Annotated in this window: 53 protein-coding genes (1 of these 53 only partly in view); 30 read left to right on the forward strand and 23 right to left on the reverse strand. The window is 71.1% G+C overall.

What is annotated here, in order from left to right:
* Positions 1-39 precede the first annotated feature (39 nt).
* From ACIRR9_RS27260 to ACIRR9_RS27270, 3 genes are all read left to right on the forward strand, one after another.
* Positions 40-243, forward strand: coding sequence for a hypothetical protein (locus ACIRR9_RS27260; protein WP_403756753.1), 204 nt, complete (start codon positions 40-42; stop codon positions 241-243).
* 277 nt (positions 244-520) lie between these two features.
* On the forward strand, positions 521-880 hold the full coding sequence (locus ACIRR9_RS27265) for a nuclear transport factor 2 family protein (RefSeq protein ID WP_403756756.1): 360 nt from the start codon (positions 521-523) through the stop codon (positions 878-880).
* Between the two features lie 51 nt (positions 881-931).
* Positions 932-1510, forward strand: a complete 579-nt coding sequence (locus tag ACIRR9_RS27270) for a hypothetical protein (protein WP_403756759.1) — start codon at positions 932-934, stop codon at positions 1508-1510.
* Positions 1511-1703: 193 nt separating this feature from the next.
* Here the strand turns inward: ACIRR9_RS27270 and ACIRR9_RS27275 are convergent, their stop codons facing one another.
* The 3 genes from ACIRR9_RS27275 to ACIRR9_RS27285 form a co-directional block, all read right to left on the reverse strand.
* Complete coding sequence (locus ACIRR9_RS27275) at positions 1704-4805, reverse strand: AAA family ATPase (protein ID WP_403756762.1); 3102 nt, start codon at positions 4803-4805, stop codon at positions 1704-1706.
* Between the two features lie 194 nt (positions 4806-4999).
* Positions 5000-5353: a VOC family protein gene (locus ACIRR9_RS27280; RefSeq protein WP_365338404.1), complete on the reverse strand. Its 354-nt coding sequence runs from the start codon at positions 5351-5353 to the stop codon at positions 5000-5002.
* A gap of 79 nt (positions 5354-5432) precedes the next feature.
* Positions 5433-5657, reverse strand: a complete 225-nt coding sequence (locus ACIRR9_RS27285; RefSeq protein WP_403756766.1) for a hypothetical protein — start codon at positions 5655-5657, stop codon at positions 5433-5435.
* A 650-nt stretch (positions 5658-6307) separates the two neighbouring features.
* Between ACIRR9_RS27285 and ACIRR9_RS27290 the strand changes: the two genes are divergently transcribed.
* The 3 genes from ACIRR9_RS27290 to ACIRR9_RS27300 all read left to right on the forward strand — a co-directional run bounded on the left by ACIRR9_RS27290 (position 6308) and on the right by ACIRR9_RS27300 (position 8303).
* Entirely contained in the window at positions 6308-7030 is a 723-nt protein-coding gene (locus ACIRR9_RS27290; RefSeq protein WP_403756768.1) for a hypothetical protein, read from the forward strand.
* Positions 7031-7212: 182 nt separating this feature from the next.
* Positions 7213-7731, forward strand: a complete 519-nt coding sequence (locus tag ACIRR9_RS27295; protein ID WP_403756771.1) for an alcohol dehydrogenase catalytic domain-containing protein — start codon at positions 7213-7215, stop codon at positions 7729-7731.
* A complete protein-coding gene (locus tag ACIRR9_RS27300) occupies positions 7728-8303 on the forward strand; it encodes a hypothetical protein (RefSeq protein ID WP_403756773.1) in 576 nt (191 codons plus the stop codon). Before ACIRR9_RS27295 ends, ACIRR9_RS27300 begins: the two co-directional genes overlap by 4 nt.
* 38 nt (positions 8304-8341) lie before the next feature.
* On the opposite strand, the gene ACIRR9_RS27305 is transcribed toward ACIRR9_RS27300, so the two are convergent.
* From ACIRR9_RS27305 to ACIRR9_RS27330, 6 genes are all read right to left on the reverse strand, one after another.
* A complete protein-coding gene (locus ACIRR9_RS27305) occupies positions 8342-9586 on the reverse strand; it encodes a ThuA domain-containing protein (RefSeq protein WP_403756776.1) in 1245 nt (414 codons plus the stop codon).
* Positions 9587-9691: 105 nt separating this feature from the next.
* Positions 9692-10561, reverse strand: coding sequence for a carbohydrate ABC transporter permease (locus ACIRR9_RS27310; RefSeq protein WP_403756778.1), 870 nt, complete (start codon positions 10559-10561; stop codon positions 9692-9694).
* Positions 10558-11517 carry a carbohydrate ABC transporter permease gene (locus ACIRR9_RS27315; RefSeq protein WP_403756782.1) on the reverse strand — a complete coding sequence of 320 codons (960 nt, stop codon included), beginning with the start codon at positions 11515-11517 and terminating at the stop codon, positions 10558-10560. Before ACIRR9_RS27315 ends, ACIRR9_RS27310 begins: the two co-directional genes overlap by 4 nt.
* On the reverse strand, positions 11511-12812 hold the full coding sequence (locus tag ACIRR9_RS27320) for an ABC transporter substrate-binding protein (RefSeq protein ID WP_403756785.1): 1302 nt from the start codon (positions 12810-12812) through the stop codon (positions 11511-11513). Before ACIRR9_RS27320 ends, ACIRR9_RS27315 begins: the two co-directional genes overlap by 7 nt.
* Complete coding sequence (locus tag ACIRR9_RS27325; RefSeq protein WP_403756788.1) at positions 12809-13789, reverse strand: GNAT family N-acetyltransferase; 981 nt, start codon at positions 13787-13789, stop codon at positions 12809-12811. The genes ACIRR9_RS27320 and ACIRR9_RS27325 overlap by 4 nt, the downstream gene beginning before the upstream one ends.
* Positions 13790-13871: 82 nt before the next feature.
* A complete protein-coding gene (locus ACIRR9_RS27330; RefSeq protein WP_403756791.1) occupies positions 13872-15068 on the reverse strand; it encodes an exo-beta-N-acetylmuramidase NamZ domain-containing protein in 1197 nt (398 codons plus the stop codon).
* 269 nt (positions 15069-15337) lie between these two features.
* On the opposite strand from ACIRR9_RS27330, the gene ACIRR9_RS27335 reads away from it, so the two are divergent.
* On the forward strand, positions 15338-15562 hold the full coding sequence (locus ACIRR9_RS27335) for a hypothetical protein (RefSeq protein ID WP_403756794.1): 225 nt from the start codon (positions 15338-15340) through the stop codon (positions 15560-15562).
* Between the two features lie 171 nt (positions 15563-15733).
* Positions 15734-16048 (forward strand): hypothetical protein, encoded by a 315-nt coding sequence (locus ACIRR9_RS27340; protein ID WP_403756797.1) that lies wholly within the window; start codon positions 15734-15736, stop codon positions 16046-16048.
* A gap of 74 nt (positions 16049-16122) precedes the next feature.
* Here ACIRR9_RS27340 and ACIRR9_RS27345 read toward each other — a convergent pair whose 3' ends face one another.
* Positions 16123-16755, reverse strand: coding sequence for a LysE family translocator (locus ACIRR9_RS27345; RefSeq protein WP_403756800.1), 633 nt, complete (start codon positions 16753-16755; stop codon positions 16123-16125).
* Between the two features lie 129 nt (positions 16756-16884).
* Here ACIRR9_RS27345 and ACIRR9_RS27350 point away from each other — a divergent pair, with 129 nt between their 5' ends.
* On the forward strand, positions 16885-17820 hold the full coding sequence (locus tag ACIRR9_RS27350) for a LysR family transcriptional regulator (RefSeq protein WP_403756803.1): 936 nt from the start codon (positions 16885-16887) through the stop codon (positions 17818-17820).
* Here the strand turns inward: ACIRR9_RS27350 and ACIRR9_RS27355 are convergent.
* Entirely contained in the window at positions 17809-19002 is a 1194-nt protein-coding gene (locus ACIRR9_RS27355; RefSeq protein ID WP_403756805.1) for a hypothetical protein, read from the reverse strand. The two genes, ACIRR9_RS27350 and ACIRR9_RS27355, sit on opposite strands and share 12 nt — an antisense overlap.
* 174 nt (positions 19003-19176) lie before the next feature.
* On the opposite strand from ACIRR9_RS27355, the gene ACIRR9_RS27360 reads away from it, so the two are divergent.
* The 4 genes from ACIRR9_RS27360 to ACIRR9_RS27375 all read left to right on the forward strand — a co-directional run bounded on the left by ACIRR9_RS27360 (position 19177) and on the right by ACIRR9_RS27375 (position 24671).
* Positions 19177-20622: a glyceraldehyde-3-phosphate dehydrogenase gene (locus tag ACIRR9_RS27360; protein WP_365338448.1), complete on the forward strand. Its 1446-nt coding sequence runs from the start codon at positions 19177-19179 to the stop codon at positions 20620-20622.
* 197 nt (positions 20623-20819) lie between these two features.
* A complete protein-coding gene (locus ACIRR9_RS27365; protein ID WP_403756808.1) occupies positions 20820-22343 on the forward strand; it encodes an alpha-N-arabinofuranosidase in 1524 nt (507 codons plus the stop codon).
* A 16-nt stretch (positions 22344-22359) separates the two neighbouring features.
* A complete protein-coding gene (locus tag ACIRR9_RS27370; RefSeq protein ID WP_403756811.1) occupies positions 22360-23661 on the forward strand; it encodes a glycoside hydrolase family 27 protein in 1302 nt (433 codons plus the stop codon).
* A 2-nt stretch (positions 23662-23663) separates the two neighbouring features.
* Positions 23664-24671, forward strand: coding sequence for a LacI family DNA-binding transcriptional regulator (locus tag ACIRR9_RS27375; protein WP_403756814.1), 1008 nt, complete (start codon positions 23664-23666; stop codon positions 24669-24671).
* Positions 24672-24708: 37 nt separating this feature from the next.
* Here the strand turns inward: ACIRR9_RS27375 and ACIRR9_RS27380 are convergent, their stop codons facing one another.
* The 6 genes from ACIRR9_RS27380 to ACIRR9_RS27405 all read right to left on the reverse strand — a co-directional run bounded on the left by ACIRR9_RS27380 (position 24709) and on the right by ACIRR9_RS27405 (position 34216).
* On the reverse strand, positions 24709-26064 hold the full coding sequence (locus ACIRR9_RS27380; RefSeq protein ID WP_403756816.1) for a cytochrome P450: 1356 nt from the start codon (positions 26062-26064) through the stop codon (positions 24709-24711).
* Between the two features lie 102 nt (positions 26065-26166).
* The gene (locus ACIRR9_RS27385; RefSeq protein WP_403756819.1) at positions 26167-26871 is read right to left on the reverse strand and encodes a class F sortase; all 705 of its coding nucleotides are present in this window, start codon (positions 26869-26871) and stop codon (positions 26167-26169) included.
* Between the two features lie 109 nt (positions 26872-26980).
* Positions 26981-27421 (reverse strand): hypothetical protein, encoded by a 441-nt coding sequence (locus ACIRR9_RS27390; protein ID WP_403756822.1) that lies wholly within the window; start codon positions 27419-27421, stop codon positions 26981-26983.
* Between the two features lie 235 nt (positions 27422-27656).
* Positions 27657-29045, reverse strand: coding sequence for a glycoside hydrolase family 43 protein (locus ACIRR9_RS27395; RefSeq protein WP_403756825.1), 1389 nt, complete (start codon positions 29043-29045; stop codon positions 27657-27659).
* A gap of 108 nt (positions 29046-29153) precedes the next feature.
* Positions 29154-31718, reverse strand: a complete 2565-nt coding sequence (locus tag ACIRR9_RS27400) for a glycoside hydrolase family 2 TIM barrel-domain containing protein (RefSeq protein ID WP_403756828.1) — start codon at positions 31716-31718, stop codon at positions 29154-29156.
* 2 nt (positions 31719-31720) lie between these two features.
* A complete protein-coding gene (locus ACIRR9_RS27405) occupies positions 31721-34216 on the reverse strand; it encodes a beta-L-arabinofuranosidase domain-containing protein (protein WP_403756831.1) in 2496 nt (831 codons plus the stop codon).
* Between the two features lie 521 nt (positions 34217-34737).
* On the opposite strand from ACIRR9_RS27405, the gene ACIRR9_RS27410 reads away from it, so the two are divergent.
* The 5 genes from ACIRR9_RS27410 to ACIRR9_RS27430 all read left to right on the forward strand — a co-directional run bounded on the left by ACIRR9_RS27410 (position 34738) and on the right by ACIRR9_RS27430 (position 38401).
* Complete coding sequence (locus ACIRR9_RS27410) at positions 34738-35205, forward strand: hypothetical protein (RefSeq protein WP_403756834.1); 468 nt, start codon at positions 34738-34740, stop codon at positions 35203-35205.
* Positions 35206-35232: 27 nt separating this feature from the next.
* Positions 35233-36099 (forward strand): fructosamine kinase family protein, encoded by an 867-nt coding sequence (locus tag ACIRR9_RS27415; RefSeq protein ID WP_403756836.1) that lies wholly within the window; start codon positions 35233-35235, stop codon positions 36097-36099.
* A gap of 176 nt (positions 36100-36275) precedes the next feature.
* Positions 36276-36467: a putative ATP-grasp-modified RiPP gene (tgmA, locus tag ACIRR9_RS27420; protein WP_089102565.1), complete on the forward strand. Its 192-nt coding sequence runs from the start codon at positions 36276-36278 to the stop codon at positions 36465-36467.
* Positions 36468-36482: 15 nt separating this feature from the next.
* A complete protein-coding gene (gene tgmB, locus ACIRR9_RS27425; RefSeq protein WP_403756838.1) occupies positions 36483-37466 on the forward strand; it encodes an ATP-grasp ribosomal peptide maturase in 984 nt (327 codons plus the stop codon).
* A gap of 47 nt (positions 37467-37513) precedes the next feature.
* Positions 37514-38401 carry a Gfo/Idh/MocA family protein gene (locus tag ACIRR9_RS27430; RefSeq protein WP_403756840.1) on the forward strand — a complete coding sequence of 296 codons (888 nt, stop codon included), beginning with the start codon at positions 37514-37516 and terminating at the stop codon, positions 38399-38401.
* A gap of 13 nt (positions 38402-38414) precedes the next feature.
* Here ACIRR9_RS27430 and ACIRR9_RS27435 read toward each other — a convergent pair whose 3' ends face one another.
* Together ACIRR9_RS27435 and ACIRR9_RS27440 are read right to left on the reverse strand one after the other, a co-directional pair.
* Positions 38415-38735, reverse strand: coding sequence for a hypothetical protein (locus tag ACIRR9_RS27435; RefSeq protein ID WP_403756843.1), 321 nt, complete (start codon positions 38733-38735; stop codon positions 38415-38417).
* A gap of 44 nt (positions 38736-38779) precedes the next feature.
* Entirely contained in the window at positions 38780-39688 is a 909-nt protein-coding gene (locus tag ACIRR9_RS27440) for a GNAT family N-acetyltransferase (RefSeq protein WP_403756846.1), read from the reverse strand.
* A gap of 267 nt (positions 39689-39955) precedes the next feature.
* Between ACIRR9_RS27440 and ACIRR9_RS27445 the strand changes: the two genes are divergently transcribed.
* A complete protein-coding gene (locus tag ACIRR9_RS27445) occupies positions 39956-41053 on the forward strand; it encodes a PP2C family protein-serine/threonine phosphatase (RefSeq protein ID WP_403756849.1) in 1098 nt (365 codons plus the stop codon).
* 4 nt (positions 41054-41057) lie between these two features.
* Here the strand turns inward: ACIRR9_RS27445 and ACIRR9_RS27450 are convergent, their stop codons facing one another.
* Positions 41058-41498 carry an Lrp/AsnC family transcriptional regulator gene (locus ACIRR9_RS27450; RefSeq protein WP_365338479.1) on the reverse strand — a complete coding sequence of 147 codons (441 nt, stop codon included), beginning with the start codon at positions 41496-41498 and terminating at the stop codon, positions 41058-41060.
* Between the two features lie 18 nt (positions 41499-41516).
* Complete coding sequence (locus ACIRR9_RS27455; protein ID WP_403756852.1) at positions 41517-42866, reverse strand: transaminase; 1350 nt, start codon at positions 42864-42866, stop codon at positions 41517-41519.
* 345 nt (positions 42867-43211) lie between these two features.
* On the opposite strand from ACIRR9_RS27455, the gene ACIRR9_RS27460 reads away from it, so the two are divergent.
* A complete protein-coding gene (locus tag ACIRR9_RS27460; protein WP_403756855.1) occupies positions 43212-43679 on the forward strand; it encodes a hypothetical protein in 468 nt (155 codons plus the stop codon).
* A 6-nt stretch (positions 43680-43685) separates the two neighbouring features.
* Here the strand turns inward: ACIRR9_RS27460 and ACIRR9_RS27465 are convergent, their stop codons facing one another.
* Positions 43686-43856 carry a hypothetical protein gene (locus ACIRR9_RS27465; protein WP_185148859.1) on the reverse strand — a complete coding sequence of 57 codons (171 nt, stop codon included), beginning with the start codon at positions 43854-43856 and terminating at the stop codon, positions 43686-43688.
* A 243-nt stretch (positions 43857-44099) separates the two neighbouring features.
* Between ACIRR9_RS27465 and ACIRR9_RS27470 the strand changes: the two genes are divergently transcribed.
* The 7 genes from ACIRR9_RS27470 (at position 44100) to ACIRR9_RS27500 (ending at position 50886) form a co-directional block, all read left to right on the forward strand.
* Positions 44100-45356, forward strand: coding sequence for a serine hydrolase domain-containing protein (locus ACIRR9_RS27470; RefSeq protein WP_403756858.1), 1257 nt, complete (start codon positions 44100-44102; stop codon positions 45354-45356).
* Between the two features lie 217 nt (positions 45357-45573).
* Positions 45574-47061: an ATP-binding protein gene (locus ACIRR9_RS27475; protein WP_403756860.1), complete on the forward strand. Its 1488-nt coding sequence runs from the start codon at positions 45574-45576 to the stop codon at positions 47059-47061.
* Entirely contained in the window at positions 47058-47480 is a 423-nt protein-coding gene (locus ACIRR9_RS27480; RefSeq protein WP_365338493.1) for a roadblock/LC7 domain-containing protein, read from the forward strand. The genes ACIRR9_RS27475 and ACIRR9_RS27480 overlap by 4 nt, the downstream gene beginning before the upstream one ends.
* Positions 47477-47839 carry a DUF742 domain-containing protein gene (locus ACIRR9_RS27485; RefSeq protein WP_403756862.1) on the forward strand — a complete coding sequence of 121 codons (363 nt, stop codon included), beginning with the start codon at positions 47477-47479 and terminating at the stop codon, positions 47837-47839. The genes ACIRR9_RS27480 and ACIRR9_RS27485 overlap by 4 nt, the downstream gene beginning before the upstream one ends.
* Positions 47811-48434 (forward strand): GTP-binding protein, encoded by a 624-nt coding sequence (locus ACIRR9_RS27490; RefSeq protein ID WP_403756865.1) that lies wholly within the window; start codon positions 47811-47813, stop codon positions 48432-48434. The genes ACIRR9_RS27485 and ACIRR9_RS27490 overlap by 29 nt, the downstream gene beginning before the upstream one ends.
* Positions 48431-49657, forward strand: coding sequence for a cytochrome P450 (locus ACIRR9_RS27495; protein WP_403756868.1), 1227 nt, complete (start codon positions 48431-48433; stop codon positions 49655-49657). The genes ACIRR9_RS27490 and ACIRR9_RS27495 overlap by 4 nt, the downstream gene beginning before the upstream one ends.
* Complete coding sequence (locus tag ACIRR9_RS27500; protein WP_403756871.1) at positions 49654-50886, forward strand: cytochrome P450; 1233 nt, start codon at positions 49654-49656, stop codon at positions 50884-50886. The genes ACIRR9_RS27495 and ACIRR9_RS27500 overlap by 4 nt, the downstream gene beginning before the upstream one ends.
* Positions 50887-51010: 124 nt before the next feature.
* Here ACIRR9_RS27500 and ACIRR9_RS27505 read toward each other — a convergent pair whose 3' ends face one another.
* Positions 51011-52540, reverse strand: a complete 1530-nt coding sequence (locus ACIRR9_RS27505; protein ID WP_403756874.1) for a helix-turn-helix domain-containing protein — start codon at positions 52538-52540, stop codon at positions 51011-51013.
* A gap of 691 nt (positions 52541-53231) precedes the next feature.
* Here ACIRR9_RS27505 and ACIRR9_RS27510 point away from each other — a divergent pair.
* The 3 genes from ACIRR9_RS27510 to ACIRR9_RS27520 form a co-directional block, all read left to right on the forward strand.
* A complete protein-coding gene (locus ACIRR9_RS27510) occupies positions 53232-53852 on the forward strand; it encodes an L-threonylcarbamoyladenylate synthase (RefSeq protein WP_185148861.1) in 621 nt (206 codons plus the stop codon).
* 115 nt (positions 53853-53967) lie between these two features.
* Positions 53968-54723, forward strand: a complete 756-nt coding sequence (locus ACIRR9_RS27515; RefSeq protein ID WP_403756878.1) for a dienelactone hydrolase family protein — start codon at positions 53968-53970, stop codon at positions 54721-54723.
* Positions 54724-54959: 236 nt separating this feature from the next.
* Positions 54960-55859 carry the 5' portion of a glycoside hydrolase family 64 protein gene (locus ACIRR9_RS27520; protein WP_403756979.1) on the forward strand. Its footprint extends 273 nt past the window's final position, so only the first 900 of its 1173 coding nucleotides appear in the window; it begins with the start codon at positions 54960-54962; its stop codon lies beyond the right edge, outside the window.

The raw sequence follows: 55859 nt of genomic DNA on the forward strand, positions 1-55859 counted from the left end.
CACGCATCGTCAGCGCCCGCCAGCAGGCCCGTGACGACGGTGGTGCCATCGAACGCCGCCGCCCTCGGCGTCCACTGCACGCGCACGGTCGAGCAGGCACTGTGCGCCGCGGGCGCCGTCTACCGCCGGAACGACTCGGTGTTCGTCCCTCACGTCGTGCACGACGGAAGGCTGCACACGGGCCGGAACCCGGCCTCGTCCGAGGCTCCGGCAATCGAGTTCGCCCAGGACATGCGGTCATGACAGCCGCAGCGGTCTCCCCGGCCGGCCTCTCGACGGCGCCCGGGACAACCTCTGCACGCCCCGGCGCTCCGCCCGGCGCACCTTGGCTGACCTCGGCCAGGGTGCGCGTATCGAGGCGTGAACGAGGGGCGGTTCTCGTGGGGCGCTCCTGGTTTGTTCCGGTAGAACTTCCGGTAGTCCGTCCGGTTCTTCTTCCTGGTGTCCCCGCCTGTCTCGATGTTCTGCTGTACGCGGTCAAGCAGCCCCCCTCCTCATCGAGTACAGGAAGGTGCCGCCCGTGAACGACCTCGGTTCCCGGACTCCTCAGGAGATCTTCCAGAGCCACGGCAAGGCGCTCCTTGCCGAGGACCTGGACGGGATCGTCGCGAACTACGCCGCCGACGCGGCCTTCATCACCCCGGACGGCGTCCGGCACGGCCGGGACGGCGTGCGCGAGGGCTTCGCCCGGCTGTTCGCCGACCTTCCCCACGCCAAGTGGGACCTGACGATCCAGACCTTCGAAGGCGATGTCCTCTTCCTGGAGTGGTCCGCCGAGTCCGACACCAGCCGGGCGCGGCACGGCGTGGACACCTTCGTCTTCCGCGACGGACTCATCCAGACCCAGACCGTCCGCTACGCACTGACCCCGAAGAGCTGACGAGACCGGACTCAGCAGGGACAACCCGAAACGACCGTGAAGGAGTGTTGCGTGTCACCGTTACGTGCCGTCTTCCGCTCCACTCAGGTGCTTCGTCTGGCGGTGGCCGCCCTGAGCGCGGCCTTCCTCGCCACTGCGCCCGCCGCGCACGCCGCGCACGCCGATACGAGCGCGCAGCCGGCCGACCTGTCCGGCCGCTTCGTGATCGCGAACGCCAACCAGCACATGGTGCTGTGCGCCGACCCGAACAGCACCATGGCGACCGTCGAGCCGCTCACTCTCACCATTGACCCCTACTGCGTGTGGAAGCAGGGCGGGGACGACAGCGACTTGATCATGTACAACGCTGCCAAGGACATGGTCCTGGGCATCAACAAAATCGGACCGTTCTACAACGGCGAGACCGTCGACCTGATGCCGTTGGAGACGTCGAACGGCTACGAGCACTGGAAGTGGGGGGTGATGGACTCGTCCGGCCTCATCGGCCTTCCGTTGCTTGCCCTCAAAGACCAAAGCTTCAACCTGAACGCTCACGACGGCGCCGGCAATTACGTCACCATCACCGACGCATACCAGCCGACCAGGCCGGACCAGAGCTGGACCACGGTCTCGGTCTCGGTCTCGGGCTGAAGGTCCCGCCAGGATGGCGACTCGTGAGCTTTTGAGCGTTTCTGTCGGTGCCCGATGGTGAGGGCACCGGCGGAATCCGCCGGTCCGCAGCCGGTGGTCCGCCGGTGCGGCAGGGGAGCCGCACCGGTCGTCCGCCCTCGGGCCACGGCAGGGCTCGGGCCTCTCGCACCGGGGGGTCCGGGCCCTGCGGCACTCACCGGCCGTGGCCGGCCCCGGCCAGGCGCACCAGTTCCGCCCTGCCGGTCACCCCCAGCCTGCGGCCCGCTCGTTCCAGCATTCCGGTCACGTCCTGCGGTGTCAGCAGCAGGGCCTGAGCGATCTGCCGGTCACTGTGACCGGCGCCGACCAGCTCCACCACCCGGTGTTCGGTCGGCGAGAGGCTCGGAGCCACCGGCGGCGCGGCTTTCGGGCGCACCCCCAGCTCGGCCAGCGCCCGGCGCACCCGGCCGGCCAGGAGGAGACTGCCGCAGGTCTCGGCGAGGTCCAACGCCTGGGTGAGAATCCGGCGGCCCTGGTCGGCCTCTCCCCTGCGCGACAGCGCGACGCCCAGCTCGTACCGGGCCCGGGCCAGTTCCAGGCGGGCCGGAGACCGCTCCAGCACGGCGACGGCCTCGCGCAGGAGGGCCTCGCCCTCGGGGCCGCCCATGACGACACCCAGGCAACGTGACGCCAGGCCGATCACTCGCCCGGTGCCCCAGCGGTGGGCCGACTCCAGTTCCTCGGTCGCCAGCTGGAGCGCATCGGTGCGCTGTCCGAGCGCCAGGTGCAGCAGCGCCGCCTGTGACCGCCAGGGCGCCCCGGTCAGGTTCGCGACCCGCGTCCGCTTCTCCTGTGCTCCGTACTCCAGCAGGACCGTGAGGGCGGCGGCCGGATTGCCCCGCGCTGCGTACACCCGGCTTCGTGCGAGGTGCATCGGCCCCTGCCACAGCCAGCCGGCCCGATCGGTGTCGGCGTCCGCCACCAGCACCCGTCCCGCCGAGGTGGGGTCGCCCCGCTCGAGCAGCGATTCGCCCACCTGGACCATCAGCGCCAGCCGCGGCCGATGTTCCAGGCCCTCGCCGGTCGTTGCGGCGGGATGTCCGAAGTCCGGGGTGAGCGCCAGTTGTTGGCCCCGACGCTCACGGACCTTGAGCTGCCAGATCATCGCCGACGACACCATGAGGAACACGCCCCATCGCGCGCCGATGTCGCCGATCTGGTCGAACCGCGCCGCCGCGTCGTCGAGCCGGTCGGTGGTCATGTAGGCCATCCCGGCCAGGCTCACCAGCAGCTGCGACTGGTCCACGGCCGCCAACCCGCCGCGCATCGCCCGGTCCAGGAGGCTGTTGGTGACCGCGGCGCCGCCGTCCCCGACGATGGTCGAGGCGGCGAGCGCGGCCAGGACCGCGCACTCACCCGGAGTGTCACCGGCCAGCTTGTGGCCCTGCAGCCGGTTTGCGAGTTGCCGGGCCGCGGGGAGGGTGGACAGCTGGTCGTAACCGATCAGGAGCATCTGGGCCTGCAGAAACCATGACACCTCACGGGCCAACCCGGTGCCGTCGTCGGCCTGCCGCAGGTCCTCCACCGCGCGGGCGAGCACCTCGACGGCGTCCGCGTGCTCATGCCCGAGGAACAGCGCGTTGGCGAGCAGATAGGCCGCCTGGGCGCGGGAGTACGGGTCCGTCAACACGGCGGAGGCCTGCGTCAGATGATGCCGCGCGGCGCCGACGTCGAGCTGTAACTCGTCCTCGCCCAGCTCCAGAAGCAGTGGACCGCGTTCTTTGCCGGACATCGGTTCCCGCAGGGCCCGGCGCAGATAGGCCGCGGTGATCTCCGGGGCACCGCGGCCGCGCGTGGCCCGCGCCGCCTGCCGCAGGACCTCGACCCGCCAGGCCTCACCGCTCGGTTCGGCGAGCAGCAGATGGGCGGCAACCAGATCGCCGGCCGCCCCCTCGCGCCGCAGCAGTTCGGCCGCCCGCGCGTGTCCGGCGGCCAGCTCCACCGGTCCGTCGACGGTCTCGGCGATCGCGGCGCGGACCAGGGGATGGTCGAACCGCGGCACCGCACCAGGTGCCAGCACTCCGATCCGCTGCAACCGGCGGCCGTGCTCCCGGCCCTGCGCCTCGCCCAACTCCGCCAGTTCGGCCGCGAGATGCCAGTCGGCCCCGTCCCCCAGCACCGCCAGGGCCTCGGCCAGACGCCGGGTCGGCTCCGGCTGGCCCGCCAGCCGCCTGACCACGGTGTCCGCCAGGATCCGGCCGCGGAACTCCTCGACCAGGTGTGCCTGGTCGCCGACGGGTCTGACACCGTTGTCGGCGAGGGTCCGCAGCAACTCGCGCAGCAGCAGGGGGTTGCCCTGGGCGGCCTCGGCGCAGGCGGCGGCGAATCGCGGTTCGGCTTCCTGGCCCAGACTCGCGCGCACCAGCCGGGCCACGCTGTCGGCGCCCAGCGCCGGCAGTCCGACCGGCAGGCAGTCCGGCTGGGCGGCGATCCGCTCCAGCAGCGGCTCGGCCTGGGTTCCGCTGTCGGGCCGTGCCGTCAGCACCAGCAGCAACGGCAGACCGCGCAGACGCCGCGCCAGGTAATCCAGCCATCGTAAGGACGGGCCGTCCGCCCAGTGCACGTCGTCGACCACCAGAGCGACCGGCCCGTCATCCGTGACATGCACCATCAGCCAGTACAGGCTGTGCAGCAGGCCCAGTGACGCCTCGGAGGACAGCCCTCCGCCCTCGTCGGCTCCGGCCACCCGCAGGGCGTGCGACGCCGGCTCCGCCGGGCCCGACAACAGCCGCTCCCGCTCGGCACCACCGGCCCGGGCCAGCAGCGGCTCGGTCAGCTGTCGCAGCACCGAGAAGGCGAAGCACTGCTCCAGCTCTCCCCCGCTGCCCCGCACCACCCTTATGCCCCGCGACTGCTCGGCCGCTGCCCAGGCGTTCACCAGGGAGGTCTTCCCCATGCCCGCGCTCGCCCGCACCAGCACCACCGCACCCCGGCCGGCCCGGGCCTCACCCGCCGCACGCTCGAGTACCGCGAGCTGGCTGCGGCGGTCGAGCAGACCTGGTCCCGTCACACCGTCATCGGCCTCGGGCCCGCCCTGCCGACCGGAACGGCCGACGGCGAGCAGTGCGGCAGCGTCGGCCTCGGCCAGCGCCAGCGCCGACACCAGCAGCTCCACCGTGCGCCGCTGCGGTCGCTCCCGGCGGCCCCGTTCCAGATCCCTGATCGACCTGGCCGACAGCCCTGCGGCCTCGGCGAGCCCCTCCTGCGTCAGCCCCGCGGTCCGGCGTAACTCCCGCAACATTTCACCGAACGTCATCACACGCCCCCCAGGGTCGGCCAAGGACGCCGACCACCGGGAAAATGTGACGGTATGTCGTCGTGCCACCACTGATCATCAGTGCCGGATCAGGACCCTACCGGGGGACCGCAAGGCCTGCCAGTACGACTTCCAGCCCTCGGGCTCCAGGGAGTGTCTCGATCAACTCCCCTCCCTAGTCGGACAGTTGAGCATCAGGCGGGCTGCCACAGCTCGATGCGGTTGCCCTCGGGGTCGGTGACCCAGCCGAATCGGCCGACGCCTTCCATGTCCTGTGTCTCTCCGGCCACGTCCGCTCCCTTGGCCCGCAGTTGTGCGAGCATCGCGTCCAGGTCGCGGACCCGGAAGTTGAGCATGGTCTGCTGGGCGCGGGACCCGAAGTAGTCGGTCCCGGACTCGAACGCCGCGAACACCGTCGGTCCGGCTTCCTGGCTCCACAGTCCGTTCTCATCGGCGTCCAGGCCCAGGCAGTCGCGGTACCACGCGGTCAGGGCCGCCGGGTCGGCGGCACGCAGGAAGTAACCACCGATTCCAAGCACACGTTCCATGCCGACATCCTGCCAGCACGGCGACCGGGTACGCCGGTACCACCACGCGACCGGGGAACGCGGACGGACATCCGGTTGTTCAGCTGCCCGTGAGCTGGTTTCCCGGCTGCGCGCTCGCGCCCGGCAGCGGATCGAGCAGGCGATGAGGCTCGCGCAGCCCCGTGGCGACCGGGTCCGTGCGCGCTCCCTCGCCCGGGTCTCCCAGGGGGATCGCCATGACGTCCTGCGGCTGCGGGACCACGCCGCCTGCGGCACAGCGTGCCGTGGGGTCGATCGGCTCGCCGCACCCGGCGTGCGTGAACACCCGACGGGGCTCGCGCTCACCGGTAATGGGACAGGGCCTCCGCGGCTGGCCAGGGTGGGACGCCGTGCGGTGACCGGACTCACGCGCGCCAGGGGAGCTGTGCAAGCCGGCCCCCGAGCACCTTGGGGTTGACCAGTGGATGAGCTGTTCGGGCGGGACGGGGAACGGGTTCGGCTGGCCGCGGCCATGGACACCGCCCGGCGCGGGATGAGTGCGGTCCTTGTGCCGCGGGGCGGACACGCCCCGCGGCACACGTGATGGGCCCCGCCGCCGACTACGGGCCGCACGGGATGCCGCCGTACCCCCGGTGCCGGAGCGTGGTCGTGACGGCGCCGTGCCCCGCGGCGGCGCCCGCCCACACCCCGGCCCGGGGGCCCGCGCCGAAGGCCGAGGCCGCCGGGGAAGCGAGAGGAAACGACCACGACGTAACCCGTATCGCCGGCCACCGTGGTTCTCGTGCACGGCGCGTTCGCGAGATCGGGTGACACCCTGCAGACACCACGGGACGGCAGTCACGTGGACGTTTCCACGGGATCCGGAGGACCGGACGATCCGGAGGACCGGACGATCCGGAGGACCGGACGATCCGGAGGACCGGACGATCCGGAGGACCGGACGATCCGGAGGATCTGGAGGATCTGGAGGAGAACATGACCGATCTGCTCTCAGAGGCTCTCGAGGCCCACGGCGGCCTGCAGCGGTGGAACCGGTTCACGGCCGTCACCGCCACCATCGTCAGCGACGGAGAGCTGTTCGCGGGCAAGGGCCTGCCCCAGGATCTCCAGCCGCGCCGGATGACCGTCGCGCTGCACGAGGAACACGCCTCGGTGAGCCCGTTCGGGGCTCCCGGGCAGCACACGGACTTCACCGCGGGCCGTATCGCGGTCGAGCGCGCGGACGGCACCGTCGTGGCCGAACGGCTCGACCCGAGGAAGGCGTTCACGGGACACACCCGGGAGACTCCCTGGGACCCGCTGGACCGCGCCTATTTCAACGGCTACGCCCTGTGGACCTACCTCACCACCCCCTTCTTCGCGGTGATGAAGGGCATGGGTGTGGAGGAGGCCGAACCCTGGGACGAGTCGCCGACCGAGCGGTGGCGGCATCTGCGGGTCACCTTCCCGGACGGCATCGCGAGCCACAGCACCGTCCAGGACTTCTACTTCGGGGACGACGGCCTGCTCAGACGCCATGACTACCACGTCGACATCGCCGGCGGCTTCGCGGCCGCACAGTACGTCCACGACATCGAGGAGGCGGACGGAATCAAGTTCCCCACCAGGCGTCGGGCCTATCTGCGCCGGCCCGACGGGCGTCCCGACCACGACCATGTCATGGTCAGTATCGACTTGAGCGACGTCCACTACGCCTGACAGCGGCGGCGCGCCCCGGCCCGCCCGGTCTTCGGCGGTCGCGTGATCGGGGACACGACGCCACCACGCGCGGCACGTGATGTGGGATCGGGCAGCGGGCGGCACACTGTGTACACGGGCGGCGTTTCCGTGGCGGGGAAGCCGGGAGGGCCGGCGGGACCGTTCGTCGTCCGACGAATCACATGCTCGCGATCCAGCTCACGCAGTTCGGGGAGCCCGAGCAGAGCCTGAAGGTCGTCGACATCCCCGAGCCGGGGCCTCCCGCCGCGGGCCAGGCGCTGATCCAGGTGGAGTACGCCCCGCTGGACCACCACGACCTGCTGCTCGCACAGGGCGTCTATCCGGTCCGGCCCGAGCTGCCCCCCGACCCGGCGGCTCCGGTCAGCGGCCGGGTTCTGGTGCGGGTCACCGCGTTCCCGCTGCACCCTGGCGATCTCCAGGCCGTCGAGGCCTATCGGGGGACGGCCGCGCGGCCGGTTCCGGCAGGTGTGGAGGCGACGGGTGTGGTGGAGGCGATCGGCCCGCACACACGGGTGGCGGCGGGGGTCGAGGTAGGTGGGCGGGTCACGGTCTTCCCTCACCCGGGGGCGTGGTCCCGGTGGATCCTGGCCGACGCGGGGGCGGTCGTCGCCGTACCGGACAAGCTGTCGGACGAGGTCGCCGCGCAGGCCAGGAAGGAATCCTCAGCACGGCCGACATGACCGCCGACGTGCAGCAGCAGCGTCTGGTCTTCGAGGGCTTCACCGGCCCGGGGTTGCTCGGGGTGTTCACACCCGACCGGGTCGCGATCGAGACGCCGGACGGCGAGGTCGTCGCGGAACGCACCTCTCCTCGCGCGGCCTTCGCGGGGCACGGCCCGGACACCCCCTGGGACCGGCTCCACGGACTGTACTTCGCGGGCTACGCGATGTGGAACTACCTCACCGCTCCCTACCTGCTGACCCGTCCGGGTGTGGTGGTGGAGGAGCCGGAGCCGTGGGAAGACGGAGGCGTGAGCCGGCGCCGGCTGCGGGCGACGTTCCCCGAAGCCATCGCGACTCACGCCAGGGAGCAGACCTTCCACTACGACGACGCCGGGCTGCTGCGACGCCATGACTACGCCGCCGAAGTGCTGGGCAGCCCTCCGGCCGCGCACTTCTGCGAGAAGCACGTGACCGAATCGGGGCTGGTCTTCCCGACGCACCGTTATGTCGTGCCGATCGACGCGAACGGTGAGGTCCTGCCGGAGCCCGTCCTCATCACCATCGATCTCGCGGAGGTCTCCGTCGCCTGATCACTCCGCCGACCGGGCACCGGATGTCGGCGGGTGTCTCAGGACGGCAGTGTCCAGCTCTGGTTGGTGGCTCCCGAGCAGGACCAGATCTGCAGCCGGGTGCCGTTGGCCGAACTGGGGCCGGTGGCGTCGAGGCACTTGCCCGACTGCGGGTTGACCAGGGAGCCGTTCGAGCCCGCCTGCCAGACCTGCGATCCGGTGCCGTTGCAGTCGTAGAGCTGCACCTTGGTGCCGTCGGCGGTGCCGGCCCCGGTGACGTCCATGCACTTGCCGAGTGCGGTGAGCGTGCCGGAGCTGCCGACGGTCCAGTTCTGCGCGGTGGTGCCGTTGCAGTCGTAGAGCTGTACGGCGGTGCCGTTGGTGCTGCTCGCACCGGCGACGTCCACGCACTTGCCGCCGTAGCCGTGGATCGGGCCGGTGGCGCTCGTGGGCGGGGTGACGGGGCCGGACTGGCCGGACGCCCACTTGATCTCCTGGAGCAGGAGTTGGTTCTGCTGGGCGCTCGCGAACGTCGAGGACAGCGTGGTGTTGGTCGCGTAGTCCATCGCGTTGTGACCGAAGTTGTTGTAGACCATCTTGTAGTTGCGGTTGGACCAGACGATCGGGTAATTGCCGCTGTACCAGGTCTGGTTGGGGTCGGTGCCGATCGGGAAGGTGGACGGGGCCATCGAGGCGAGGATGTCGATGGCCGGGTTCTGCCGCAGGTCGTTCTGCCAGCTGTACCACTCGCTCACCGAGGACGTGATGGTGGACGGCAGGTTCGCGGTCGCCGGGTGCGAGGGGTCGTCGATCTGCAGGGTCTCCTGCGTCGGCCCCCAGGTGTTGCTCTTGAAGGTGCCGGTGCCGAGGAACGTGTTGTGGTACCAGGGCCAGTCGCTGGTGTCGTCGTTGTACGCGGAGACATGGAAGCCGATGAAGCCGCCGCCGCCCGCCATGTAGGTCTGGAACGCGGCCTGTTGGGACGCGGTGTGGGGGTAGTCGTCGAGGAACATGACGACCTGGTAGCCCGCGAGGGTCGCGGAGTTGAGCCGGCTCCAGTCGGTGGTCGCGGTGTAGGTGAAGCCGTTGGCCGCGCCGGCCTGCGGGAACCAGCTGTTGGCCTCGTGGTCGAAGCTGATGTGCGCCGCGTCGTACGTGCCGTCGTAGAAGGCGATCACGTTGACGGTGGTGGCGGCGCGGGCGCTGTGCGCGGGACCGGACAGCAGGCCGAGCACCACGGCGGCCAGGGCGAAGAGTCTCAACAGGGTGCGGGGCAAGGCTATGTGCCAGTGGGGGGTGATCATACGAGGACCTTCCTCGGACGCGACCGCAGGGTGACATGTACACGCGTTCTGCATTGAAGGCCCGGGTTCACGTACATGTCAATGGTTCAGACCAAGAGTCGGCGACTACTTGAGGCCGCTGAGCATGACGCCCCGGATGTAGTGCTTCTGCAGCAGCAGGAAGAGGACAAGGACCGGCAGGATGCTCAGCACAAGCCCGGCCATCACGATGGGCAGCGTGCGGGTCGGGTCGACGTAGTCCTGGAGGAACTGGATGCCGACGGGCAGGGTCATCACATCCGGGTTCGCGGTCGAGATCAGCAGCGCCCAGATGTACTCGTTCCACGCGTCGACGAAGGTCAGCAGGGCGAGCGTGACCAGCACCGGCCTGGTCTGCGGGACGACGATCCGCCACCACACCGCGAACTCCCCGGCGCCGTCGATGCGCGCGGCCTCCAGGACCTCGTCGGGGATGGAGATCATGAACTGGCGCGTCAGGAAGATCCCGAAACTGCTCACCAGGAACGGCATGGCGAGCGCCACGATGCTCACGGTCAGGCCCGCGCCGCCGCGCCCGAGCACGTCGTTGCCGCCCGCGAGCGGCCAGTGCACCAGGATCAGGAAGTGCGGGATGAAGAAGAGGAACGGCGGGAACATCATCGTGGAAAGGACGAGACGGAAGACGAAGTCCCGGCCGGGGAAGCGGAGTTTGGCGAGCGCGTAGCCCGCGAGGGACGACGTGAGCAGCACCGAGCCGGTGATCATGCCCGTGGCGACGACGCTGTTGCGGAAGAGCACCGGCAGGTCCAACTGGTGAATCGCCGCCCGGTAGTTGGACAGGTCGAACGCCTTCGGCAGGAAGCGGTACGGCAGTGTGCCGGCCTCGTCGGGTCCTTTGAAGGACGTCATCACCATGTCGAGGAACGGCACCACCGTGAGCACGGCGCCGGTGATGACCAGCAGGTACGACAGCCACGGGAAACGGCGGCGGATCACGCGTCCTCCCCCTTGCGCCGGAAGAGCCACAACTGGACCAGGGTGACCGCGAGGACCACCGTGAACAGCACGAAGGCGGCGGCGCTCGCGGTGCCCCAGTCGCCGTAGGAGAAGGCCTGCCGGTACATCTCAAGGGCGGCCACGTTCGTCGCGTCCCCAGGACCGCCCTTGGTCATCACGATGATCAGCGCGAACGACTGCAGTCCGGTGAGGAACTGGGTGATGCACACGAACAGCATGGACGGCCGCAGCAGCGGCAGGGTGATCCTCCAGAAGACGGTGCCGGAGCCTGCGCCGTCGAGCGCGGCGGCCTCGTAGTACGACTCCGGGATGGACTTCAGCCCGGCGGTCAGCACCAGGACCGCCGAGCCGACCGACGCCCAGGCCTGGACGACCACGACCGCGGGCAGCGCGGTGTCCGGGTCCTGGAGGAACGCCACCGAGCCGAGGCCGAGGGCGTTGAGGACGCCGTTGACGAGGCCGCCCGGCTCGTACATGTACTTCCATACGTTGCCGACGGCCACGACGGTCGTGACGATCGGCAGGAAGTACAGGGTGCGCCACAGGCCCTGGAAGCGGAGCTTGTCGATGCAGGTGGCGACGAGCACGGAGCCGGCGAGCGCGAGCACCACGGTGCCGAGGGCGAACAGCAGGGTGTTGGTGAGGATCGGCGCCAGGAACGTCGAGCCGTCCGCGAACAGACCGGCGAAGTTGTCCAGGCCGACCGGATCGATGCCGTCGAGGTCGAACCCGGCCCAGCGGGACATCGACAGCAGGAGCGCGAAGCCGAGCGGCAGGAGGAGGAAGACGGCGTAGAACAGCAGCGTCGGCGCCAGGAAGAGGTAGGCGACGACGGCCTGGCGGCGCCGGTGCCGGGCACGGCCGCGGACGCCGGCGGCGGACTTGTCGCGCGCCGCCCGCTCGGTCGCCTCCGGTGCCAGGGTGGCGTTCACCATGACAGGGACACCTCCTGGTCGACCTGGCGGCGGGTCGTGCGCAGGGCCTCGTCGACCGACTGCTGGCCGGTCCACAACGCCTCGATGTTCTTGCGGAGCAGTGACTTGGCCTGCTGTGCGCCGGGCACGTTCGGCTCCGGCACCGCGTAGGCCAGCGCGTCCAGGAACGGGTGGAGATTGGGATCGCCGCCTTCGCCGAGGAGGGTCCGCATGTCGTCGGCACGGCCGGTCAGGGAGCCGACCGACACCTGCAGGGCGCTCATCCGGGTCGCGCCGCGCACCTTCTCGGTGTTGAGCCAGCGCAGGAACTCCCAGGACTCGCGCGGGCGTTCGCTGGCCGTGTTGACCCCGAGCATGAAGCCGGTGGAGAGGGTGGCGCGCCTGCCGTCCGCCTCCGGGAGGGGCACCGGCGCCACACCGACGTCGCGATAGCCCTTGCCCATCAGGGCCTTCAGGTTCGCGGTCCACCAGCCGGCGCTGATCACCATGGCGACCTGCCCGGAAGCGAACGCGTTGTAGACGTTGACGCCGGGGTCGCTCGCGCCCTTGGCGACCAGGCGGCGCTCCAGATCGAACACGGCCCGGCCGGCCGGCGAGTCGATGGCGGTGCGTCTGCCGTCCGCCGAGACGAACCGCCCGCCGGCGGCGTTGAGCAGCGCGAGGGTCTGGCCGACGGTGGTGGAGTCGTCGAAGGTCGACAGCCCGAACCCCTGGACCAGCGCGTTGCCGTAGCCGTCCCGCCTGGCGGTGCGGTACGCCGTGTCCTCCAGTTCCTGCCAGGTGCGCGGCGGGCGGTCGACACCGGCCTCGCGCAGCAGCCGCCTGTTGTAGTAGAGGGCGTAGGTCTGCATTTCGGTCGGGTAGCCGTACACGCTGCCGCCGACGGTCGCGGAGCCGACAGCGGCCGCACCGTAACCCCGTCTGATCTCCTCGGCGTGCTCGGGAGGCGCGGGCCGCAGGACGCCTGCCTGGACGAGCTGGCCGTTCCAGAGGCAGTAGGGATGGAGGATGTCGGCGCCCTGGCCCGCGGCCTGCCGGACCATGAACGTGGTCAGCAGATCCGTGAACTCGACGGCTTTCGTCTGCACTTTGACCCGGTCGTGCAGGGCGTTCCACTCGTCGACCGGGCCCTGCAGAGCAGTCTTGAGCTCCCCGCTCGCGTAGTGGGAGAGCAGGGTGAGGACGACCGGGTCCCCGGGCCGCCCGGTGCCCCGGTGCGGCGCGGCGCAGCCCGAGACGAGCAGCGCCGAGGGCAGCGCGAGGGCGAAGTGACGGCGGCTCAGGGACGGCGTCACCGGTCGGTCTCCCGGCGCAGCACGCGGAACACCCGGGTCGTGGTGAAGCCGGTCTTGCGGTACAGGTGGCCGGCCGGGGACTGTGCGCCGGTCCACAGGAACCACGCGGAGTGGGCGCGCAGGGCCCGCATCCGCTGCAGGACCAGGTGCAGGAGGACTTCGCCGAGTCCGGTGCCGCGCAGTTCCTCCAGCACCCCGATCGGGCCGAACCGCTCGTCCACCGAGTCGAACGCGCCGTGCATCGCCCAGCCGACCATGCGGCCCGCGGGGTCCCGGGCGGTGACGATCCGGTCGAGCGGTGTACCCACCGTCAGGCACGCCCGGATCGTGCACGCCCAGTCCGGGCCGAAACGGCTCCCGGCGAGGGCGAGGAGATCGACCAGGTCGTCGTCGGACGGGGTGGCGAACCGGTAGCCCCGCGCGGTCAGTTCGTCCAGGCGGCGGGCGACGGCGTCCGGGAAGCGGTAGCCGGTCAGCACACGGTCCATCGCCGCCGCCTCGTACAGCGTGCGAAAGCCCAGCGAGTCGAGGAGTCCGGCCGCCTCGGGGTACGCCTCGGCGTCGAGACCGGGAAAGACGTAGTTCGGGGTGTACGAGGAGAAGTCCACCCGGGAACGGCCGTGGCCGCGCAGCCAGTCCAGGGCCTCGGTCAGCAGCAGGCGGCCGAGACCGCGTCCGCGGGCCGCCGGGTCGACGAAGAAGAACGGGATCCAGCCCTGCTCCGGCTCCAGATCGGTGCCGGCCAGCGGCGTCAGCCGGCGCACCGCGTAGGCGGCACCGACGACACGGTCACCGTCGACGGCGATCCGCAGGCCCTCCGGGTCGAAGTTGGGGTCGAGCAGCACCAGGGAACGGAAGCGGTCCGGGGTGATGGGATCGGCCGGCGCGCTCCGGCGCCACGCCTCCACCACCCCCGGACCGTCGCCCGCGCGGAAGCCACGGATCCCCGGCCGGGTCGTCGTCGTACGGTCGGTCATCGGCGGGGTCGTCCTTCCGGGCGTACGGCAGATCTTGCGACAGGGCTTGCGACAGATCTCGCGGCAGGTGGTGCGGCACGTCTCAGGCGTAGAGCAGGACGTCGTCGCCGGCCCACCGGCCGGGCGGGACCGGTGGTTCGCGGAGCGGCAGCGGGTCGTCGCCCGCGTCAACGGCGCGCCGCAACCGGTCGGAGCCCCACAGCAGGTCGACGAAGTGCCGGTGGCCGGTGTCCTCGGCGCCCTCGTCGGCGGTGTGCCAGGCGAAGTCGTCCGGGTGGAGCCGCCGTAGCGTGGCGAGCATGGCGACGGCGGTGCGTACGGGCATGAACGCCTCGCGGTCGGTGATGTGGAGCTGTACCCCGCGCAGCGGCCGCCCGGCGTGCTTGTGGAAGGCCGGCCGGTACCGCAGATCACGGAAGTGCACTCCGGGCAGGGCGAGTTCGGCCAGGGCGGGGGCGAACCGGGCGTCGATGTACGGGGCGCCGACGATCTCGAAGGGCTGTGTGGTGCCCCGGCCCTCCGAGAGGTTCGTCCCCTCGAAGAGGCAGGTGCCCGGGTAGACGGCGGCCGTGGTGGGCGTCGGAATGTTGGGCGAGGGCGCGATCCACGGCAGGCCGGTGGCCGCCGCGTCCATGGCGCGCCGCCAGCCGGTCATCTCGATCACCGTCAGGTCGGCGGCCCTGCCCGCCGCTCGGGGCACGGCCGAGACGTTGAGATGCCGGGCGAGTTCACCGCAGGTGAGTCCGTGCCGGACGGGGATCGGAGCGCGCCCGACGAAACTCGCCCACACCGGGTCGAGCAGCGGGCCCTCGCAGACGAGTCCGCCGAGCGGGTTGGGCCGGTCGGCGACCAGGAACCGGATGCCGGTACGGGCCGCCGAGACCATGAGGTCGAACATGGTCCACACGTAGGTGTAGAACCTGGCCCCGATGTCCTGCAGGTCGTACACCAGGGCGTCGACGCCGCTGTCGATCAGCATCTTGTCGAGCCGCTCACCGCTGCACCGGTAGGTGTCGTAGACCGGGAGGCCGGTGTCGGGGTCCGTCCCGGCGGCCTCGCCCGCTCCGGCCTGGGCGGTGCCGTGCAGTCCGTGCTCGGGGCCGAAGAGGGCGGCCAGCCGGGCTCCGGCGTCGAGCAGCGCGGGCGCGGCCGGGCGCAGGTCGGGAAGGACGCCGGTGTGGTTGGTCACCAGTCCGAACCGGCCGGGCCCGGCGAGTCCGGGCGCCGCGTGCAGCCGCGCGATCCCGGTCGTCACCGCGCCGCGGTCGTCCGTGTTCATGCCTTGCCCCGTCTGCCGGTGACACCTTCTCAGCAATGGTCGGGAACTTACTCTTTGGTCCCGGAATTCCCGTAATGAATCGCCGACGGATCGTGTGCCGCATGTGTCACCCGCACAGCCGGGGACGTTCCGTTCCCCGCAGGGGTGTTCGGGCTTCCCCGGGGCCGCTGCCCAGCCCGCGGAGTGATCCTTCGAGGGCCGGGTGCCCCGATGGTGTGACGGCACCGGTCACTCCGACTCCCGTCCGGGGCGGGGACGTTGAAACAGGCATGGGCCTCAGCGACACCCCTTCCTTCGTCCAGTTGTCCGACGCCTACTGGCTGGACAGCCCCCATCTGGCTGAGCGCGCCCCCGACCCGGCGCCCCCGGCCCCGACCCCGACCCCGACCCTGGTCCCGGTCTCGGTCCCGTCTCCCGGCTTCCCGTGGCGGACCGCGATGGTCGGTCTGTCGGCGCTCACCGTCGCGCTCGCGTTGGTCATGGCACTCGTATGAGTGCCGGGCCGGGCCGGAGCGTCACGACACGCCGACGGTTGTCGCCCGGACGTGGGACGTTTCCGTGTCGGCGGGGCGTCCGGACGCGGTGACGGTGTGTGATGGCGTCGGGCCTCGGCCTTTCCGCCGTCCCCGTCGTCACCGTTTTCATCGCTCACGAAGGACATCACGATGCGTCTCAGCCGTCCGCTCGCCGTCACTCTCGGCGGGCTCGCCCTAGCCGTCATCACCATGGGTCCGGCGTCCGCCGCCCAGGGTTCGTTCGTCTGGGTGGGGCCGAAGGGCACGGCGTACGCCATCCAGAACCCGCCGGACCGCAAGTGCCTCGACATGGCGCAGGAGGCGCGCGGGCCGCAGAACTCGACGAAGAAGGCGCTCGTCGTCTACAGCAAGCAGAAGTGCAAGGGCACCGCTCGCCGGCTCGGCCCCGGGCACTCGGCGCCCGGCAGCGTCCGCTTCGCCAGCGTGGTCTTCAACCCCCGCTAGGCCGAAGGCCGTACAGCCTCGGTGGCGCCGAACACGTTGTGGTGTTCGGCGCCACCGGTCTTCGTCCGCGCCGGTCAGACTCCCCCGGCCACCGCGACGCCCAGTGCGCACAGCACCACGCCGGTGACGATGTTCAGCCCGCGCCGCACCGCCGGGCGGGACACCAGGGCCCGGCCCCGGCCGACGGCCCAGGTGAAGAGCAGGTACCAGCAGACGTTGACGAGGGCCCAGAGGGCGCCCAGCGCGATGGTGCTCAGAAGCACGGGACCGTCCGTCGTGACGAACTGGGGCAGCACCGAGACGGCGAAGACACCGGCTTTCGGGTTGCCCAGCGCCGTACCGAGTCCGGCGCCGTACGCACCCCGGAGTCCGGCGGGACCCGCCGTCGTGGCACCCGGGCCGGAGGCCGAGGCGGCGCCCTGCCTCGCCGCCGACCTGAGGGTGTTGACTCCCAGCACCAGCAGCACAGCTCCGCCCGCGAGCCGCACCAGCAGATAGGCGTGCGGGTTGGCGAGGAGCACGGCGGAGAGGCCCACCGCGGCGGCGGTCGACCAGACGAGCAGTCCGGTGGCGTTGCCGGCGATCGTGGCCCGGGCGGGCCGGGGGCCGAACTCCAGGGTCTGCCGGATCATGAGGGCCTGCCCGGCGCCCGGGAGCATGGCCAGCAGCCAGGTGGTGATCACGAAGAGGGGCAGATGGATGGGCACGGCGCGGCCGACCTTCTTCCTGGTGCGGGGGACGATCTGGTGCGGGTGGACGATCTGTCACCAGGCTGGCGCGGGCCGCGCATGAAGAGAAGTTAGAGCCATGAGGGTCAGCATTAAGATGTCTTAGTGATGACCTCGGATCCCGGGCAGCTGCGCCTGCTCGCCATGATCGACCGTCATGGCTCGCTGACCGGCGCCGCCCACGCCCTCGGTGTGACCCCGGCTGCGGTGACCCAGCAGGTGGCCCGTGCGGAGCGGGACTGGAACGCGCCGCTGGTGGTGCGCGGGCCGCGCGGGGCGTCGCTCACACCGGCCGGGGCGCTGCTCGCGGAGCACGGCCGGGTCATCGACGAGCAGACGGAACTGGCCGGTGAGCGGCTCGCCGCGCTCCTCGGCCGTCTGTCGCTGCGCCTTCGGGTCGGCGCCTTCCTGGCCGCCGGGCTGCATCTGCTCCCGCCCGCCCTGACCGCGCTGCGGCACCGCTGTCCGCAGGCGGACGTGTCGGTGGAGGACCTGCTGTCCGACCGCGGCGTCGAACGGGTCACGGCGGGCGAGCTCGACGTCGCGGTGATCGCCTCCTGGGCCCTGCCCCCGGAACCCTCCCCGCACATCACCGTGCACACACTGCTGCGGGACCCGATGGTCATCGTCCTGCCCGACGACCACCCGCTGGTCACCGGGTCCCCCGCCGGCACACCCCTGCGCCTGGAGCAGCTCCGCGACGAGTCCTGGGTGACCATCCTGGCCGGACACGCCGCCCGCGAGCAGCTCGACCGGGCGGCGAACAGCGCCGGTTTCACTCCCCGGATCCGCTTCCAGACGGCGTCGTACGACCTCGCCCAGGCGCTCGTCGGAACCGGCATCGGCGTCGCCCTCGTCTCCCGGCTGGCCCTCACCCGGGCCCCCGGCACCACGCACCGCCCGCTCGCCGACCCGCCGCTCCACCGCGACCTGCACGCCGTGACCAGGTCCGACACCGCCCTCACCCCGCTGGCGGACGTCTTCCGGGACCTGCTCCTCGACGTGGCCGCCGATCTGAGGGACACCTGGCCGTCACAGGGGTGACCGGGCGACCGCCACGACATACGCCCCGAACAGCAAGGAGACCGCGGTGAGCGCGCCGACGACGACCACGGCCTGGGCCGGTCGGCTGCGCCAGCTCCTGACCAGGGCGCAGGCCAGGGGCATGAGCAGGGGGAAGGCGGGGAGCAGGAAGCGGGGCTTGGAGGAGAAGGAGCCCGAGCCGCCCAGGACCACCAGGAGCAGGACGCCCGCGAAGACCACCAGGGGCAGCGGGGCCCGGTCCAGGCAGAGCAGGCAGAACAGCAGGATCCCCACGGCGACGATCACCAGGGACGCCGCGTAGACGAAGGCGCCGCCGTGCAGCAGCAGGCTCTTGAGGAGGAGCAGGGATCCCCGGCCGAAGTCGAAGCGGGAGTCCCAGGCGCTCTGCACCTCGAAGTAGCCGTGCAGCAGGCTGCCCGTCCGTTGCCCCACCCACAGGACGTAGCCGAGCCAGCCGAGCGGGGCGAGCAGGCATCCCGCCCACAGCCCGGCCGGGACGCGCCCACGCCGTCGTACCGCTTCGTACGCGCCCGCGACCAGCACGGCCGCCGCGACCGCGAAGCCGCTGGGACGCGAGAGCCCCGCCAGCGTGGCCAGTACGCCGGCCCCCAGCCAACGGCCCTTGAGCAGGCAGTACAGGGACCAGGCCGCGAGGGCGGAGAAGAGGGACTCGGTGTAGGCGACGGTGAGTTCGACCGACTGGGGCAGTACGGCCCACAGGGCGACGAGCGCGGTGGCCACGGATCGGCCGTACAGGTGATCGCCGATCCGGTAGACGCCCCACGCGGCGACGACGGCGGCGGTCCAGGCGACGGCCAGTGCGGCCTTGCCAGGAGTGAGCGGCAGGATCGTCGTCAGGGCGCGGACGAGCCCGGGGTAGAGCGGGAAGAACGCCCAGTCGGTCTGTACGGCTCCCCTGCGGGTGATGGTGATGAGGTCCCCGTAGCCGTGTGCGGCGATGTGCAGGTACCAGCGGGCGTCCCAGAGGTGGGCCAGGTTCTTGACCAGCGGGTGTCCCATGGCGTGGTTGGCCACGACGACGACGGCCACTCCGGCGAGCCGCACCGCCGTGAACAGCGCGAGGGCGGGCAGCAGGCCGGAAGGAGGGCGGCGGACGACCGCCGGGCGGGCGGGAGCGAACTTCGCGGGCGACTCGGGCCGCGGAACGGAGGACGTGCTCACGTTCCGACCATCGGCAGTGACAAGCGGTCGCGCAACGCGACACCGGCGCTTCTCGCGGTCTTCCGCACCGGTTCGGACCCACGCGACCCGCATCACATAGGGACCCCCTTGATCGATCATTCACCCCTCGGTTTAGCATATGAGCGCCACCTAGCTCGATCGAGAGATGGATCTGTGACTGTCAACGACGACTCGTTCACCAACTGGAAGCATCGCGAGGAGATCGCGGAGTCGATGATCCCGATCATCGGGAAGCTGCACCGGGAGCGGGACGTGACGGTCCTCCTCCACAGCCGCTCCCTGGTGAACAAGTCGGTGGTCAGCATCCTCAAGACCCACCGCTTCGCCCGCCAGATCGACGGCGCCGAGCTCTCGGTCACCGAGACGATGCCCTTCCTCCAGGCGCTCACCACGCTGGACCTCGGCCCCTCCCAGATCGACATCGGCATGCTCGCCGCCACCCACAAGGCGGACGACCGGGGTCTGAGCGTCGAGGCGTTCACCGCGGAGGCGGTCGCCGGGGCCACCGGCGCCAACAAGATCGAGCAGCGGGAGCCGCGGGACGTCGTCCTGTACGGCTTCGGCCGCATCGGCCGCCTGGTCGCCCGGCTGCTCATCGAGAAGTCCGGCTCCGGCAACGGCCTCAGGCTGCGGGCCATCGTGGTGCGCGGTGGCGGCGGCGAGGACATCGTCAAGCGCGCCTCGCTGCTGCGCCGCGACTCGATCCACGGCCAGTTCCAGGGCACGATCACCGTCGACGAGGAGAACAGCACGATCCTCGCCAACGGCAACGAGATCAAGGTGATCTACGCCGACGACCCGTCCGCCGTGGACTACACGGAGTACGGCATCCGGGACGCCATCCTCATCGACAACACGGGCAAGTGGCGCGACCGCGAGGGTCTGTCGAACCACCTGCGCCCGGGTATCGAGAAGGTCGTCCTGACCGCGCCCGGCAAGGGCGACGTCCCGAACATCGTGCACGGCGTCAACCACGACACGATCAAGCCGGACGAGCAGATCCTGTCGTGCGCGTCCTGCACCACCAACGCGATCGTGCCGCCGCTGAAGGCGATGGCCGACGAGTACGGGGTGCTGCGCGGGCACGTGGAGACGGTCCACTCGTTCACCAACGACCAGAACCTGCTGGACAACTACCACAAGTCCGAGCGTCGCGGCCGGTCCGCGCCGCTCAACATGGTGATCACCGAGACGGGTGCCGCCTCCGCCGTCGCCAAGGCGCTGCCCGACCTCAAGGCGCGGATCACCGGCAGCTCGATCCGGGTGCCGGTGCCGGACGTGTCGATCGCGATCCTCAACCTCCAGCTGGCCCGCGAGGCCTCCCGTGAGGAGGTCCTCGACTACCTCCGCGAGGTGTCGCTGACCTCGCCGCTGAAGCGCCAGATCGACTTCATCACCGCTCCCGACGCGGTCTCCAGCGACTTCATCGGCTCGCGGCACGCGTCGATCGTCGACGCCGGCGCGCTGAAGGTGGAAGGCGACAACGCGATCCTCTACCTCTGGTACGACAACGAGTTCGGCTACTCCTGCCAGGTGGTCCGGGTCGTCCAGCACGTCTCGGGCGTGGAGTACCCGACGTTCCCGTCCCCGGCGGTCTGATCTCCTCGCTCACCCGGCTCACCTCCCTTGTGTCAGAGGGGAGGTGAGCCGTCCGCTTTTCGCGCCCGCGCCTTCCCTCCCGCACCGCACCCTTGACGCTCACCCGGAACCGATGGCAACGTTTTTATCGATACAAAGGATCTCTTGATTACCACTGCCCCGCTGCCCCGCTGTACCGGATCCCGACAGGAGCACCCGTGTCCACCGCCACCGCGATCATCAACCTCGACATCGAGGGCCCGACGATCAGCCGCCATCTCTACGGCCACTTCGCCGAGCACCTCGGACACTGCATCTACGGCGGCTTCTGGGTCGGCGAGGACTCCCCCGTCCCCCATGAGGGCGGTATCCGCCTCGACGTAGTCGAAGCCCTGCGCGCCCTGGACATCCCCAACCTCCGCTGGCCCGGCGGCTGCTTCGCCGACGAGTACCACTGGCGGGACGGCATCGGCCCGCGCGAGCAGCGCCCCCGGATGGTCAACACCCACTGGGGCAATGTCGAGGAGAACAACCACTTCGGCACCCACGAGTTCATGGCCCTGTGCGAACTCCTCGGCGCCGAGCCCTACATCAGCGGCAACGTCGGCTCGGGCACCGTCCGCGAGATGAGCGAGTGGGTCGAGTACCTCACCCGGGACGGCGACAGCCCGATGGTGCGGCTGCGCAAGGAGAACGGCCGCGAGGAGCCCTGGCGGGTGAAGTACTGGGGCATCGGCAACGAGACCTGGGGCTGCGGCGGCAACATGCGCGCCGAGTACTCCGCCGACCTGGCCCGCCAGTACGCCACCTACTGCCGCGACCACGGCGACAACAAGCTCTACCGCATCGCGTCGGGCGCCTCCGACGCCGACTACAAGTGGACCGAGACCCTGATGCAGCAGATCAGCTGCTTCGGCTGCGAGGCCACCCCGAAGAACTTCTTCCAGGGCCTGTCCGTCCACTACTACACCCTCGCGGGCCCCTGGGAGGCCAAGGGCAGCGCCACGGAGTTCGACGCCGAGGACTACTACCGCACGATGCTGTCGGCCCGCCGCATCGACCGCATCCTCGCCGGCCACTCCACGGTCATGGACGTCTACGACCCGGGCCGCACGGTCGGCCTGGTGCTGGACGAGTGGGGCACCTGGTGGGACGTGGAGCCCGGCACCAACCCCGGCTTCCTCTTCCAGCAGAACACCCTGCGGGACGCGCTGGTGGCGAGCACCCACTTCGACATCTTCCACAAGCACGCGGCGCGCCTGCACATGGCCAACATCGCCCAGACCGTCAACGTGCTCCAGGCCATGCTCCTCACCGACGGCGACGCCCTGGTGCTGACCCCGACCTACCACGTCTTCGAGATGAACAAGGGCCACCAGGACGCGACTTCGCTCCCGGTGCACCTGCGCGCCGAGGGCGCCCGCCGCCGCGTCGGGGACGCCGAACTCGACACCCTCTCCGCCTCCGCCAGCGTCAAGGACGGCCAGGTCCTGATATCGGTGAGCAACCTGGACGCCGGGGAACCCGCCGAGATCACCCTCGACCTGCGCGGCGGCACCCTCGGCGAGCCGACCGCCCGCATCCTGACGGCCGACAAGCTCCAGGACCACAACACGCCCGAGGCGTCCACGTCGGTGGCGCCGCGGGCCTTCGAGGGTGTGACCGTCACCGCCGACGGCCTCAAGCTCACCCTCCCGCCCCACTCGTTCGTCACCGTCCAGGCCCCCCTCGACCAGCGCTGACCCCAGGAGTGCGCACATGACCCGATCCGCACGTCCGCTGCCCGCACGGCACCTGCGTCCGCCGATGGGCTGGAACAGCTGGGACTGCTACGGCACCACCGTCACCGAGGAGGAGGTCCTCGCCAACGCGGAGTTCATGCGCGAGCACCTGCTGCCGCGCGGCTGGGACACGGTGGTCGTGGACATCCAGTGGTACGAGCCCACGGCCCGCGCCCACGGCTACAACCCCGACGCACCGCTCGTCCTCGACGACCACGGCCGCCAGCTCCCCGCCCCGAACAGGTTCCCCTCCGCCGTGGCCGGGGCCGGGTTCGGGCCGCTGGCCGAGCGGGTGCACGGCATGGGCCTGCGGTTCGGGCTGCACATCATGCGGGGCATCCCCCGACGCGCCGTGGAGGCCAAACTCCCGGTGTTCGGGACGGAGTACACGGCCGCCGACGTGGCCGACACCGACTCCGTGTGTCCTTGGAACTCCGACAACTACGGCCTGAACCACGACCACCCCGGCGCCCAGGCCTACTACGACGCGCAGGTCGCACAGTTCGCCGACTGGGGCGTCGACTTCGTCAAGGCCGACGACATGCTCTTCCCGTACCACGAAAGGGAGATCGCCGCCTACGCACGGGCGATCGAGCGCAGCGGACGGCCCATCGAGCTCAGCCTCTCCCCCGGCACGGACATGTCGGTGGCCCGCCTGGACCATCTGCGGGAGCACGCCACCATGTGGCGGGTCTGCGACGACCTGTGGGACCGGTGGGAGGACGTCGAGGCGCAGTTCGCGCGCATGGCCCGCTGGGCGCCGTGGCAGGGGCAACCGGGCTGGGCGGACGCCGACATGCTGCCGCTGGGCCATATCGGTATCCGCGCGGAGCGCGGCGAGGACCGTCACTCCCGTCTCACCCGCCCCGAGCAGGTCAGCCTGCTCACCCTCTGGCTGATCTCCCGCTCGCCGCTGATGATGGGCGGCGACCTGCCCACCAGTCCGCCCGAGACCATCGAACTGCTCACCAACGACGAGGCCCTCGACGTCCTGTGGCACAGCACCGGCAACCGGGAGGTGCTGCGGGAGCGGGACCTGGTGCTGTGGACCGCCGGGGACTCCGACGGGCGCACCCGGTACGCGGCCGTGTTCTCGCTGACGGGCGAGGAGCGCCGGTTCGAGGTGCCGCTGGGGTCGATCGGGGCCGGACCCGGCGACCGGATACGGGAGGTCTGGACCCGCACCGACACCGCCTACGACGGCCACCGGCTGGTGGCCGAGCTGCCCGCCCATGGTGCCGCCCTCTATCGTCTTGGCGAGGACGGCAGCCGGGAGTGAGTGTGACGACGATCCAGGACGTGGCGAGGGCGGCCGGAGTCTCGGCGATGACCGTCTCCAATGTGATCAACGGCCATCCCAACGTCCGCCCGGCCACCCGGGACCGCGTCCTGGAGGCGATGACCCGGCTCGACTACCGGGTCAACGTCGCCGCCCGCAATCTGCGCAAGGGCCGCACCGGGACGATCGGCCTGGCCGTCCCGGAGATCAACCGCCCGTACTACGGCCGGCTGGCCGCCTCGATCATCGCGGCCGCCGACCGGCACGGCCTGCGGGTCAGCATCGAGCAGACCGGGGCCCGCCGGGAGAGCGAGCTGGCGGCCCTCGCCCTGTCCCGCAACCGGCTCTACGACGGCCTCATCCTCAGCACGGTCGGGATGGGCCCGGCGGATGTCGAGGCGCTGGAGGTCGACCATCCGGTGGTGATCCTGGGCGAGCGGATCTTCGGCGGTCCCGTGGACCATGTCGCCATGCCGAACGAGGCCGCCTCCGAGGCGGCGACACGCCATCTCGTCGAGCGGGGCTGCCGGCGGATCGCCATCGTGTGCGGACGGCTGGGCGGCGAGGTCGATGTGTCGAGCCTGCGGCACGCCGGGTATCTGCGGGCGCTCGCGGAGGCGGGGCTGCCGGCGGATCCGGAGCTGGTGGTGACCGTCGAGTCGCTCACCATGCAGGATGCCGCCCGCCGGCTACGGGAGCGGCTGGCGGACGGGCTGGTCCTCGACGGGGCGTTCTGTGTCACGGACACGGTGGCCATGGGCGTGCTGCGCGCCCTCGCCGACGCCGGGCTCCGGGTGCCGGAGCAGGTCAGGGTGATCGGCTTCGACAATGTCGACGAGAGCGCGTACCTCGTGCCCTCGCTGTCCACCGTCGACCCGGACCACGACCTGATGGCCGAGCGCGCGGTCGCCCTGCTGGCGTCGCGTATCGACCGGGCCGGGTCCGGGCCGGAGCGGGAGGAGTTCGCCGGACCCTTCCGCCTGGTGGTGCGGGAGTCGACGGGCGGCTGAACCGCCCGGCCGACCCCGGAGAGCTGCGGTGCATTCGTCAGTCGGCCTCGGCGTGCGGCCGTACCTTCATGACGAGGGTGCGGGGACGGACCGTCGCCCGGGCCACCGGCCGGACGGTCTGGCCGGGGGCGAGCTCCAGTCGTACCCGCCGGAGCACGGTGGCTATGGCGGTGATCAGTTCGGTGACCGCGAACCGGTCTCCGACGCACTTGTGCTTGCCCGCGCCGAAGGGCAGGAACGCGCCCTGCGGGAGGGCCTGTTCGCCGTCCAGCCAGCGGTCGGGGTCGAAGGTCAGGGGGTCGGGGAAGTAGGCCGCGTCGCGGTGCAGGGCGTGCTGGCAGTAGGCGAGTTCGGTGCCGGGCGGCAGGGTCCAGTCGCCCAGCCGGGTCTCGGTCATCGTCCGGCGGGTGACCAGCCAGCCGGTGTGGTGCAGGCGCAGCGCCTCCTTGATCACGCGGTCCAGGTAGGGCAGCCGGGTGACGTCCTCGAAGGCCACGGGGCGGTCGCCGAGCACCGCACCGAGTTCGGCGAGGACCCGGGACTCGATCTCGGGGTTGCGGGCGAGCTCGTAGAGGACCCAGGACAGGACGGAGGCCGTGGTCTCGGTGCCCGCCACGGCCAGCGTGAGGATCTCGGAGCAGATCTGGTCCTCGGTCAGCGGCTGCCCCGTCGACTCGTCGGTGGCGGCCATCAGCAGGGAGAGCATGTCCCCGGTGCCGTGGCCGGAGGCCTGGAGTGCGGCGATGGCGCCGTTGATGGTCGCGCGGGCGTCGTCGCGGGCGCGGTCGAAGCGGCGGTTGAAGGGGATGGGCAGGCGTTCGAACCAGTCGGGCAGCATGATGCGCACGCCTACCCCGTTCATGACGACGGAGAGGTCGCGACGCAGTTGAGCAAACGTTTCTGCATTGATGCTGCCCGAGAACACCGTCTTCACGAGCATGTCGAGGGAGAGTTTGACCATCGCCTCACGGACGTCCAGGTCCTGACCCGGCGTCCATTCGTCGACGGCGGAGTCGACCTCGCCGCGCATGAGGTCGACGTAACGGGCGATCTCGGCGCGGCCGAAAGCAGGCTGCAGTTGCCGCCGTTTCCGGACGTGCTCCTGTCCGGCGACGGTGACCACCGACTGGCCCATGAGCTGGCCCATCTTCTCGAAGAACCGGCCCTTGTCGAGGCTCGGCCCCAGGTCGGTGAGCATCGTCCGGATGAGTTCGGGGTCCTGTACGACGATGGTGCGGGTGCCCGGCTGGAGGGTGATCTCGACCAGCGGGCCGTACTTCTCCCGGAGTCCGGCGATGAAGGCGAGGTTGTCCCGGCCGAGCTGTACGGCGTGACCCAGCAGCGGGAGCGAGCCCGCCGCCCTGGGTATGGGGGGAGGCGCCACAAGCGTCATGAGTCTCATGTCCCTTCAAGGCGATCATGACCTCGCTTATGGCTGCCCACCCCTGGCCGTGGCTCAATCTGTGCCGTCCGACACGCGATCATGCGTTCGATATCAGACGAGGTGGCCGAAGACCACCAGATTCTCCGTGTAGTCCTTGACGTCGTGGTCGTAGTCGCCGGCGCAGGTGATCAGGCGCACCTCGGGGCGGCGGGTGTCCGCGTAGACGCGTTCGCTGGGGAAGTCGTCCTTGGCGAAGGTGTCGGCGTCGTCGACCACGAAGTCCGCCTTCGTGCCGTCGGCCCGGTCCACCGTGAACCGGTCGCCGCGCCCGAGTTCGTCCAGCCGGGCGAAGACGGCCGCCGAGATCTTGGTGTCGACGTGCCCGGCGATGATCGCCGTGCCCGCCTCGCCGGGCGAGATGCCCCTGGCGTACCAGCCGACGAGGTTGATGTCGTCGGCCGGCGGGGGCTGGAGCTGACCCGAGGAGCCGATGGTGAGGGTGGTGAAGGGGGCGTCGACGGAGATCTTCGGGATGACCAGACGGGTCGGTGTGGACCGGGGCAGCGCCTCGCCGGTCCGGCGCGGATCGGCCTCGGGGGCGGCGCCGGCGCTCTCGGCCGGCATGGTGCCCGCGATGTCGGAGGCCTTGCCGTGTCCGCCGAACAGCGCCATGGCCAGCATCACGACGGCCACGCCCCACACCGGCAGCAGTCCGCCGCGTTGGGGACCGTTCGGGTCATCGGGATTCGGGGCCTGCGTATTCGGGTCTTCCGTATTCGGTTCGTCGGGGTTCGGGGACGAGGCGCCAGCTGCCATCGGAGATCACCTTTCTGGGTCGCGGCAGCGGGTTGGGCGGGAACGGGGACCGCGGTGCCGTCGACGGCTCGAACACCGACGACGCCGCGGCCCCGTACACGTATGCCCATCAGGACACGGGCCCCGGGACTCTCCTGCGCCGCAGCGCGTAGGCGCCGGCGGCCGCTACGCCCAGGACGGCCAGTCCGCCGGCCGTGACCCCGGGCGTGGCGAGGCCGCCGCCGCCGGTGTGCATGCCACCGTGCGGCTTGCCGCTCTCCTCGTCGTCACCCCACGAGCTGCCCTTGCCCTGGCTGTCGTCGCCCTTTCCCTTCCCGCTCTGGTCCCCCTTGCCCCCTTGGTCTTCCTTGCCACTCTGGTCGTCCGACCCCGAGCTGTCACTGCCCTTGTAGGACTCGGGGTCGAACTTGCTGTCGTCGCTGCTGTAGGAGGAGTCGTCACGGCCTCCGTCGTCCCAGATCCCCGCCACCGCGGCCTGGGCGGCGGGGGCGGAGAAGGCGAGGGCGGCCGTGGCGGCCGTCGTCGCCAGGATCATGCGGGCAGAACGCATCTCGGTGTCCTTCCGCCGTGGCCGGGTGCCGATACTCCATCAGCTGAAACGACCCGGCTCCGACATGAACCACCGTCAGCCAGCACCACGCCCGGCACCATTCGGACCGCCCATCCGGGGTGGCGACACGCCCAACACCGCCCGGCTGGGTCAATCCCGACCGGGGGCACACCGCCATTCGGGCGTGAGCGGGCCCGTCACCGGCGTGTCGCCGGATGACGGGCCCGCGGCCGTGTCAGTAGCCGACGTAGAACGTGGCGTCGGCCTGCTCCGTGCTGGTGGAGATGGGGTCGATGCGCAGCACGTAGTCGGAGTGGCGGATGTAGCGCGTGGGGTAGTTGTACGACCGGAACGACGACCACGAGGAGTCGGCGAGGCCGGCAGTCCTGTAGAACGTGGCGTCCTGGGCGAACGTCGTCGTGCTGTCGTTCACGTCGAGCTGCAGCTGGTAGTTGTAGTGGCGCAGGTAGCGGGTCGGGTAGTTGACCGACTGGAAGGACACTCCGCTGCTGTCGGCCAGGCCCGGGACCAGCGTCCACATCCCGTCGGTGTACGGGTCGAAGGCGTACTCGTCGATCCGGCCGACGAAGTTGCTGTGCCGGACGTACCGGGCCGGGTAGTTGTAGGACTTCAGCCGGTTCCAGGCGGGGGTGCCCCACTTGGCGACGAGGTTGTTGTACTCGGTCGAGGTGATCGGCTGGATGCCGCAGTGCTTGGAGTTCAGCGGCTGGGTGTAGGTCTTCTGGTCGAGAGCCGTCCAGGTGCCGGCGGACAGATCACTGGTCTGCCAGGCGTAGAAGACGCCGTTGGGGTCCCAGGTGTCGCCCCACAGGTACCAGGTCGAGCTGGACGTGAGGGACTTGACCAGTTCCGGGGCCTCGGTGCCGTTGTGCGAGACGGCCGTGCTGAACTCGGTGAAGCTGCCCGGGTCCAGTGAGGTGGACCGGGCGCCGACCAGGGTCGAGTTCTTCTTGAAGTAGAGGTAGTTGACGCCGTTCACACCGACGGCCAGGTCACCGTCGATGACGTCGTAGCCGGGGTCGAAGAAGACCTGGGGGTCGCCGGCGGTGATGAAGTCGCCGGTGTAGTTGATCATGATGACGTTGTGGCCGCTGGAGTTGACGGCGGAGTAGATGACGCCGTACTCGCCGCGGCCCGCGTCCCAGAACGCCTCGGGCGCCCAGGCGTGGGTGTCCATGTCGTGCAGCTTCACCCGCCGGTAGCCGGTGAAGGTGCGCAGGTCGGTGGAGTCCCAGACGTGGATGTACTGGCTGACGTAGGTCCAGTCGGTGCCGTTCAGGTCGGTGGCGAGGACCACGAAGGTGCCGTCCTGCTTGCGCAGGATGAACGGGTCGCGCAGACCGAGGGAGCCCGCCGTGGGGGTGGCGACGGAGGCGTTCTGGTTGAGCGGCGTCCACTGGAGGCCGTCGGTGCTGACGGCCAGGTGCAGGCCGTAGTTGGCGGCCAGCATGTCCGGGGACTCGGTGAAGTAGCACATCACATAGGCCGAGTTGGTGGCGGCCTGTGCGCTGCCGGCGCCGAGGGCGAGGGCGCCGGTGGCGGCGATGGGGACGGTCGCGGCCATGCCGAGGAAGTGACGGCGCGACAGGGGGGTGCCGTTCATGTGCGCTCCAGACGAGGGGGAATGTCCGGGATTTCGGACACAGTTCGGGAAACCGATCAGAAACTAGAGGGGCGCGTGGGGCGCGTCAATCCTTGCGTAACAAGGGAGTTACTCGGATTTCCCGTTCTTCACCGGCAGGGTGAGGCTCGCGGGGCGCAGTCCGGGCGCCGTTGCTGTGAGGGTGATGTGACCTGGCTGTTTGCCGGGGCGCAGGACGGCCAGGGCCCTGCCGTGCCAGGTGTGGCGGCGTGGCTGCTTGAAGCTGTCCACGTTGTGGGGGTTGCCGTTGGCTACCCCGGCGAGTTGCCCGGCACCGGTGATCCCGAAGCCGACCTGCAGTGTCGCGTCGGGGACGAGCCGGCCGCGCGCGTCGGTGACCTCGACGAGGACATGGGCCAGGTCGTCACGAGCGGTGGTCAGGGAGCGTACGTCGGAGACGAGGCGGAGGGCCGCCGGGGGGCCGACCGTGCGCAGGGTCGTACGGCCGATCTCGTCCCCGTCGCGGTAGGCGACGGCCGTCAGTTCGCCCGGCCGGTAGGGCACGGTGAAGGTGGCCATGGCGCGTTCGGGTACCGCCCGGGCGATCTTCGTTCCGTTGAGCAGGAGCCGGGCGTCGTCGCCGGGCGTGTAGACGTGCACGGTCATCGGGTGGTCGAGGGCGACGTCCCAGGTCCAGCCGGCGAGTTCGTCGAAGTAGCCCCACCAGACGGCGACCTGCTCGGTACCGGGCAGGGTCGGGCGTTCCACCAGGAGCTCCACCGGGCTGCGGCCGGTCAGCGCGGCCCGCCAGTGGTTCTGCGGCTTGCGCTGCCCGATCAGGTCGAGGTCGCCGCAGTTGCCCTGGAAGTAGGGGTACGGATAGCCGAAGCCGCCCCATGAGTGGTGCAGGGTACGGGCGAGGGACCAGCCCGGCATGACGCTCTGGTCGCCGATGGACGCGGCCGTGCCCTCGGGGGCCATCGGTGTCTTGCCGATGCCGGACTCGCCGAGGTAGTCCCAGGCGGCCCACACCCAGTTGCCCACGGCCCAGGCGTTCTCCTCCACGAACCTGGTGTCCTGGTAGATGGTCGCCGGGAAGCCCTCGCTCTGGGTCATGGCCCGCTCGGGGTGGGCGGCGTGCATCGGGCCGTACGTCTTGCCGTTGGCGTTGTAGTGGACGTCGCCGACGTCGACGTAGCTCCAGGAGGGGTCGTCGGCACTGAAGGTGGAGCCGCCGCCGAGGGTGATGGGGCGGGTCCGGTCCAGGGAGCGCAGGGCGGCGGCGAGTTGGGCGCCCCGCTGTCCGTTCGTCGTGTCGGTGATCTCGTTGCCCAGGGACCAGATGACCACGCTGGGGTGGTTCCGGTCGCGCAGGACGGTGCCGGTGAGGTCGCGCTCCCACCACTCGGCGAAGTACAGCGAGTAGTCCTGCGGGTTCTTGCCGGTGTCCCAGACGTCGAAGAACTCGTCCATCACCAGCATGCCGTGCCGGTCGCAGGCGTCGAGGAGCGCGGGCGTCGGCGGGTTGTGAGCGGTGCGGACGGCGTTGAAACCGGCCGCCTTGAGGAGTTCGACCCGGCGTTCCTCGGAACGGTCGAGGGCGACGGCGCCCATCGGCCCGTGGTCGTGGTGGACACAACCGCCGGTGATCTTGACGGTCTCGCCGTTGAGCCGGAAGCCGGCCTCGCCGTTCCAGACCAGGGAGCGGATCCCGAAGGCGGTGGTCACGGTGTCGACGACCCGGCCCCGGACCAGGACCTCGGCACGGGCGGTGTAGAGGCTGGGCGAATCCGGGGACCACAGGGCGGCGGCGCGGACCGGGAGGTCGAGGACGGCCACGCCGTTGGCGTCGGTGGCGGCACTGCGCGCCGAGACCGGCTCGCCGCGCGGGTCGAGGACGGTGACGCGCACGTCCGCCGGAGCACCCTCGACCGTCACCTCGACATGGGCCACCGAGTGGTGGGCGCTCACCTCGGGGGTGGTCACATGGACACCCCAGAGCGGAATGCGGACCGCGCCGGTCACGGTGAGCCAGGTGTGACGGTAGATGCCCGAGCCGGAGTACCAGCGGCTGTTCCGGCCGCTGTTGTCGACCCGGACGGCGAGCACGTTCGGTCCCGTGCGGTCGAGGTGCGGGCTCAGGTCGTACGCGAACGAGGTGTAGCCGTAGGGGTGGAAGCCGAGGTGCACGCCGTTGAGCCAGACGTCGGCGTTCTGGTAGACGCCGTCGAAGCGCAACTCGGTGTGCTCTGCTTCGAGTTCGAAGTGCTTGCGGTACCAGCCGAGGCCGCCCACGGTGTAGCCGGTGGAGCCGCCGTTCTGGCTGTGCGCGGTGTCGAAGGGGCCGATCACCTGCGGGGCCTGCGGCTGGTCCGGGTCCTTGAGGACCAGCAGGGACGGGTCGCTGGTGGCGGCGCCGTCGGTGGAAGTGGCGTAGGGCAGGTCCTCGATGCTCCAGTCGTGCGGGAGGTCCAGCGCACGCCAGGCCGTGTCGTCGTACGACGGTCTCTCCGCGCCGTCGGCGTCGCCCCTCAGGAAGAGCCAGCCCTCGTCGAAGGACCGGTCGCGCGGAATGTCGCCGCCGCTCGCCGCGGCCTGCGACGGCGGCAGACCGGTCTCCAGCGCCGCCGCCGCTGCCGCTGCCAGGCCGAGGGCCTGCCGTCGGGTCACCCCACCGCTGTGCTGTCGGCTCATCGTCAGCCCATCTCGGCCAGGTCGGTGACCTCGGCCGGCGTCAGCGTCCTGCCGTAGACGCGGAAGTCGTCGACGGACGCCTTGAGGTACGGGTCGGCGTACTGGGAGCGGCCGATGTAGTTGGCGCGGATGTGGTTGCCGAAGTGACGGGGTTCGACGGTGACCGCCGAGTTGCGGCCCGTCTCCCGGCCGTCGACATAGAGGACGGCCGTTCCGGCGCCGTAGGTGAGGGCCACATGCACCCAGCGGTCGGTGGGCAGCGGATCGGCGTCGATGCGCTGCTCAGCTCCGGCGCCGCCCGCGGTGATGGCGTAGCGGAGGGTGCCGGCGTCGCTGAGCGGGGTGAGGAACATGTTGGCGGTGACCCCGGTGCCGAAGTCGAAGACACGGCTCCAGCCGGCCGGCTGTCCGGCGAGGTTGACCCAGGTCGTCACGGAGTAGGCGGACGCGCCCGCCAGCAGGTCCTCGGCGAGGGCGACATGGCCGTCGGTGCCGTCCAGGGCGACGGCTCCGGCGAGGTGGCCCGTGGACCAGGTCGCGCCGCCCGCCAGGGTGGCGGTCCTGCCGTTGCCGGTGGCGTCGGACGCGGTGCTGCCCGAGGTCTCGTCGAAGCGGTGCCAGGCGGCGAACTCCGGTGGCGGAGACGGGGGTTGGCCGGTGAGCCAGTAGACGGTGTAGTGCTGGTGGTGGACCCGGGCGATCGGCAGCAGGGTGACGGACTCGCCGTCGGCGGTGGCGGTGAAGGTCAGCGGGGCGGCCGAGGTCTGCCGGAGTGAGTCCGGGTCCAGGCGGGGCAGCCAGGGGTTCGCCGTGTCGCCGTATGCGCCGGCCAGGACGACCGGTCCGTGCAGGACGGCCTTGACGTCGGGGTCGTCGGGGGTGGCCTCGACGGTTGTGCGCATGGGCAGGGAGACCTCGACGCGGTCGCCGGTGCGCCAGGTGCGGTCCAGGGTCAACCAGCCGCCGGACGCCGGACGTCGGGCCAGGGTACGGCCGTTGAGCTTCACCCGGGCGCCGCTGGCCCAGCCGGGGACGCGGACCAGGAGCTGGTGGGTGGCGGATCCCGCGGTGACGGTGAGCACGGTGGTGGAGGCGTCGGGCAGGGCGGTCTCCTGGCGCCAGGTGATGTTCTTCTCGGCCCACTTGACCTCGGACGGGATGAACAGGTTGACCAGCAGCCGCTGTTCGTCGTGGGTGTAGACGGTGTCGGCGAACTTTGCCTGGGTCTCCATGCCGGTGCCGTGGTCGCAGGAGAAGTTGTCGTAGTCGGTGGAGTAGGCGTTCGGGTCGGTGCCCATGAAGGACGGCTGTTGTTTGAAGGAACCCGGGGCGAGACCGGTGTAGTAGATGTTGAAGCCGTGCGCGGAGTCCGGGTCCTGTTCGCCGAGCATCTGGTTGAACAGGGTGCGTTCGTAGTGGTCGAGGAGGTCGGTGCGGTCCGGGGTCTGCAGGTGCAGCAGCCGGGTCAGCTTGAGCATGTTGTAGCTGTTGCAGTTCTCGCAGGTGCTGTTGCTCAACTGGCCCGCGACGACGTCCGGTTCGTGGAAGGCCTCGCCGTTGCTGTTGCCACCGATCACATACGAGTGGTGCTCGGTGACGATGCGCCAGAAGTTCTCGGCGATCGTGCGGTAGCGGTCGGCCAGTCCCTCCTGCCAGAGCCGCATGGCGCCGACCATCTTCGGTATCTGGGTGTTGGCGTGCAGCCCGGCGAGCCGGTCCTCACCGGCCGCGAGGGGGTCGAAGACCCGGGCGTGCGTGAAGCGCTCGGCGACCTGCAGCCAGCGGGCGTCGCCGGTGAGGGCGTGCAGATCGGCGAGCACGTCGTTCATCCCGCCGAACTCCGTCTCCAGCACCCGCTGCATCCGCTCGTAGCTCAGCTTCGCGGTACGCCGGTCGACCCACTTCCCCAGGCCCAGTACGACGTCGAGGGCCTGTCCGCTGCCGGCCAGCCGGTGCTGTTCGACCAGCCCCGCCATGATCTTGTGCAGGGTGTAGTACGGCGCCCAGACGCCGGTTCCGGCCTCCAGCCGGTCGAAGAAGCTCTCCGGGAACGCCGAGAGATACCCCTGGCCGTAACCCGCGGCCGGTGCCGCGGCCTGGCACTCGGCGAGCGCGGCGACCAGCCGGGCGCCCTTGTCGCGCAGCGCGGTGTCGCCGGTGTTGGCGTAGGTGAGGGCGAGCCCGGAGAGCAGGTGGCCGGTGGAGTGGCCGCGCAGTTCGACGGTGGGGCCCTCCCAGCCGCCGCAGGGCTGTGCGGTGCTGGGCAGGCCGGCGTTGAGCCGGAAGGTGTGCAGCAGCCGGTCGATGTCGACGAAGCGCAGATAGGCGGTGTTGCGGCGCTGGTTGTCCAGGAAGGGGCCGGGCAGCAGCCTGACCGCGGTGAGCGGGAAGGGCCGTACCTGCTCGTTCGGGGCGGCCTGGGCGAGGGCGCCGACGGGCAGCGTCAGGGCAGTGGCGGCCGCGGTGAGGAAGGCCCGTCTGCCGAGGGGTGGGGTCACGAGATCCTCCGCATGTCGAGGGCGTGGGGCGAGGGAGTCCCGTTCCCTGCCCCACAGGCTGTCGTTCGAGATATCGAAAGCGGTGCGACATGCTGTGCGGAGTTCTACGGTATTTGACGGACCAGTGATGTCAATGACGCCTCCCGAGCCACTTCGAGCCCTCGAACCGCCTCGCCCCGTCCGGACGGCCGGGTCGGCCACCGCCGGGCAGGAGAGCGCTCAGCCCCGCGCAAGGCCCTTTCGCGACACCGTTCGAGGGCCTGCCACTGAACCCGGTCCGGTCTACGGGGAAAGCCGCTCCGCTCGACTTGATCGACATGGCTCCCTCCGTCAACTCGGAGTGGAGGTCACGGTCGGGGCGTAGGCCGTGCGCGCGGTGCCATCACCCGGGCGTGGGCGGAACCCGTCGTCATATCGGGGGAATCCGGCGGGAATTCACCTGCTTTCGGACGAGCGAGGTGCGATTCTTCGCTGCAGTCCGATCAGTACCACAAGGGGGAGGTATCTCCGTAGTGAACCGTATGCGCCCTTCTTTGGAAGTCCTGGCCGCCGCCGGCATCGTCACCGCCGCTCAGCTGGGGCTGGCCACCGGCGCGTCCGCGCGGGCCGAGGCGCCGCAGAGCACCGGCTGCCCTGTCGACATCGTCTTCCCGAGCCGCTTCTACGTGAACTCGAGCAGCTGGGTGACCGACGGCGGCCTGTACTTCGCCGTCAAGAACAAGAGCGCGAGCACGAGCTTCAAGAAGGTCACGTTCACCGTGACGGACGTCAAGAACATCCGCTTCGGCAGCGCCACGGCCAAGGGCGGCAAGGTCAGCCACAAGACGTCGAAGACGGTGTCGGTGTACACGGCGACGCTGAAGACGAAGACCAGCCTCGGCGTGAAGGTGCAGACACATCTGCTGAACACCCGCGCGTACGAGGTGAAGTTCGAGCTGCACGGCTCGGGGTGGAACTGCGCCGTGGACCAGGGCACCTGGGGCTCCTGATCCCGGCCGGCCCCTACCCTGGGCGCCATGGTCGACAACGGCGAAGGGCCGGGCGCGGCGGCCGCCCGGCTCACCGGGCGGCCGGTCTCGGGTGAGCGGGCGCGCTCGGTCACCGTGGCCGAGGTGACGCTCATGGACGGTCCCGCGGTCATGGTCAAGCGCGGCGACGGCCCGGGCGCGGTGCGGGCCGAGGTGGCCGGGCTGCGCTGGCTGGCCGCCGCCGGGGCCGTCGCGGTGCCGAAGGTGCTGGGGCACGACGAGCGGTGGATGGTGACCGAGCTGGTCCATGCCGGACACCCGGACGCCGAGGCGGCGAAGCGTTTCGGCAGCTCCCTGGCCGCCCTGCACTCCTCGGGGGCACCGGCGTTCGGGGCGGCCCCGCCGGACGGGCCGCGCGACGCCTGGATCGGCCTCGCCCCGATGCGCAACGAGCCGGGCGGCGACTGGCCGCGCTGGTACGCCGAGCAGCGGGTGCTGCCGTATCTGCGTGTCGCGGTCGACCACGGGACCCTGCGTCCCGGCGAGGCCGCGGTGGTCGAGCGGGTCTGCGAACGGCTGCCGGAACTCGCGGGGCCGGCCGAGCCGCCCGCCCGGCTGCACGGCGACCTGTGGAACGGCAACGTCCTGTGGGGCGCGGACGGCCGGGTCCGGCTGATCGACCCGGCCGCGCACGGCGGGCACCGCGAGACCGACCTCGCGATGCTCCGCCTCTTCGGCTGCCCGTATCTGGACCGGATCCTGGAGGACTACGAGGCGGCTACTCCCCTGGCCGACGGCTGGGTGGAGCGCATCGGCATACACCAGCTCTTTCCCCTACTGGTGCATGCCACGCTCTTCGGGCGGAGCTACGCCGAACAGGCTCTGGCGACATCCCGGACCATCGCGGGCATCTGACTCCGTCACATGCCGGACGGGCATGTGAAATCGGCCACGTGCGGAGACGATTCCCCGCTGGTTCCCAGGCAGTTCCTTAACAAGCTCTTAATTCGGGCTGAGATTACGCAGAGTAAGGAAACCAACCACGCGTTCGAATCGTATAAGTGCATGGAAGAACGAAACAGGGAGAGACCATGCAACCGTTCGCGCTCAACTACGCACGCCCCGCAGTGCAGTTGGACGTCACCACTCCGTACGCGTATGACTCCGGTCTGCAATTGAACGTTCTCCACGATGGCCGGATCGCAGCCACCGATCACGCAACGCTCAGAGCCCTGGGGACGACGACCTCCACCGCAGGCTCCAAGACGCACTTCGACGACTGAGCGCGGAACCAGACGATGACCGTGCTCATCCTGACCACTGACGAGGACGTGACGGCGGACATGGTGGTCCTCCGGCTGCACGAGGCCGCCGTGCCCGTCGTCCGCCTCGATCCTGCCGATCTGACCAGTGGTGTGGCCCTGTCGGGCGAGTATGTGCAGGGCGTCAGTCGCGGACACCTCTCCGTGAACGGACGCCTGGTGGGCATGAACGGCCTGCGCTCCGTCTGGGTGCGCAGGCCCGGAGTCGCGGCCGCCCGGGCCGCCCAGCCGTCCGCCTGGCTGAGCGAGGAGTCCTCGCAGGCGCTGTACGGCATGCTGCGCGGGACCGACGCACGCTGGATGAACCATCCGGACGCGGCCCGCCAGGCCCGGCACAAGCCGTGGCAGCTGCGGCTGGCGCAGCGCAGCGGGCTCGCCGTGCCCGCGACGCTGATCACCACGTTTCCGCAGGCGGCCCGGGAGTTCGCGGAGCGGTTCCCGGACCTGGTGGTGAAGCCGGTGTCGGGCGCGCATCCGCAGGAGCCGCCGCGGGCGGTGCCGACCAGCCGGGTGGCGCCGGACGCCGACTTCGCGGCGGTGGCGTTCGGCCCCACGCTGCTCCAGCGGCGGGTCGCCAAGCGGGCCGACATCCGGCTGACCGTGGTCGGCGACGCGCTGTTCGCCGCCCGCAAGCCGGTGCACCCGGACGCCCATCCCGACGACGTGGACGTCCGGTTCGCCCCGTCCGTCTCTCCCTGGCTCGCGGCGGACGTGCCGCCGCGAGTCGCCGAGGCTGTTCTCACGTATATGAAGGACGCCGAACTGGCCTACGGCGCCTTCGACTTCGCGGAGGACGCCGACGGCATCTGGTGGTTCCTGGAGTGCAACCAGTCGGGCCAGTTCGGGTTCGTCGAGATGGACACCGGGCAGCCCATCGCCGAGGCCATCGCCGACTGGCTGGCGACCGGCACCGCGCAGGACCGGTCGTATGTCAACGGCGGTCGGAGCACGACGCGTTGACGGACTGGGCGTCGGTGTGGAACAGAGCACGGAGAAAGGAACGGGAGATGCGCATCGGACTGCTGGGGACCGGTCCCTGGGCACGGGGGGCGTACGCCCCCGCGCTGGCGGGGCACGGTTCGCTGGACTTCGCCGGGGTGTGGGGCCGCCGCCCGGAGGCCGCGGTGGAGGTGGCGGAGGAGTACGGCGTCCGGGTGTACGACGACGTGGACGCGCTGCTGGCCGACGTCGACGCGGTGGCGGTGGCGCTGCCGCCGGCCGTACAGGCGGAGCTGGCGGTGCGGGCGGCGGAAGCGGGCCGGCATCTGCTCCTTGACAAGCCGCTGGCGATCGGTATGGCCGAGGGGCGGGCGGTGGTCGAGGCGGCCGAGCGGGCCCGGGTCGCCTCGGTGGTGTTCTTCACCACCCGGTTCCAGCAGGAGCCGGAGGCGTGGATCGGTGAACAGGCCGCCACCGCCGGGTGGTTCACGGCACGGGCGCAGTGGCTGGGCTCGGTGTTCACCGGCGACAGCCCGTTCGCCGAGTCGCCGTGGCGGCGGGAGAAGGGCGCGCTGTGGGACGTGGGGCCGCACGCCCTGTCCGTGCTGCTGCCGGTGCTGGGCGACGTACGGAGGGTGGCGGCCGCCGTACACGGCCCGGCGGACACCGTCCATCTCGTCCTGGAGCATGCCACCGGGGCGTCGAGCACGGTGACGCTGAGCCTCACCGCGCCCCCGGCGGCGGCCGGGGCCGATGTGGAGCTGCGGGGCGAGGCGGGGGTGACGCTGCTGCCGAGGAGTGCGGAAGGAGCGGTCCCCGCCCTGACCCGGGCCGCCGACGCCCTGCTCACCGCCGCGCACACGGGCCGCGCCCACCCCTGCGACGCCGCGTTCGGTCTGCGGGTGACCGAGATCCTCACGGAGGCGGAGACCGTACTGGGCAAGGACGTCGGTTAGCGGGACACCCCTCTCAGACGTCGTCGAAGGGCTTGTCGCTCCATCTGAACCCGGCCCGGTCCCCCTCGATGTGCAGCAGGAACTCGGGGACCGGGCCGTCCGGTGAGATCAGCGAGACCTGGCGGCGGATCTCGTCGTGGACCTCCTCCCACGCCTCCCAGTCCTCGTCCTCGGCCAGTACCAGTTCCCGCGCGAACAGGTCCTGCACATCGGCGAAGCCGGGTCCGGGGGTGAAGCTGCCCGACAGACAGGGGAAGTCGGCCTCGTCGATGACGATCTCGCCGATCGCCTCCTGCCGGCCGCGCACCTTCCAGACGCCGCCCTCGAACCCCATGCCGACTCCTCCCGGACGCTGTCGATCACCGTGCTCTCAGCATGTCACCCGGCACTGACAGCGGTGTCCGCCCAGAAGTTCACCCGCTCCCGGACGACGGGGTAGCCCGCCCTGGCGAAGTTCCCGGCCATCGGGAAGTTGCCCTGGTCGGTGGCGGCGGCGATGAACTCGGCGCCCTGTTCGACGAGGAAGTGGGTGCACTCCACGAGCAGGTCGTAGGCGTAGCCGTGCCCACGGTGCCCAGGCAGGACACCGATGAACCCGATGCACGGCCCCACCGGGTTGCGCGCGGGGATGTGGATGCCGACCGGCTCCCCCGCCGGCGTGCGGGCGATCTGCCACCACTCACGGGGCGAGGGCATCCAGTGGAAGATCTCCAGATCCTCCTGGGCGGCCAGCTCCACTCCCCCCTTTTCGACGGCCCGGCGGGCGTGGGCGTCGAGGGTGTCGGAGTTGATGGCGCGCAGGATGTCGAGGAAGACGCCGTCGTCGGGTTCGGCGGTGAAGACGAGGCGGCCGGGCCGCTCGGGCAGGCGGCACTCGGGAGTCCAGCGGTAGTTGTACCGCTCGACCAGCAGTTCGTAGCCGGCCTTGCGGACGGCGGTGAAGCAGGTCTCGGCGGCCGTGCGCGTCCCAGCTGTGTCGCGCCAGCCGGTGGGCAGGTCGAGTTCCAGTTCGTCGACCTGCCAGGGCGCGCTGCGCAGCAGTTCGGCGCCGGCCTCCTCCTCGCCCTCGGCCACGTCGAACCAGTTGATCAGGAGCGGCTGGGTGTCCTCGGGCCTGCCCCACCAGGCGGCGCGGGCGACCACCCGTCCGTCGCGCAGGGCGACGCGCTGCCACTCGGGACGGAATCGGGTGCGCTGGTGCTTCTCGCGCATGCGCAGCGGGTCGGGCATGGTGTCGAACAGGTGGGCGGTGCTGTCGTCGAGCGTGCGGATGACCGGATCGGTCACGGAATCCTCCGGGATGCGTGCTGCGGGGCGCGCTCCCGGGTCAGCTCTGACCTGTCACGCCCGGAAAACGGGGAGGGAGCGCTGGATGATGGGTGTGATGAACACGGCACTCGCCTCCTTCCGTCCGGTCTCGGGCGTGCGTTCATACGTTAGGGGCCAGGCCCGGCCGCGTCCACGGGTTTTCCCGCGACGGCACTGCAAGATCGGGACGGGGCGTTCCAAGATCGGGGCGGGCCGGGTGTCCGAACACGGGCGTAGCTTAGGGATGTGACTTCGGTGCGCGGCTGGTCGTCGCGTGGCTACCGGGACGGTCGTGGCTGGCTGCAGGGTGCGCCACCGCCACGGTGGGTACGGTTGCTGCCCCTCGCGCTGCTCGCGGGCGTGACCGTGGCGACGCTGCTCAGCCGCAACGGTCATGACTTCGGGTTCCTCCTCGGCGCCATACCGCCGCTGGCCGTCCTGTCGTACGGCCCGCTGGCGACGGCCGCGCTCGGCTGTCTGGTCGTGGTCCTGCTCAATGTGCCGGCCACGCACCTGAACCGACCCGGCCAGACCGACCTGCTCACGATCACGTTCGTCGCCGTACTGAGCGTGTTCGTGTCCTATGTGCGCAGCCACCGGGACGCCCAGCTGGTCACCGAGCGGGCGGTGGGCGAGGCGGTGCAGCGGGCGGTGCTGCCGCCGCTGCCGGACCGGGTCGGGACGGTGGGGTGCGCGGGTCTGTACCGGGCGGCGCAGCACGGCACGCTGGTCGGCGGCGACTTCTTCGACGTGCGGAACGGGCCGTACGGGGTGCGGGCGGTGATGGGGGACGTACGGGGGCACGGGCTGGCCGCCGTCTCCACGGTGGTGTCGTTGCTGGGGGCCTTCCGGGAGGCCGTCCTCGACCAACCGGACCTGGAGTCGGTGGCGGCGCGGATGGACCGCAGGCTGGCGGTGGACTCGGCCGGCGTACCGAACGCTGAGCTGTTCGCCACGGCCCTGCTGCTGGAGTTCTCCGCCGATCTGCGGTCCGTGCGGGTGGTGGCCTGCGGTCATCCGGCTCCCGTGCTGCTGCGGGACGGGCGGGCCCAGGAGCTGGCCGTCGTACCGGGGGCGCCGCTGGGGCTGGCGCTGGCGGGTGTGGAACCGCCGAAGGAGGTCACGGTGGAGCTGGGGCGGGGCGACCGGCTGTTCCTCGCCTCGGACGGGGTCTGGGAGGCACGTGACGGATCAGGGGGCTTCTATCCGCTTCCGGAGCGGCTGGCCGAGTTCTCCGGTGCGGACGCGGCCGCGCTCGCCGAACTGGTGTGGGCGGACCTGTCCGGGCACTTCGAGGTGCGTGACGACGCCACCATGCTCGTACTGGCGCCCGCCATCCGCTGAGGTCTCAGCCCACGTCCCACAGGAAGCGGTGGGTGTGGATGCCGAAGTACGGGAAGGACTGGACCTCGCGTACGCCCTCGACCGGCCGGACCACGTCGTTGACGAAGTCGAGCAGGTCCTTCGGGCCGGACGTGACCACCTCCGCGAACAGGTCGAAGCCGCCCGAGGTGAAGACGGAGTAGACCACCTCGGGGTGGGCGGCGAGGGCGTCGGCGACGGCACGGGGGTCGCCGTCCACGGCGATGCCGAGCAGCGCCATCGCCTGGCCGCCCATGGCCATCGGGTCGGTCACGCCGACGACCTGGACGGCCCGCGAGTCCAGCAGGCGCTGCAGCCGCTGCCGGGCCGCCGAGGCGGACAGGCCGACCTTCGGGCCGAGGTCGGCGTAGGCGATACGGCCGTCGGTCTGGAGTTCGCGCAGGATGGCCCGGTCGATGTCGTCCATATGCCCTCGCCCTCTCCGTCAGCCGACCAGTTCGAGCAGGGCGGCCGCGAACACCGCGGTGTGGGTGTCGACGTCCTGTTCGGTGGTGTCGGGGCACATCAGGGCCATGTTGTGGAACGGGGTGAGGAGGATGCCGCGGTTGGCGAGGTAGAGGTGCAGGAAGTCCTCCAGCTCGGTGTCCGCGGCCGCCTCGGACTCGGTGCCGGTGCGCGGGGCCGGGGAGACGAAGCGGTACTCGGTGCGGGCGCCCAGGCGGCTGACCGACCAGGGCAGGGCATGGGCCTCGACGGCTGTACGGACGCCGGTCTCGAAGCGTGCGGAGAGCGAGTCCATGCGGGCGAACGCCTCGTCGGTGAGCACATGCTCCAGGGTGGCCCGGGTCGCGGCGACCGAGAGGGCGTTGCCCGCGAGGGTGCCGCCGACCCCGCCCATGTCCACCAGGTCCAGGTCGGCGCGGGCGAGGAGCCGCTCGGCGAGCTCGGCGGAGAGTCCGTAGGCGCCGGCCGGGATGCCGCCGCCGATGGCCTTGCCGATGGTCAGCAGGTCGGGTTCCAGCCCCCAGGCGGCGGTGCAGCCGCCGGGGCCCGCGGAGAAGGTGTGCGTCTCGTCGTTGATGAGCAGCGTGCCGTACTGCCGGGTCAGCGCGCGCACGCCGTCCAGGTAGCCGGGTTCGGGCAGGACGATGCCGATGTTGGTGAGCGCGGGTTCCATGAGGACGGCGGCGACGTCGCCGTGCGCGAGTTCGCGCTCCAGCTGCTCCAGGTCGTTGAACTCGGCGACCCGGCTGGTCAGGGTGACGTCGCAGGGCGCGCCGACGTTCCCGGGGCGGGGTGCCCCCTTGCCGTCGGGGCCGACGACGATCAGGGACTCGTCGACGCTGCCGTGGTAGCTGTAGCTGTTGACCAGGATCTTGGGGCGGCCGGTGACGGCGCGGGCGAGCCGGATGGCCCAGCGGTTGGCGTCGGTCGCGGTGAGCGAGAAGCTCCAGCGGGCGAGCCCGAAACGGCGGGCCAGCTCCGCGCCGACCCACTCCGCGTCCTCCGTCGGCAGCATCGCGGTGGCCCCGCCCAGCTCGGCGAACCGACGGTGCGCGGCCTCGGTCACGACGGCCGGCGAGTGCCCGGCCATCGCGCCGGTGTCGCCGAGGCAGAAGTCGATGTACTCGTGCCCGTCGATGTCGGTGACCCGGGCGCCGCGCGCGGTCGCCAGGTACCGGGGGAACGCACCGGCGTTCTTGTTCATCCACGTCATGGGAACCCGGCCGAACAGATGGTCGGCGCGGGCATATGCGGCTCGGGAGCGGGGATTTCGCCGCTCGGCCTCGGCGCTCTCCCGGGCCAGGAGGGTGTGCAGTCGGGTGCGGTCCATGGAGTACCCCTGGTCGGGAGCGGTGGCAGCGGAACAAGCGGAGCGTACGACCGAAACCAGCCATGCATCAAGAGATGGCGATCGAATCGATTGTCACAGCGACAGATTCGAGCGCGACGGGAGTGCAGGCCCGCCGATGGAGGAACTACCGCACCGCCCGCTCACCGCACCGGCGCCCGGTGTTCGAACAAACGCCCTGAAACGCCAGGGTTCGCCACCCCTTCCGCCAGTTAGAAATATCTACCAACATGCATATGCCGGGTTGGAGTGCGAACGCACCAAGTGCCCGGTGTCGATCGTTCCCTGCGTCCGAAACAGGTGAGCGGAGATACCCCGGAGCAGTGCATGACGAACAGGATGTGGATGCAGGGTGTGGAATGGCTCGCGGCGGCCTCGTCGGACCCCCGGACGTGCAAGTGGGAGTGGGATCACGGCGAGGGCGTCTCGCTGTTGGAGGCGGGCCGTTTCTGGGACGTGCTGACGGTGCCGGACCGGCTCGGGCTGCTCACCCTGGACCTGCTGTGGCGGCCGTCGCTACCGGTGCCGGGGCCGACGCTGGTGGACACCGCCGCGCGCCGGGTCGGCTTCTTCCTGCCGCCCGATCCGTCCGGTGGCTGGATCGGCTCCGGGCTGCGCTACGCGACGAAGGGCACCTGGGTCGCCGTACCGCCGCCGTACCGGCCCGCACGCTTCCTGGAGTGGCTGGTGCCGCCGGACGGCAGCGGCTCGCTGCATGTCCCGGGCACGCTGGAGCTGGCGCTGCGCGAGGCCAACGGCACGCTGGCGGTGCTGCGGCCGATCTGCGAGGAATAGCCGGGGTCAGCGGCGGGGCGGGAGCAGGACCATGGCCCACCGGTTCTCCGGTTCGGCCGGCACGGTGCGGCCCTGGGCCCGCCACTCCCGGACGAGCTGGGCGTAGATCGGCTCGCGGGACTGCAGGGCCCGGGGGTGCCGGGCCGGGAGCCAGGGCGTCAGGGAGGTTCCGTCCATGCCCGGGCAACGTCCGGAAGGCCTCCGCGGTGCGCGCCCTCCGACCCGCCCACCCGGTCGGGTGATCGGGTCGCCCGATCGGCCCTCCCGCCCGTCCTACAAGCATTCCGGGGGCCGACCGGTCGGCGGGCGCCATGGGGCACCCGCTCGTATCCTGTGAAGTCAGGCTTCCGATCCCGTGAAGTCAGGGTTCCGACGTCCGACCCCACCGCACGTTCCTCCTCACGTGCTTGGAGTCAGCCCATGCCGCATATGTCCGTCCCGCTGCGCCGAGGGGCCGCGATCGCCCTCGTACTGGGGACACTGACCGCACCCCTGGCAGGAGGGGCGTCGTACGCCGCGCCCGGCTCCGCACCGGCCGCGTTCGCCGCATCCTCGCCGACCCCGTCACCGTCCGGCACCCCGGACGTCCGTGCGATGACCCCGGCCGTGGCCCGCCGCCTCGACGCGGCCGTACAGCAGGTGATGCGCGAGGCGAACGTACCCGGAGTGACCGTCGGCGTCTGGACGCCCGGCCAGGCCGACTACATTCGCTCGTTCGGGGTCGCGAACAAGACGACCGGGCAGCCGATGTCGTCCGACCTGTACATGCGGATCGGCAGCGAGACCAAGATGTTCACCGTGACGGCGCTGCTGCAGCTGGTCGACCAGGGCAGGCTGAGCCTGGACGACCCGATCGGCAGGTACATCTCCGGAGTGCCCAACGGCGACGAGATCACTCTGCGCCAACTGGCCGGGATGCGCAGCGGGTTGTTCAACTACTCCGCGGACGAGGGCTTCTACAGGGCGCTGACCTCGGATCCGCAGCGCACCATGACCCCGCAGCAGTTGCTCGGCTACGCCTTCAGGCATCCGGTGCTGTTCCGGCCCGGGGAGAAGTTCTCCTACTCCAACACCAACCTGATCCTGCTCGGCCTGCTCGTCGAGAAGGAGAGCGGGCAGCCGCTGGGCCAGTACATCCAGCGGCACATCCTCGACCCGGCCGGAATGCACCACACTCTCTTCCCGGTCGGGAACGAGTTCCCCTCCCCGCACGCCCAGGGCTACACGGACCAGACCGCGAGCGGCAAGGTCGAGGACTCAGCCGACTGGAACCCCACCTGGGCCTGGGCGGCCGGCGCGATGATCTCCGACCTGGGCGACCTGCACACCTGGGCGCGCACGGCGGCCACGGGGATCTTCCCCGACGGCACGACCATGGTCAGCGCCGCCATCCAGAAGCAGCGGCTGACGACGCCCCCGACCCAGATCCCGGGCGCCGGGTACGGCCTCGGCATCTTCGACGTCCAGGGGTGGATCGGGCACAACGGCTCGCTGCCGGGCTACGAGGCCCTCACCGTCTATCTGCCGTCGACGCGGACGACCGTGGTCGTGCTGCTCAACACCGACATCAATTACCGGGGGACCATCGAGCCCAGCACGGTCTTCGGCCAGGCGATCACCCGGATCATCTCCCCCGACCATGTGTTCAACCTGCCCGCGGTGCCCGCCGCCCACTGACCGCACACGACACGCGGAAACCCAACTCGCGCTGCGTACACGGCATTTCCGACAGTTGACACAGAAGCGAACAGTCACCGAGCGGATTCGAAGCGATGTAACGATTCACCGTGCGGGGCCGGTCAATGACGGTGTGTACTGTGCTGCGAGCGCCACATGGGAGGGCCCTGGGCTCCCCCCTGCCCACTGCTGCCCTACTCCCCTGGAAACCGATTCCATGATCGAATTACCGGAACTGGTGGCCGGTGGTCTCGCCGCCGGAACGCTCTCCGCGCTCGCCCTCGGCGGCAGCCTGCTGCGGTCCCGGCGCCAGAAGGCGGCGCTGCGGGCCGAAGTCGCGGAGCTGCGCGACCGGCTGGAGAGTGCCGAGGGCGCGTTCATCTCCGAGATCGAGCATCTCGCCGCCCGCAGGATGCCCGCGGCCGCGGCCCAGTTGGCGCATCCGCACCTCAGGGTGCCCGGCCCGGTACGGCAGAACACGCCCGGGACGCCCACCGGGATCGCGCTGGAGTACGTACTGACCGCGCTGCGTGAGGAGTTGACGGCCCAGCGGGTCCGGATCGACGCGGCGGCACAGGCCGGGCTCCGGGGCGCCACCCGGGAGATCCAGGCCGCCCTGTACCGCCTCCAGGACGCCCTGCGGGGGCTCGAACAGCGCTACGACGACCCCGAGTTGGCGCAGACGCTGTTCGCGCTCGACCACGAGAACGAGCAGTCGCTGCGGCGGGCACAGGTCGCCGCGGTGGTGTGCGGGGCCTGGGTGGGGCTGGCCCGCGAGGAGTCCCATGTGGTGGACGCGGTGACCGGCGGCCAGGCCCGGCTCGCGGGTTACCACCGGGTCCGGGTCCACAACCATCTGGAGCCGGGCACCGCCCTGGTGTCCCACGCGGTCGAGCCGGTCGCCATCATCGTCGCCGAGCTCCTGGACAACGCGCTGCGCCACTCGGCGCCGGACACCGACGTCATCGTCAATCTGGAGCACGTCCACCACGGGGTGTGCGTCACCGTCGACGACGCGGGTCTCGGCATGACGCAGGACGAACGGGCCCGGGCCCAGCGGCTGGTGGCGGGCAGCGACCCCATCCTGCTGACCGACCTGGGCGACCCGCCGCGCATGGGCCTCGCCGCGATCGGGCAGCTCACCCGCCAGTTCGACCTGAGCGTCGATGTGTCGTCGCCCTCGCCGTACGGCGGGGTGCGCGCGGTGCTGCGGGTGGACAGTCATCTGCTCGGCCGGATCGACCCGCAGGAGCGGCCGCCCTCGGCCAGCGCGCCTCGTTCGACCAGGGAACGCGCGGCGCGCAGGGAGCCGGTGCGCGAGCCGGCCGGGTCCGGCACGCCGTCCGCCGAGCCGCCCGCACCCGCGGCACCGGTGCCCGCGCCCAAACCCGCACCCGCACCCGCACCCGCACCCGCACCCGTGGCACCGGTGCCCGCCGCGGCCGGTCACGGGGCCGAGCACGAACGCGCCGCCGCCCCGGGCCACCCCGAGTCGAGCGACCTGGGCGGTCTGCCACAGCGGCGCCGTCGTACCCGTACCGACGCCTCCGGCCTGCCGCAGCCGCCGTCCGCCGTGCGCCGTCCCGAGGAGGCGGCCGCCGCCCTGGCGGCCCTGCAGTACGGCACCGCGGCGGCGCGTACCCCGAAGCGGGCGAGCACGCCCGATCCCCAACGGACCGACGACGAAGGAGGAGCGGCCAGATGACCAGCCGCGATGCGGGCGAGACGGCATGGGTGCTGGATCCGATCCTGCAGGTGCCGCATGTACTGGCCGCCGTCCTGCTCACCCGGGACGGCCTCGCGACCGGCTACACGGACGCCCTGTCGCAGGCGTCCGCCGAGCGGGTGGCCGCGATCACCAGTACCGTGCAGGGCGCCTGCCGGGCCGCTGCCGCCGCGTTCGCGGACCGGGACCGGGCCGAGGTGCGGCAGGTGGTCATCGAATCGGACCACGGGTACGTGCTGATCGTGCCGACCGACCACGGCACCTGCGTGGCGGCCTACGGCGACCCGGAGGCACGGCTGGACCTGCTGGCGCACCGGGTGCACTCACAGGTGGCCCGGCTGGGTGAGAAGGCGATGGCGGCCGCGCCCAGAGGCTCCGACGGCGGCGCGCCGGCATGACCGGCCGCCTCGGCGGCCGTCCCCTGGTCCCCGCGTATCTGTCGACCGGCGGGGTGGCCCGGCCCAGCCGTCCGCATCTGGAACGGCTGACGGTGCTCACCCGCGACGGCAGCCCGCTGCCCGCCGGTCTGCCCGCCGCCGAACTGGCCCTGCTGGAGCTGCTGTCCGGCGGCGCGCTGACCGTGGTGGAGGCGGCGGCGCTGCTGCGGCTGCCGTTCTCCGCGGTGCGGGTGCTGGCCGCCGACCTCGTCGACCGGGACCTGGTCCAGACCCGCGCGCCGATCCCGCCCGCCGAACGGTTCGACCCCGACCTGCTGAAGAGAGTGGCCGATGGCCTCCGCGCCCTCAAGCACCGGTGAGCTGCCCCGCGCGGGCGGCACCCATCTCCCCGACTCCGCCCGCGACCTGGTGAAGATCCTGGTCACGGGGCCGTTCGGGGTGGGCAAGACGACCCTGATCGACTCGGTGTCGGAGATCCGCCCGCTGCACACCGAGGAGCACCTGACCGAGGCCTCGGTCCATGTCGACGACCTCGACGGGGTGCGGGAGAAGGACACGACGACCGTCGCGATCGACTTCGGGCGGATCAGCCTGTCCGGCGGGATCGTGCTGTACCTGTTCGGCACTCCGGGGCAGCAGCGGTTCCGGACGCTGTGGGAGGACATCTCCTACGGGGCGCTCGGCGCCCTCGTCCTGGTCGACAGCCGGCGGATCGACGCGTCGTTCGACGTGCTCGGCCTGGTGGAGGAGGCGGGGCTGCCGTACGCGGTCGCCTTCAACGTGTTCCCGGATGCACCGGCCCACTACACGGGCGAACAGCTTCGTGCCGCCCTGGACCTGGAGCCGGGCACCCCGATGGTGACCTGTGACGCGCGTGACCCGCACTCCTCGGTCGACGCGCTGCTCGCCCTCGTACAGCATCTGATCGACGACCGGCCGGCGGAGGCCCGATGACCGCGCAGCAGTCCTTCACCGTCTCCGGACCGGTACGCCTGTGGGAGGACGGCTTCGCCCGCAACCCGCACGGCTACTACGCGGCCCTGCGCGCCCAGGGCCCGGTCGGCTGGGCCGAACTCGCCCCGGGCACGCCCGCGTACGTGGTGACCGAGCGGCGCGCCGCGCTCGACGTGCTGCGGGACGTCGAGACCTTCTCGCACGACCCGCGGGGCTGGGAGGCGACCGTCCCCGAGGACTCCCCGCTGCTCGGCATGATGCGCTGGCGGCCCAACGCCCTGTTCTCCGACGCCGACGCGCACATCCGTTACCGCACCACGCTCATCGACGTGTTCGACCTGATCGAGCCGCACGACCTGCGCTCGCTGGTGCACCGGGCGGTACGGCTGCTGGTGGACCGGTTCGCGCCCCGGGGCGAGGCGGATCTGGTCGTCGACTTCGCCCGGCCGCTGATGGCGCTGGTGTTCAACAACCTGTTCGGGCTGCCGGACAGCCAGGGCGACCGGCTCAACGCGGGCGTCCACAAGATGATGGAGGGCGGCGCGCAGGCCGCCGAGGGGGAGGCGGAGTTCGCCGACTACGTGCTGCGGCTGATCGCCGCCAAGGTCGAGGAACGCGGCGAGGACCTGCCGAGCATGCTCCTGGACCATCCCGCCCAGCTGACCCCGGAGGAGGTCACCTGGCAGGTGTTCCTCACCCTCGGCGCGGGCTACGAGCCGACCACCAACCTGGTGTCCAACGCGCTCTCCCGGATCCTCGGCAACCCGCTCTACTACTCCACGCTGACCAGCGGCGCCCGTCCGGTCATGGACGCGGTGGTCGAGGTGCTGCACCACGAGACCCCGCTGTCCAACTACGGGATCTACTACGCCCGTCGGCCCGTCTCCTTCCACGGGGCGTGGGTCCGGCCGGCGATCCCGGTCGTCGTCTCCTTCGGTGCCGTGGGGCTGTTCGCCGAGCGGGAGGTCACCTCCGGCCGGCGGCCCGGGGACGCCTCGCACCTGTCGTGGGGCGCGGGCCCGCACGCCTGCCCGGTCCGGCACCACGCGCTGCTCATCGCGACCGAGGCGATCGAACGGCTCACCCTGTGGCTGCCCGACCTCGACCCCGTCCTGCCCCGCGAACGGCTCAGCTGGCGGCCGGGCCCGTTCCACCGCTCGCTGACGTCCCTGCCCGTCCGGTTCAGCCCCCGCATCCCCGACCAGCCTGGAGAGTCGTCGTGACCGTCACCGACCGTATCGCCCTCGACCCGTTCGGCTCCGACATCCCGGCGGAGAGCGCGCGGTTACGCGCCCTCGGCCCCGTCGTGCCCGTCGAACTGCCGGGCGGCATTCCCGCCTGGGCGCCGACCGGTTACGACGTCCTCAAGGAGCTCATCCTCGATCCTCAAGTGAGCAAGGACCCGCGTAAACACTGGCGGTTGTGGCCGGAGATCGGCGAACACCCCTCCTGGGGCTGGGTGCTGAGCTGGATCGGCGTGGTGAACATGCTCTCCGCGTACGGCCCCGACCACACCCGGCTGCGCAAGCTGGTGGCGCCGAGCTTCACGCACCGCCGTACCGAGGCGATGCTGCCGCGGGTCACGGCGATCGCGGGGGAGCTGCTCGACGCGGTGGCGGCCGCGGGGGCCGACGGCTCGGTGGTGGACCTGCGGGCCGGGCTGGCACAGCCGCTGCCCATGCAGATGATCTGCGAACTGTTCGGTGTGCCCGAGGAGATGCGGGCGGACACCGCCGAGCTGATCGCGGCCATCATGGACACCTCCGACCCGACCCCGGAGCACGCCGCGTTCGTGCAGGAGCGGATCGGCACGGTCCTGGGCGGGCTGATCGCGTACAAGGTGGAGCACCCGGGCGACGACATGACCACGGAGCTGATCCGGGTCCGGGACGAGGACGGCGACCGGCTCAGCGACGAAGAGCTGCTCTACACGCTGTTGTTGGTGATCGGCGCCGGTTTCGAGACCACGGTCAACCTGATCGGCAACGCGGTGGTGGCCCTGCTGACGCATCCGGTGCAGCTGGCGGCGGTGCGCTCCGGGACGATCGGCTGGGACGCGGTGATCGACGAGACGCTGCGGGCGCATCCGTCGATCGCCTCGCTGCCGCTGCGGTTCGCGGTGAACGACCTGAAGGTCGGGGACGTGACCATTCCGGCCGGGGACGCGATCATCACCACGTTCGCGGCGGCGGGTGTGGATCCCGAGCACTACGGGCCGGACGCGGGCGCGTTCGACGCGGCGCGCGGGGCCGACGACCATCTCGCGTTCGGGATCGGGGTGCACCGCTGCATCGGCGCGCCGCTGGCCCGGGCGGAGGCCCTGGCCGCGCTGCCCGCGCTCTTCGAACGCTTCCCCGGGCTGCGGCTCGCGGTCGGCGAGAAGGAACTGCGCCAGGTGCCGTCGTTCATCGCCATCGGCTGGCAGGAGATCCCGGTGCTGCTCGGGAGCTGAGGCTGCTGGGTCGCGGGGGCGGCGACCGGTCCCCCGTTCCGGTCGTGCCCCCGCGAAACGTGAACTTACGTGCGGATCCGGCCGTTGGGTATCGCGCCGATGCCCGTTCTGGTACCCGAAGGACTCACCCGTGCACAGGTGAGTCCGGTTGGCCCGGATTCGGGCGGAGCAGGACGGGTGCGGCGAGGTCCCCGAGGACGAGGTGGGCCAGCACGACCTCGTACAGGTCGGTGCCGGCGGCCAGCAGTTGACGCTCCAGGACTGGTTCGGCGCCCCGTACGTGTTCGCGGACGGTCTGGGCGTGCACGCCCAGGTCCAGGGCGGCGCGTTCGGAGTTGCCGCCGGCGGCGATCCAGGCGCGCAGGGTGCCGCGCAGGTCCCGGCCGTCCCGCGTCAGACGGTCCAGGAGGTCGTGCGCCCAGGCACGCAGCGCGGGCCCTGCCAGCAGGTCGGCCAGCCGTACTCCGGACACCTGTGGTGCCCTGACGGTGAGGTCTTCCGTCCGGGCCGCCTGGGTGTTGAGGGCCAGATGGGCGGTGGCGCGCACGGTGAGGTCGGAGAAGTCGGCGCCCAGCAGCGCCTCGACGCGGTCCATGCGGGCCCGGACGGTGTTGCGGCTGACGCCCAGGACCTTGGCCGCGCTGACGGCGGTGAACTCCAGGCCGAGGCGGGTGGTGGCGAGGAGTTCGGCCCGGATGTGGTGGGGCAGGGTGTCGAGCGGCCGTAGCACGGCGGTGGACCAGGAGTGCAGCGCGGCGGGGTCCATCAGCCGTTCCGGGTGGGTGCGTTCGGCGTAGACGGCGGCCTGGTCGGAGCGGAAGTGGGCGACGGCGAGGGCGCTGACGGCCTGGCCGTAGGCGGTGGCGGTGCGGGCGAGGCTCTGCTGGACGCTGCCGCCGAGGAAGGTGCCGGGGCGGCCGTCGACGAGCGAGCGCAGCCACTCGCCCGCCTTGGGCGCGGGGCTGACGATGATGACATGGCCGTCCATCGCGGGGCAGCGCACGACCAGGGCCTGACCGCGGGTGATGTCGAGGCAGTCCTCGGCGAGCCCGTCGCGTTCCGCCGGGTCCCCCTCGACGATGTACACGGACGCGCTGTCGGTGTCGAGGAGACCGGGCCACAGGCCGGCGGCGACCCGGCGGGCGGAGACGGTGTCCTCCACCATCAGCAGTTGCAGGATGGCCAGGCGCAGATCGGCGGTGGCGCGCCGGAGCCGGTGTCCTGCGGCGGTCAGCTCCCTTTCCCGCAGGAGGAGTTCGACGACTCCTGCGGTGTGCGTGACGATCTCGGCGGCGCGCCGGTCGAAGGGGGCCGCGCGGGCGACGGCGAGCAGTCCGGCGGCCGCCGGGCGCGGTTCGGGGGCCCGTACGGCGACCAGGCGGAGGTGACGGTCGCCGTCCTGGACGGCGGCGGCGGAGATCCGTCCGGCGACCACGTCGGCCACAAGGCCGTCGTCGAGAGGGATCGGGTCGCCGGCGAGCAGGGTGCCGTCGCCGTCCTGGAGGCGGACGGACGCCTGCACGGCACGGGCGAGCCAGGCGGCGACCCGACGCGGGTCGCGGGCGCCGGGCCGCAGATGATCGAGAAGTTGCGCGGCCCAGGTGTCGCCGTGGGGTGTCGGGGGGTGCGGGCCCTCGCCGGCTCGGCCTGCCATGTCGCCGTGCTCCTCGTTCCTCGCTTCGGCCTCGGTCTACGGACGTTACCCGATGAACCCGGCACGGTCCCGGCCGCCGCCCGCCGGGTACGACTCCGCCGGCGGCCCACGGGGGACGGACCGCCGGCGGAGAACGCCTCACCCGGAGCCGGGGGGAAGGCCCCGGGTGGCTGGAGATCGGGTGCCCCGGAATCCGACAGGTATGCACATGGATTCCGAAGACATCGGCATCTGCGGATCCGTCCCCCTCTGGAAGCCACTGACCTGGGCGAACACGCCCGGATCACGAGGCAGCCGCCTTCGGCGAACGCACCCGCGTCCGGAGGCTGCCGGCTTCGGCGAAGACACCCGGATCCACGGACTACCGCCATCGGCGAAGACTCCCGGGTCCACGGACCGCCGCCATCGGCGAAGACACCCGGATCCACGAGCCCCAGCCATCCACGCAGACACCCGGATCCACGAGCCGCCGCCTTGAGGGAACGCGCCCGGATCACAGGGCTGCCGGCCTGTGGTGGCCACGCGGCTTCGAGGGCTGCCGACCAGGGGCGACGCGCACGGCCGGGACCGTCGGCCTGGGCGGATCGCCGGCCGCGCCGGATTCCGGGCGAGGCCGGTCCCGACGCGGGCCGGGCGGTGCACGCCGCGGGGCCTGAGTGGCACACTCGCCGGTACGGCATAAGCTCGGCGGATGGCGAAGTACTTCGATGTGCACCCCGACAACCCGCAGCCGCGCAGCATCTCCCAGATCGCCGACTCGGTGCGGTCGGGGTCCCTCATCGCATACCCGACCGACTCCTGCTACGCGCTGGGGTGTCAGCTCGGCAGCCGGGACGGCATCGACCGGATCCGCAGCATCCGGCACCTGGACGACCGGCACCACTTCACGCTGATGTGCCGCGACTTCGCGCAGCTCGGCCAGTTCGTGCGCGTCGACAACGACGTGTTCCGGGCCGTGAAGGCGTCCACCCCCGGCAGCTACACCTTCATCCTCCCGGCGACCCGCGAGGTGCCGCGCAAGCTGCTGCACCCGAAGAAGAAGACCGTCGGAGTCCGCATCCCCGACCATGTGGTCACCCAGGCGCTGCTGGCGGAGCTGGGTGAGCCGCTGCTGTCCAGCACCCTGCTGCTGCCGGACGAGAAGGAACCGCTGACCCTGGGCTGGGAGATCAAGGACCGCCTCGACCATCAGGTGGACGCGGTGGTCGACTCCGGGGAGTGCGGCACCGAGCCGACCACGGTCATCGACTTCTCCAGTGGCGAGGCGGAGATCGTCCGCCGGGGCGCGGGCGACACCACGCGCTTCGAGTGACCACTTCCGGCTCCCCCGAAGCGGCTCTCCCACCGTCGCGTGCCAGGATGATCAGGACATGCCGCGCCGGGTGTCCCCCACCCCGACGCCGACTCCACAGAGAGGCACTTGCGCCATGACCGCCGTACAGGGAACCGACGTGGACATCACCACCGAGGACGGTGTCGCCGACGCCTACCTGGCCCACCCCGCCGACGGACTCCCCCACCCGGGGGTGCTCTTCTACCAGGACGCCTTCGGGATCCGCCCGCACCTGAAGTCGATGGCGGACCGGCTCGCCGGCGAGGGCTACACGGTGCTGGTCCCGAACGTCTTCTACCGCAGCGGCCGCACGCCGGTCTTCGACCTCCCCGAGTTCATCGACCCCTCCGTGGACCCGACGATCTGGCAGCGCATCTTCCCGGTCATGACGTCGCTGACGCCGGAGCTCAGCGACCGGGACTCGGCCGGCTACCTGGACTGGCTGGCCGAGAGCCCGCTGGTGGCCGACGGGCCGGTCGCGATCACCGGTTACTGCATGGGCGCCCGGCTCGCCCTGCGGACCGCGGCCGCGTTCCCGGACCGGGTCGCGGCGGCGGGCGGCTTCCACGGCGGCCGGATGGTCACCGACGACGCGGACAGCCCGCATCTGCTGGCCGACCGGGTCACCGCCGAGCTGTACTTCGGCTTCGCGGACCAGGACCAGTCGATGACCGAGGAGCAGATCCACACCTTCCAGGAGGCGCTCGACGCCGCCGGGGTCCGCAACACGTGCGAGATCTACCGGGGCGCGGAGCACGGCTACACCCAGGCCGACACCCCGTCGTACTCCGCCGAGGCCGCCGAGCGGCACTGGGACGCCCTGCTCGGCCTGCTGAAGCGCACGTTCTGAGCCGATCGCGTCCGCGTCGCGGGGCCCTCGCCGACCGGCGGGGGCCCCTTTCTTTCGTCCCGGCTTTCGTCCCGGCTTTCGTCCCGGCTTTCGTCCCGCCTTTCGTCCCGCGCATTGACATGCACCCGCCCCGCCGCCACCCTGAGAGCGCTCTCAGAATTGGTCCGGACCAATTTCGTACCGACCCCGACCCCACACGGAGGTGGAGAGTGCGCACAGGAATCGCACGCCGGACGCTGCCCCTGGCGGCCACGGCGGCACTGATCGGCGGGGCGCTCGCTCTGGGCACCCCGGCACCGGCCGGCGCGGCCGTACCGGACACGATCCCGTTGAAGATCTCCAACAACTCCGGCCGCAGCGACCAGGTCTACCTCTACGACCTCGGCACCCAGCTCTCCACGGGGAAGCAGGGCTACGCCGACGCGAACGGCACCTTCCACGCCTGGCCGGCCGGCGGCAACCCGCCGACCCCGGCGCCGGACGCCTCGATCACCGGCCCGGCGGCGGGCCGGTCGACGACGATCCGGATCCCGAAGTTCTCCGCCCGGATCTACTTCTCCTACGGCCAGAAGCTCGACTTCAGGCTGACCACCGGCGGTCTGGTGCAGCCCGCCGTGCAGAACCCGACCGATCCCAACCGCAATATCCTCTTCAACTGGTCCGAGTACACGCTGAACGACTCGGGGCTGTGGATCAACAGCACCCAGGTGGACATGTTCTCGGCGCCGTACGCGGTCGGGGTGAAGCGCTCCGACGGCAGTACGGCCAGCACCGGGCACCTCAAGTCGGGCGGCTACAACGGGTTCTTCAACGCCCTGCGCGGACAGCCCGGCGGCTGGGCCAACCTGATCCAGACCAGGTCCGACGGCACCGTGCTCCGCGCGCTCTCCCCGCTGTACGGCGTGGAGACGGGGGCGCTTCCGTCGACCGTGATGGACGACTACGTCAACCGGGTCTGGTCGAAGTACTCGTCGTCGACGCTGACCGTCACCCCGTTCGCCGACCAGCCCAACACCAAGTACTTCGGCCGGGTTTCGGGCAGCGTCATGAACTTCACCAACTCCTCCGGGGCGGTGGTGACGAGCTTCCAGAAGCCGGACGCGAGCAGCATCTTCGGCTGCCACAACCTGCTGGAC

The sequence above is a fragment of the Streptomyces sp. NPDC101234 genome, from assembly GCF_044767525.1.
Taxonomy (GTDB): Bacteria; Actinomycetota; Actinomycetes; order Streptomycetales; family Streptomycetaceae; genus Streptomyces; species Streptomyces sasae.

Coding starts and splice junctions, on each gene's coding strand:
- ACIRR9_RS27395 (WP_403756825.1), bottom strand. CDS start 29,045: ATGAACGGCACCCCCCTGTCGCGCCGTCACTTCCTCGGCATGGCCGCG.
- ACIRR9_RS27390 (WP_403756822.1), bottom strand. CDS start 27,421: ATGCGTTCTGCCCGCATGATCCTGGCGACGACGGCCGCCACGGCCGCC.
- ACIRR9_RS27340 (WP_403756797.1), top strand. CDS start 15,734: ATGCGTCTCAGCCGTCCGCTCGCCGTCACTCTCGGCGGGCTCGCCCTA.
- ACIRR9_RS27315 (WP_403756782.1), bottom strand. CDS start 11,517: ATGGTGAACGCCACCCTGGCACCGGAGGCGACCGAGCGGGCGGCGCGC.
- ACIRR9_RS27400 (WP_403756828.1), bottom strand. CDS start 31,718: ATGAGCCGACAGCACAGCGGTGGGGTGACCCGACGGCAGGCCCTCGGC.
- ACIRR9_RS27290 (WP_403756768.1), top strand. CDS start 6,308: ATGACCGATCTGCTCTCAGAGGCTCTCGAGGCCCACGGCGGCCTGCAG.
- ACIRR9_RS27505 (WP_403756874.1), bottom strand. CDS start 52,540: ATGGCAGGCCGAGCCGGCGAGGGCCCGCACCCCCCGACACCCCACGGC.
- ACIRR9_RS27470 (WP_403756858.1), top strand. CDS start 44,100: ATGCCGCATATGTCCGTCCCGCTGCGCCGAGGGGCCGCGATCGCCCTC.
- ACIRR9_RS27415 (WP_403756836.1), top strand. CDS start 35,233: ATGGTCGACAACGGCGAAGGGCCGGGCGCGGCGGCCGCCCGGCTCACC.
- ACIRR9_RS27485 (WP_403756862.1), top strand. CDS start 47,477: ATGACCGGCCGCCTCGGCGGCCGTCCCCTGGTCCCCGCGTATCTGTCG.
- ACIRR9_RS27380 (WP_403756816.1), bottom strand. CDS start 26,064: ATGACGCTTGTGGCGCCTCCCCCCATACCCAGGGCGGCGGGCTCGCTC.
- ACIRR9_RS27410 (WP_403756834.1), top strand. CDS start 34,738: ATGCGCCCTTCTTTGGAAGTCCTGGCCGCCGCCGGCATCGTCACCGCC.
- tgmA (WP_089102565.1), top strand. CDS start 36,276: ATGCAACCGTTCGCGCTCAACTACGCACGCCCCGCAGTGCAGTTGGAC.
- ACIRR9_RS27465 (WP_185148859.1), bottom strand. CDS start 43,856: ATGGACGGAACCTCCCTGACGCCCTGGCTCCCGGCCCGGCACCCCCGG.
- tgmB (WP_403756838.1), top strand. CDS start 36,483: ATGACCGTGCTCATCCTGACCACTGACGAGGACGTGACGGCGGACATG.
- ACIRR9_RS27295 (WP_403756771.1), top strand. CDS start 7,213: ATGCTCGCGATCCAGCTCACGCAGTTCGGGGAGCCCGAGCAGAGCCTG.
- ACIRR9_RS27275 (WP_403756762.1), bottom strand. CDS start 4,805: ATGACGTTCGGTGAAATGTTGCGGGAGTTACGCCGGACCGCGGGGCTG.
- ACIRR9_RS27510 (WP_185148861.1), top strand. CDS start 53,232: ATGGCGAAGTACTTCGATGTGCACCCCGACAACCCGCAGCCGCGCAGC.
- ACIRR9_RS27450 (WP_365338479.1), bottom strand. CDS start 41,498: ATGGACGACATCGACCGGGCCATCCTGCGCGAACTCCAGACCGACGGC.
- ACIRR9_RS27490 (WP_403756865.1), top strand. CDS start 47,811: ATGGCCTCCGCGCCCTCAAGCACCGGTGAGCTGCCCCGCGCGGGCGGC.
- ACIRR9_RS27455 (WP_403756852.1), bottom strand. CDS start 42,866: ATGGACCGCACCCGACTGCACACCCTCCTGGCCCGGGAGAGCGCCGAG.
- ACIRR9_RS27300 (WP_403756773.1), top strand. CDS start 7,728: ATGACCGCCGACGTGCAGCAGCAGCGTCTGGTCTTCGAGGGCTTCACC.
- ACIRR9_RS27480 (WP_365338493.1), top strand. CDS start 47,058: ATGACCAGCCGCGATGCGGGCGAGACGGCATGGGTGCTGGATCCGATC.
- ACIRR9_RS27385 (WP_403756819.1), bottom strand. CDS start 26,871: ATGGCAGCTGGCGCCTCGTCCCCGAACCCCGACGAACCGAATACGGAA.
- ACIRR9_RS27435 (WP_403756843.1), bottom strand. CDS start 38,735: ATGGGGTTCGAGGGCGGCGTCTGGAAGGTGCGCGGCCGGCAGGAGGCG.
- ACIRR9_RS27430 (WP_403756840.1), top strand. CDS start 37,514: ATGCGCATCGGACTGCTGGGGACCGGTCCCTGGGCACGGGGGGCGTAC.
- ACIRR9_RS27325 (WP_403756788.1), bottom strand. CDS start 13,789: ATGACCGACCGTACGACGACGACCCGGCCGGGGATCCGTGGCTTCCGC.
- ACIRR9_RS27515 (WP_403756878.1), top strand. CDS start 53,968: ATGACCGCCGTACAGGGAACCGACGTGGACATCACCACCGAGGACGGT.
- ACIRR9_RS27495 (WP_403756868.1), top strand. CDS start 48,431: ATGACCGCGCAGCAGTCCTTCACCGTCTCCGGACCGGTACGCCTGTGG.
- ACIRR9_RS27335 (WP_403756794.1), top strand. CDS start 15,338: ATGGGCCTCAGCGACACCCCTTCCTTCGTCCAGTTGTCCGACGCCTAC.
- ACIRR9_RS27280 (WP_365338404.1), bottom strand. CDS start 5,353: ATGGAACGTGTGCTTGGAATCGGTGGTTACTTCCTGCGTGCCGCCGAC.
- ACIRR9_RS27370 (WP_403756811.1), top strand. CDS start 22,360: ATGACCCGATCCGCACGTCCGCTGCCCGCACGGCACCTGCGTCCGCCG.
- ACIRR9_RS27475 (WP_403756860.1), top strand. CDS start 45,574: ATGATCGAATTACCGGAACTGGTGGCCGGTGGTCTCGCCGCCGGAACG.
- ACIRR9_RS27350 (WP_403756803.1), top strand. CDS start 16,885: ATGACCTCGGATCCCGGGCAGCTGCGCCTGCTCGCCATGATCGACCGT.
- ACIRR9_RS27460 (WP_403756855.1), top strand. CDS start 43,212: ATGACGAACAGGATGTGGATGCAGGGTGTGGAATGGCTCGCGGCGGCC.
- ACIRR9_RS27330 (WP_403756791.1), bottom strand. CDS start 15,068: ATGAACACGGACGACCGCGGCGCGGTGACGACCGGGATCGCGCGGCTG.
- ACIRR9_RS27305 (WP_403756776.1), bottom strand. CDS start 9,586: ATGATCACCCCCCACTGGCACATAGCCTTGCCCCGCACCCTGTTGAGA.